This is a genomic window from Microbacterium sp. NRRL B-14842, from assembly GCF_050470785.1.
This window is the reverse complement of sequence record NZ_JBFLUM010000001.1, coordinates 1,965,344-2,020,899: the sequence shown is the minus strand read 5'-3', so window position 1 is coordinate 2,020,899 and position 55,556 is coordinate 1,965,344. Positions and strand designations below refer to the sequence as shown.

Below are 55,556 nucleotides of genomic sequence, written 5' to 3'. Positions count from 1 at the left end.
GCGTCCCTCGAAATGATGCGGGATGCACCGGCACTCGATGTGCGGGTGCGCGCGGCCGTTGCGCCCGAGCCAGACGTGCGGCGCATCGCTCTCCGACAGCACCCAGACTCCGTGGGCACGTAGCGCGGTGCCGCAGCTGATGGCCCCTCCGTGGGCAGCCGCCGTGAGCACCGTCGCGTCGAGGTCGTGGGTGGCGAACACCCCCGCGCGGACCCGATGGATCCGGCCGGCGCGCACCGCGCGGGACAAGGCGGAGCGGGAGATTCCGAAAGCCCCGAGGTCGCGACCGCGGGCGATGCCTCCGAGACGGTGAAGGGTCGAGACGGGATCGAGCACTCGCCGATTCTGCGTCCTCCGGCGTCACGGCGGGGGCCGAAGGACGTCGTGGGGACGAGTCGGGATGTCCGGGGATACGTGGAGGAAGAGTCACCTGCACGATCCGGAGCCGCAGGTAGTCCTGTTCCGGGGATTCGGTCGTGCAGACGGAACGTGGTCGTGCATCCGAGGTGGGAACCGAGACGGACGGAGAACGGGATCGGAGAACGGGACGGTGCCGGAAACGACGGATGCCGCGGGGACCGAGGTCCTCGCGGCATCCGTCTTCGAGCGTGGATCAGCCCGGGTGGGTCATCGACAGCAGGTCGAGCTTCTCGTCCAGCTGCTCGAGGGTGAGCTCGCCGCGCTCGACGTAGCCGAGGTCGATCACGGCGTCGCGCACCGTGATGCCCTTGGCGACCGAGTGCTTGGCGATCTTCGCCGCGGCTTCGTAGCCGATGAGCTTGTTCAGGGGCGTCACGATCGACGGGCTCATACCCGCGAAGGCCGCCGCCCGCTCGACGTTCGCCTGCAGGCCGTCGATCGTCTTGTCCGCGAGCACCCGCGAGGCGTTCGACAGCAGACGGATCGACTCGAGCACCGCGGTGCCCATGACCGGGATGGCGACGTTCAGCTCGAACGAGCCGGAGGCGCCGGCCCAGGCGACCGTGGCGTCGTTGCCGATGACCCGCGCGCACACCATGAGCACGGCCTCGGGCACGACGGGGTTGACCTTGCCCGGCATGATCGACGACCCCGGCTGCAGGTCGGGGATGTGCAGCTCGCCGAGACCGGTGTTGGGGCCGGAGCCCATCCAGCGCAGGTCGTTGTTGATCTTCGTGAGCGACACGGCGATCGTGCGGAGCGCGCCGGAGGCCTCGACGAGACCGTCGCGGTTCGCCTGCGCCTCGAAGTGGTCCTTCGCCTCGGTGATCGGCAGCTCGGTCTCGGCCGCCAGCAGCTCGATGACCTTCTGCGGGAATCCGAGGGGAGTGTTGATCCCGGTGCCGACGGCGGTGCCGCCCAGGGGCACCTCGGCCACGCGGGGGAGCGCCGACTGCACGCGCTCGATGCCCAGACGGATCTGGCGGGCGTAGCCGCCGAACTCCTGGCCGAGCGTGACGGGCGTCGCGTCCATGAGGTGCGTGCGGCCGGACTTGACCGCGTCCTTCCAGAGCTCCGCCTTGGCCTCGAGCGCGACCGCGAGGTGGTCGAGCGCGGGGATCAGGGTGTCGATGAGCGCCTGGGTGACCGCGATGTGCACCGAGGTCGGGAACACGTCGTTCGACGACTGCGAGGCGTTCACGTGGTCGTTGGGGTGCACGGTCGATCCGAGGATGCGGCTCGCGAGCGTCGCCAGGACCTCGTTCATGTTCATGTTCGACGAGGTGCCGGAGCCGGTCTGGTAGGTGTCGACCGGGAACTCGCCGTCGTGTGCGCCGGATGCGACCTGGTCGGCGGCCTGCGCGATGGCATCGGCGATGGCGCCGTCGAGGGTGCCGAGCTCCTTGTTGACCAGGGCGGCGGCCTTCTTGATACGCGCGAGTGCGGCGATCTGCGTCGACTCCAGGCCCTTGCCGGAGATCGGGAAGTTCTCCACGGCGCGCTGTGTCTGCGCCCCGTAGAGCGCGTTCACGGGCACTCGCACCTCACCCATGGTGTCGTGTTCGATGCGGTACTCGGTGTCGGTCATTCCGAACCCTCCTTGGTTGCGGGGTCGATCCCCTCGGCTTCGATGCCGACCGTGACGACGGGCGCTGCCTCGCCCTCGGCCAGACGATAGTTGGCGCCGACGATGCCGAGACGGCCTTCGGCGACGGCGTTGCTGATGATCTCGGACGACTGCAGCAGGTCGTTGACGGTGTTGCGCAGGTGCTCGCGGCCGACGAGCTCCGCATCGATGTCGGCCACCGTGCCGCCGCCGCTCTCCGCGAGGACCTTGCGGGCGGCAGGGACGATCGGCGCGATGAGCTTCCAGATGTGCGGGGGGAGCGGGTCGGCGTCGATGGCCGTGCCGTCGATGGCGGCACGCACCGCACCGCAGGAGTCGTGCGCGAGGACCACGATGAGCGGCACCTCGAGAACGGCGACCGCGTACTCCAGGCTCGCCACGATCGACTCGCCGATCACCTGTCCGGCGTTGCGCACGACGAACAGGTCGCCGAGGCCGAGGTCGAAGATGATCTCGGCGGCGAGACGGGAGTCCGAGCAGCCGAACAGCGTCGCGACGGGGTGCTGGGCCGCGGTGAGGTCCTTGCGACGGTCGACGTTCTGGTTCGGGTGCTGGGGCTCGTCGCGGACGAAGCGACGGTTGCCGTCCTGCATCTGCTTCCAGGCGGCGGCGGGGGTCAGCGGGTGGGTCATCGGGCCTCCGAGACGGTGCGGATCTGGGGGATGAGCGACTCCGCGAGCTCGGCGGTGGAGTCCGCGGAGCGGGAGCCGTAGAGGAGCACATAGTCGTCGCCGGCCTGGGTGCCGAGGGCATAGGTGACGTTCGCCTCGGCGCTGGCGGAGCCGGGCTGGTAGACGTCCCACTCCCGGCCGCCGATGCGCACGGTGTCGGTCGGGGCGACGCCGTTCAGCCGCTGCGGGGCCCAGGAGGCATCGGCGTCGAACGCCTGGGCGAGCTTGATGAATCCGCGCTCATCCTGCGCCGCGGGCGCGAGGGTGACCTCCCAGACCACGGGGGCTCCGCTCTGGAGTTCCGCCGCGTTCACCCGCCAGAACTCGTCCGTCTCGGGAACGATCGCCGGGCTGCCCATGGACGACTCGACGTCGGCGGCGATGGCGGCCACGTCGATCGGCTTCGCCGCGACCGGCTCACCGCGGGGGACGAGCGCGATGATGACGACGACGACCGCGAGGGTCACCACGAGGGCGGCGACGAGATTGCGGACCGTCTGGCTCGACCGATAGGCCTTGCTCGACGCGGCCTTGCGCGCGGCGGTCTCGTCAGGTGTCTCCGGCCGACCGAGGTCGGCGTTGATCGCGGGGCCCTTGCTCATGACGCGTCGCTCTCGTCGGCGGTGGCGGTGCGAGCGGCCTCGAGCCGGCGCTTCGCGCCGAGCAGCCACTCCTCGCAACGGGCGGCCAGGGCCTCGCCGCGCTCCCAGAGTGCGAGCGAGTGCTCGAGGGTCGGTGCCCCCTGTTCGAGCTCGGCGACGACCCGCACGAGCTCGTCACGGGCCGCCTCGAACGACAGCGTGTCCACGGGGGTGTCGTTCACGGCGCTCACTCCTCCATCCTACGTCGTGCCTCGGACGCCTCCCGCTCAGGCGTCCTCCGCGATCTCGCCCTCCGAGCGCACCGCCAACGACCCTCGGTCCACCGTGAGCGTCAGCGCACTGCCCGCGGGCGCATCGGCTGCATCGCGGAGGATGACACCGCCCTCGAGGTGTGCGATCGCGTAGCCGCGGGCCAGGGTGGCGGCGGGGGACAGGGCGCGCAGCGAGGCGCGCAACTCGCCCGTCCGGCGGCCGGCGTCGTCGAGCTGCCGGGTGACCGCGTCGCGGCCACGGGCGAGGAGCAGGAAGGTCTCCTGCGCGCGCGTGTCGATGATCGGAGCGGGGGAGCGCAGCACGGGACGGGACCGCAGCTGCTCCAGCTGGGCGATGTCGTGCGAGAGGCGCTGGGTGAGGCGCGTCGTGGCGCGGGACCGGAGCTGCGCGATGAGCGCGCGCTGCTCCCCGACGTCCGGAACGACGCGCTTGGCGGCGTCGGTCGGCGTCGACGCGCGCAGATCGGCGACGTCGTCGAGGAGGGGATGGTCGTTCTCATGGCCGATGGCGCTGACCACCGGCGTGGAGGCCGCCGCGACGGCGCGGACCAGGCGCTCGTCGCTGAAGCCGAGGAGGGTCTGCGGGTCGCCGCCGCCGCGCGCGATGATGATGACGTCGACCTCGGGGTCGGCGTCGAGACGGGCCAACGCGGCCAGGGTGTCCGGCACGCAGCGGTCGCCCTGCACGGCGGCGTACGCGGTCTTGAACCGTACCTGCGGCCAGCGCAGCTCGGCGTTGCGGTGCACGTCCTTCTCGGCGTCGGAGCGCTCGCCGGTGATGAGGCCGATGACGTGGGGGAGGAACGGCAGGCGCTTCTTGCGGGCGGGGTCGAAGAGGCCCTCCTGGCGGAGCTGCACGCGCAGCCGCTCCAGGCGTTCGAGCTGGTCGCCGAGCCCGACGTGCTTCATGGCGGAGACCGCGAAGCTGAAGTCGCCGGAGCGGACGAAGTAGTCGGCCTTGACGGCGGCGACGACGTGATCGCCCACACCCAGGTCGGCGGGGATGCGGCCGCGCACGCTCGACCAGACGCGGATGGAGATCTGCGCGTCGGAGCGGGTGTCCTTGAGGCGGGCGAAGACGTTCCCGGCGCGGACGTTCCACGAGGTGATCTCGCCCTCGACCCAGACCGTGTTCCAGCGGGCCACGAAGTCGCGGATGGTGGCGTTCAGTCGGGCCACGGACGTCGGCGCCTGGGCGGTGGAGTCGCGCGGGGCCACGGCATCCGCCGGCGGCGTCTCGCCCGGTCCTGTCGCCGCTTCGAAGACTGTCATCTGCTCCCGTTCCTGCCCGCGCGCTCACCGGCCCCGTCCAGCCGGGCGACGGTAGAATCGAGGGGTGACTTCGACTGCCGTTCATCTTCCCGCTCCTCGCATCCCACGAGTGCGCGCCGCGGCCGGGCGGCTTCAGGATAACCCGGTGCCCGGACACAAGCGCGTCCTGCTCGCCGCCCCCCGCGGATACTGTGCAGGGGTGGACCGCGCGGTGGTCGCTGTGGAGAAGGCGCTCGAGCGCTACGGCGCCCCCGTGTACGTCCGCAAGCAGATCGTGCACAACATCCACGTCGTGACGGAGCTGGAGGCCAAGGGCGCGATCTTCGTCGAAGAGGTCGACGAGGTGCCCGAGGGGGCGCACGTCGTCTTCAGCGCGCACGGCGTCTCCCCGGCCGTCGTCAATGCCGCATCGGATCGCGGCCTGCACGCGATCGACGCGACCTGCCCGCTCGTCACCAAGGTCCACCGCGAGGCCGTGCGCTTCGCCCGGGACGACTTCGAGATCCTGCTCATCGGCCACGACGGCCACGAGGAGGTCGAGGGAACCGCGGGGGAGGCCCCGGACCACGTCACCGTCGTGAACTCGCCGGAAGAGGCCGACACCGTGCAGGTGAAGGACCCGTCGAAGGTCGTGTGGCTGTCGCAGACGACGCTCTCGGTCGACGAGACGATGGAGACGGTGAACAGGCTTCGCACCCGCTTCCCCGAGCTGCACAACCCGCCGTCCGACGACATCTGCTACGCCACGCAGAACCGGCAGGTCGCCATCAAGAAGGTCGCCCAGGGCGCCGATCTCGTGATCGTGGTCGGATCGGCCAACTCGTCCAACAGCGTCCGGCTCGTCGAGGTCGCCCTCGAGTACGGCGCCAAGGCCGCCTACCGCGTGGACTACGCCGAGGAGATCCGCCAGGAGTGGCTCGACGGGGTGGAGACCGTGGGCGTCACCAGCGGTGCGTCGGTGCCCGAGGTTCTCGTGCGCGAGGTGCTCGACGCGATCGGCGATGCCGGGTACCGCGACGTGGAAGAGGTCAAGACGGCGGAGGAGGATCTCATGTTCTCGCTGCCGAAGGAGCTCCGTCAGGATGCCGCGGGTCAGCGCGACGCGCGCGCCCTCGGCGGCCGCGCCTCCGCTGGAGGGGGTGCGTAGCGGTGAACGCCGCGGAGGCGGAGCCGACCCTCATCGGGTCCGTGCAACGCGCGCTCCGCCTCGTCGACATCGTCGCGAACTCCCCACGGCCTCTTCCGGCCAAGATGCTCTCGTCGATCACGGGACTCACGCCGGGAACGACCTACAACCTCGTGCGCACGCTGGTGCATGAGGGGTATCTGAGCGCAGAGCCGGACGGACTCGTGCTGGGAGGCCGATTTCCGTCGTTCCAGCAGCAGATCGACTCGCGCGGGGTGTTCCTGGCGCGGGTGCGCGCCGCGCTGCGCGCAGTGACGGAGGACGTCGGCGCCACGGCCTACCTCTCCCGATACGCGGACGGGGAGATGCACCTCGTCGACATCGTGGACTCCGTGCGGAATCCGCGCATCGAGCTCTGGGTGGGACTGCACGCCAGTGCCCACGCCACCGCGCTCGGCAAACAGATCCTCGCGGCGCTCTCCGAGGAGGATCGCCTGGACTACCTCTCCCGGCACCGGCTCGAAGAGCTCACGCCGCGGACGATCAGCGACCGGCGGACCCTCCTCACCCAGCTCGAGCAGACGCCGGGGTGGGCGGTCGACCGGGAGGAGTACGCGATCGGCGCGACGTGCGTCGCGGTGCCCGTCATCGCGCCCGGTGTCACGGCGTCGCTGGCGGTCTCCCTGCCCGCCGACCGGGCCGTCGTCAACCGCCGACTGGTGTCGAACCTGCAACGCACGGCGCGGCGGCTCTCGCTGCAGCTGGGGGCGGATGCCCTCGACACCGACGGGCCGGACGCGGAGTTCACCATCTGAATTCCGGGGCCTGGTGCGGGCATCGCGGGTTCCCTATGATCGAAGACGTAGTGGCTGACAACGCCCTACTGATCGCCTACGGCGTCCCCAGCGCCGGCGACCAACGGGATGAGGAGCGTCCCCAGCGCTCCACGTCCGCGGCCCCGAGAAGTCCCCACTTCTCCGGGGCCGCTATCGGTTGGGGCCCGATTTCCTGAACGGCCCGCTGAGCCCCTGCCGATACCATGGCGGGATGACCGACCAGCGCCCCCGTTACGGGGAACTCGCCACGCCAGAGGAGCAGCGGAGGGCCGCGGGTCTTCCACCCCTGGCGGAGGTGGTCGCACCGACGGCGCCGTCCCCGGCGCCGGCACCGTCGGCCGCACCGCAGACGTCCGCTCCGGCGCGCCCCCACCCTGTGGACAGGTTCGCGACGATCGCACTCCTCGCCTACGGCCTCGTCAACGTCGTGGTGACCGGTCTGTCCTACCTCGACATCGTTCCCGTCATGAACCAGACCATGGGCATGCTGGGCATCGAGGGCGAGTTCACGAATTACGCCGCGGGCCGCATGTGGGGGACCATCGCGGCCGTGGTGCTCGCTGTCGGCTGGTGCGTCACCGCGGCGCTGTCCATCCGTCGCCTGCGCCGTGGCCGCGTCACATGGTGGCTCCCGGTCGTCGGGGCGGTGGTCACGGTGGGCATCGCCGCCTTCTGTCTCGTCGTACCGATGATGGGCGATCCGGCCTTCATCGCCTACCTCGACCAGGCGACCGGGACCCGCTGACCCCGCGCGCAGACACGAAAGGGGCCCGGCATGATGCCGGGCCCCTTCGTGTGCGTGCGGACGGTCAGCTCTTCGACTGGCCGTACGAGCCGAGCTGACGGGTCGACTCGACCACGCGGGCGGCCATGGCCGTCTCGGCGATCTTGCCCCAGGCGCGCGGGTCGTACTGCTTCTTGTTGCCGACCTCGCCGTCGACCTTCAGCACGCCGTCGTAGTTCTTGAACATGTAGTCGGCGATGGCACGGGTGTAGGCGTACTGCGTGTCGGTGTCGATGTTCATCTTGATGACACCGTTGGCGACCGCGAGCGCGATCTCCTCGTCGGTCGAACCGGAGCCGCCGTGGAAGACGAGGTCGAGGGGCTTGGCGCCGGTGTTGTACTTCGCGGCGACCTCGGCCTGGATCTCGCCGAGAAGCTCGGGACGCAGCTTCACGCCGCCCGGCTTGTACACGCCGTGCACGTTTCCGAAGGTGAGGGCGGCGATGTACCGGCCCTGCTCGCCGAGGCCCAGTGCCTGCACGGCCTGGTCCACGTCGGCGAAGGTCGTGTAGAGGGCCTCGTTCGAGCCCTCGTGCTGCACGCCGTCCTCCTCGCCGCCGACGACGCCGATCTCGACCTCGAGGATGGCGTTGATGGCCTTCATGCGGGGGAGCAGCTCCTTGGCGATCTCGATGTTCTCGGCGAGCGGGACCGCCGAGCCGTCCCACATGTGGGACTGGAAGATCGGGTTGCGGCCGGCCTTGACCTCTTCCTCCGAGGCGGCGATGAGCGGCTCGACGAAGCCCGCGAGGGCGTCCTTCGGGCAGTGGTCGGTGTGCAGGGCGACGGTGACCGGGTAGTTCTTGGCGACCTCGGTGGCGTAGCGGGCGAAGGCGAGGGCGCCGGTCGCGCGCGCCTTGACCGTGTGGCCGGCGAAATAGTCGGCGCCACCGGTGGTGACCTGGATGATGCCGTCGGAGCCGGCCTCGGTCAGGCCCTGGAGGACGGCGTTGATCGTCTGCGAGCTCGAGACGTTGAACGCGGGGTACGCGAAGCCGCCCGCCTTCGCGCGGTCGAGCATGTCGGCGTACTGATCCGGGGTGGCGACGGGCATGAGAACTCCTGCGGTAGGTGAAGCCGGGACAGCTGCCACTCTATCGGGGCGGGTGTGCGGCGTCGGCAGGGCGAGGCACGCCGTGGCGGTGGGTCTCCTTCGTCGGTGTTAAGAACCGCGATTTCTTCATAGCCTGCGAGCGGAAAACGAGCCGATCGGTGCCCTCCTCGTGGCTAGGCTGGGAATCATGGTGAGTCTGACTGCCGACCTGAGTCCGCTGCGTCCTGACCGCAACCTCGCGATGGAGTTGGTGCGCGCGACCGAGGCGGCGGCGATCCGAGCCGTGCCGTTCATCGGCCGCGGGGCGAAGGAGGCCGCTGACGGTGCGGCCGTCGACGCCATGCGGGCCTTCCTCGGGACAGTCGACTTCCAGGGCCGCGTGGTGATCGGCGAGGGCGAGAAGGACAACGCCCCGATGCTCTTCAACGGCGAGGTCGTCGGGACCGGTCGCGGGCCCCTCTGCGACATCGCGGTGGACCCCATCGACGGGACATCGCTGACCGCCGCCGGGCGGCAGAACGCCCTCTCGGTGATCGCCGTGTCCGACCGCGACACGATGCTCGACGCCTCCAGCGTCTTCTACATGGACAAGCTCGTCACGGGGCCCGCCGGTGTGGGCGTGGTGGACATCCGTCTGCCCATCGGCGAGAACATCCGCAAGCTCGCCGGTGCGCTGGACAAGCCGGTGGACGAGATCGTGGTGTCGGTGCTCAACCGCCCCCGGCACGAGCAGCTCATCCAGGAGATCCGCGACGCCGGAGCCGGAACCCGCCTCATGAGCGACGGCGATGTCGCCGGCGGCATCAACGCCGCCCGGCACGACGCCCGCACGGACATGTGCGTGGGGGTCGGCGGCAGCCCCGAGGGCATCGTCACCGCGTGTGCGATCAAGGCCCTCGGCGGTCATATCCAGGGTCGGCTCTGGCCGCGGGACGGCGACGAGCGCCAGCGCGGCATCGACGCGGGGCTCGACATGGACAAGGTCTACGAAGCCGACGACCTGGTGCAGGGGAACAACACGATCTTCGTCGCGACGGGTGTCACGGACGGCCAGCTCGTGGCCGGTGTGCGGCGCGAGCGCGGCTACGTCTACACCGAGAGCGTGGTCCTGCGAGGAGCCTCCGGAACTCTGCGCCGCATCGCGTCGGAGCACCTCGTCTCGAAGTGGCTGTGAGGCCTCTCCCGCGGTGATGATCGTGGGCCGGATTCCCGCCATCGTTACCGACCCGGTATCGCCTCCTCCACGGGTCGGCCCCGGTTCGGCGAGCCGTCGTGTCACAATTGTCACTGGGTTTGTCGCCGTCGACGGAGCCGCCAGGCACCGCAGGCACAGGAGGGCGAACGCATGACAACGCAGCACACGAGCGGCTCGAAGAGCGCCGCGCCGACCAAGATCATCACGACGAACACCGGACGCATCCTCCGGGTGAGCGCCGATGCCGAAGCGGCGGCCGTGGCCCCGCCGGCACCCGTCGCGCAGCCGGCCGTCGACCCGGCTCGGCGCGCCGACGTGCTGTTCCGCGTCCGCCGCGCCGAGGGGCACGAGGTCAGTGCCTGGTGGATGATCGGCGCCTTCCTCGCCACGAGCGGCCTCGTCATCCTGCTGCTCAGCGGCGTTCCCGGCGTCGCCTGACGCCCTCGCGGCCGGTCGATCCGTCGCCGCTGTCAGTCCTCCCGGTCGGGAAGCGCGGCGGCGTGATCCAGACGCGCGCGAACCTCGCCGACATCAGCCTGCATCGCGTCGGCGGCGTCTTCGGCCTCGGCCGGGACCAGGAGCTCCGGCGCGGTGAAGCGCCGTCCGTCCGCGGTGATCGCCGGCATCGGTGCCAAGGCCTCCGCATCGACGCCGGGGAACTGGCGGGCGGTGACGAGAACCCGGGACTCCAGGGATCCGGCGAAGCGGTTGTAGCTGTCGACCGTGCGCTCGATCGCCCGACGGAGGTCGTCGGCATGACCCGCGAGCGTGCCGAGGCGCTCGTACAGCTGCGTGCCGAGCGCCAGCAGACTCCGGGCCTCGGTGGACACCTCCTGCTGCGTCCACGTGTACGCGACCGTCTTGAGGACCGCCCAGAGGTTCACGGGGGAGGCGAGCGCCACGCGGCGGCTGAAGGCGTAGTCGAGCAGCGTCGGGTCCTCGTCGATGGCGGCGGCCAGCAGCGACTCGCTCGGCAGGAAGCAGATGACGAACTCCGGGCTCGCGTCGAGGCCTGACCAGTAGGCCTTCTTGGCGAGGGCGTCGACGTGCGCGCGGACCGCACGGACGTGTTTCTGCATGTGGGCACGACGCTGCGGTTCGTGGGCGTCGCCTGCGGGCAGCGCCGACGCCTCGAGATAGGCGTCGAGCGGCACCTTCGCGTCCACGGCGATCGACGTGCCGCCCGGCAGGCGGACGACCATGTCGGGGCGCCCCTGGCCGCGGTCGGAGGTGATCGTCGCCTGCAGGTCGAAGTCGACGTGTCTGGTCAGCCCCGCGGCCTCGACGACGCGCCGCAGCTGGGTCTCGCCCCAGACGCCGCGCGTGGACGTGGAGCGCAGCGCGCCCGCGAGCGACTCGGTCGTCGCGCGGAGCGCTTCATCGGACTCCTGGGCACGTCGGAGCTGCTCGGCGAGCGTGCCGAACTGCGCCTGCCGTTCGCTCTCGATCGCAGCGACCTTGGACTGCATCTGCTGGAGGCTCTCGCGCACCGGCGCCAGGGCCTGCAGCACGGCGTTCTGCTGCTGGACACGCTGCGCTTCCGCCCGCTGCTCGGAGCGGGCGTGTTCGACCGCGTCCCGGTAGAGGTCGTACTGGCGGTCGCGGTCGTCTCGCGCCGCCGCGAGCTCAGCCTGCGTGCGCGCGATGTCGGCGGCGCTCCGTCCGGCTCGGAGGAACCAGCCGAGAGCGACGCCCGCGGCGAGGGCCACGAGCAGGAGAACGATCGACAGGGCATCCATGGCTCCATGATGCCGAGGGCCTCCGACATCGCCGGGAGGCGGCGAGGCGCGTCAGGCGACGGCGCGCTCCAGCGCCGGCACGGCGGGCTCGGTGACGCGGAGCCCGAGGGCGTCGGCGAGCCCGAACACGTCGAAGGCGCCGGCGCGGGCGGCCGCGTCGACGATGATCTGTGCGCAGGCGAGCGCATCCGCGAGCGCGTCGTGATGCGAGAACTCCGCATACCCTGCCGCCGCGGCGGCGAGCGGAAGGCGGTACGAGTCGAGCTGATAGGTCTTCCGCGCCACCTGGAGGCTGCACAGCGAACGGTACGGCGGGCAGATCTGGCCCGTGACCTCCGTCGCCCGACGCAGCACGTTGAGATCGAAGCCGGCGTTGTGAGCCACGAGCACGTCCGCTCCGGCGAAGGCGCAGAGCCGTTCGAACTGGTCGACCCACGTGGCCGCCGAGAGCACGTGCTCGGGGCGGATGCCGTGGATGCGGACGTTCCACTCCTGGAACTCGTCATGGCCGGGCGGAGGCTGGATCAGCCAGTTCGCGGTGGCGACGACCTTCCCGTCCCGCACCCGCACGAGTCCCACGGAACACGCGGAGGCCGGGCTGGAGTTCGCGGTCTCGAAGTCGATCGCAGTGAAGTCCAGTGGCACGTCCTCACTCTCTCCCGGGCCTCCGACGTCGCTGTGCAGGCTCGCCGTATGCTGGCCACATGGCGGACGAACTGGCGAGGTCCTTCGGTGCGGCGGCCGGAAGCTACGAGGCCGGACGGCCCGAGTACCCGTTCGAGGCGGTCGCCTGGATGTTGGAGCCGATGGCGGACGGTGCGCGTCGGGTCGCCGACGTCGGCGCCGGGACCGGCAAGCTCACGCGGGCGCTCGTCGCGGCTGCGGACGCCGAGGTCGTGGCGATCGACCCGGACCCCGCGATGCTCGCCGCGCTTCGCGAGGCCGTACCAGGGGTCCCCACTTTCGTCGGGACCGCCGAGGAGCTCCCACTGCCGGACGCGAGCGTGGACGCCGTGGTGCTCGGTCAGGCATGGCACTGGGTCGAGCCCGTCGCCGCCTCCGCGGAGATCGGTCGGGCGGTGCGGCCGGGCGGTGTGCTGGGACTCGTCTGGAACCTCCGCGACGAGCGCGTGGACTGGGTGCGGCGGCTCACCGACATCATGCACGGCAGCAACGCCGAGATCATGCTCGCGGCCGGCGACCCCGTGGTGGCCGAGCCGTTCGGCGCCTTGGCGCAGGAACGGTGGGAGTGGTCGCGCCCCATGACGCGGGAGTTCCTGCACCGCATGGCCGCGTCGCGCAGCGCCGTGATCACCGCCGACGAGGCCGAGAAGGACCGGATCCGTGGCGAGATGGACGCGCTGTTCGACGAGCTCGGCCTGCACGGGGACGACACGGTCGAGGTGCCGTACGTGACGAGGGCGTTCCGCGCGACCCGCGGCTGAACAGGCGCCCGCGCCGTATCAGGCACCTTTCGCGCACTCCCGCCTGATCCCGCGTGAGCGCTTGCCCTCCGCGGGGGTGAGGCGGGGGAGGGCGGCGTAGGTAGACTCGTTCCCCGTGGCTCTCACTATCGGAATCGTCCGTGGCGGCAACGTCTAAGTGGGGCAAACGGCCATCTGATTCAGGCGCTCGCGGTTACGCCGCCAGAATGCTCACTCCTCGATGGAGCAGCGAGTGCCGGCGCCAAACCACCCATCTGTGTTCCAGTGCCACTCGTCAGGTGTATAGCTGTCGAAGTGGATCTTTACCGATGCGAAGACGGACGCACCGATGACGAGCGAGTCCCAATCTTGAGCAGGCGGGGCGAAGTGCACCACGGCGCCCTCGGAGGAGGCGGCGAGGGCCTCGGTCGGCTGCAACTCGATGGCCTCGTCTTCGTCTTCGGAGGTATAGAAGTAGGCGTCCCAGTCATCCGCGTCCGGCCTGCAGGTGACGTAGTCTAGTGAGCCATCCGAGTTGACTCGCACAGCGGAGGCATCCGTGACAGTGCAGCCCGCGAGGGCGAGCGCACCAGTGACCGCGCCGGATGCAACGGCGAGTCCTCTGCGCTTTTGCATGAAGATCACGGTACCCGGGCCGACGTCACCTCCCGTCTGCCGATGCTCGATCGTTACGACGTAAGGCCAGTCGGCGCTCAGTGCTTGTCCCGCGAACCCGTCAGAGACCCGCGGCATGACCTCGTAAACTGAGGATCACCATGCCAAACTTATCGATCGGAATCGTCGGCCTGCCCAACGTCGGCAAGTCCACCCTCTTCAACGCTCTCACCAAGAACGACGTGCTCGCGGCGAACTACCCGTTCGCGACGATCGAGCCGAACGTCGGCGTGGTGAACCTGCCCGACCCGCGGCTCGAGAAGCTCGCCGAGATCTTCGGGAGCGAGCGCATCCTGCCCGCCGCCGTGTCGTTCGTCGACATCGCGGGCATCGTCCGAGGGGCGAGCGAGGGGGAGGGGCTGGGTAACCAGTTCCTCGCGAACATCCGCGAGGCCGACGCGATCGCCCAGGTGGTGCGCGGGTTCTCCGACGACGATGTGGTGCACGTGGACGGTGCCGTGAACCCGGCGTCGGACATGGAGACCATCAACGCGGAGCTCATGCTCGCCGACCTGCAGACCGTCGAGAAGGCGATCACGCGGTACGAGAAGGAAGTGCGGGGCAAGAAGATCGACCCGTCGGTCCTCGAAGCCGCGAAGGCCGCCAAGGATGCGCTGGAGCGCGGAATTCTGCTCTCCACCAGCGGCCTCGACCTCGAGCCGATCCGCGAACTCGGGCTCCTCACGGTCAAGCCCGTCATCTTCGTCTTCAACGTCGACGAGTCCGTGCTGACCGACGACGCCCGCAAGGCCGAGCTCGCCGCCCTCGTCGCCCCGGCGCAGGCCATCTTCCTCGACGCGAAGATCGAGTCCGAGCTCAAGGACCTCGACCCCGAGGACGCTGCCGAGCTCCTCGCCTCGACGGGGCAGGACGAGTCGGGCCTCGACCAACTCGCCCGCATCGGCTTCGACACGCTCGGCCTGCAGACCTACCTCACCGCAGGTCCGAAGGAAGCCCGCGCCTGGACCATCCCCAAGGGATCGAAGGCCCCGCAGGCCGCCGGCGTCATCCACACGGACTTCGAGAAGGGCTTCATCAAGGCCGAGATCGTGTCGTTCGACGACCTCGTGGAGACCGGTTCCGTGCAGGAGGCCCGTGCCAAGGGCAAGGCGCGCCTGGAGGGCAAGGACTACGTCATGCAGGACGGCGACGTCGTGGAGTTCCGCTTCAACAACTGAGGCAGCCGGGCCGGGCGAACACCGCTCAGCCACCGAACTGCCCCGGCGCAGGGCTCGAGCTGTCAGCAGCGGACCGGGACGCGGCGAGGCGCCCAGGGTCAGAGGGCTGATCCGGAGAGAGCACGGACCGACGCGCGCGGTCGAAGGCCCACCGTGATGAGGTGGATCGCGAACCAGATCTCGAAGGCGAAGATCGGCAGGGCGCAGACCCCGGCGATCGTCCCACCCTGCGGGATCATGTCGAACAGCTGAGCGGAGTTGCTCGCGAGTACCAGTGTGCCGCCGATGAGACCGAGCGCCGCCAGCGCGCGCGGGACGAGGCCGGTGGTGAACAGCAGCCACCCCAGGATGATCGTGTTCGCGCTGATCACCAGCCCCTGACCGACGAGGAAGGCGGCAGTGTGGAGTGCGACGAGTGTCTCCGCCATCGGTCCGGTCGCGGTCGTCCCCTGCAGCGCGAGCATCGGGAGCGTACCTGCCGCGATGAGGGCGGCTTCGAGGGCTCGCAGCGCAGCGAAGGTGGCCGCCCGGGCGGGACCGACCTGGCCCAGCAGGAGCCAGAGGAGGATGCCGGTTCCGAGACATCCGCCGGCGAGGAGGAGCTCCACAGTGACGCCTCCGGTCAGTGCGCCGCCCGCGTATGCCGCGACCGCTGCGATCGAGGTGGCGTGGGTAACGAGGTAAAGGATGCCCGCGATGCGAGCGTATGTGCGGGAGCGGTCGGGCATGGCGTTCCTTGAGCTAGAGGTATACGCCGTACACCGACGCGCTCCTCACTCTAGGTATACGCTGTAGACGTGTCAAGTTCTCCCGTCCGCCGTCCGCTCGACCGCGAGCAGGTCCTGGCTGCGGCCGCCGGCCTGGCGGACGAGATCGGTCTCGAGCGCACGAGCATGAGGCGGGTCGCGGACGAGCTCGGGGTCACCGCGATGGCGCTCTACAAGCACGTCGCGAATCGCGAGGAGCTGATCGACGGCATGCTCGACAGGCTCGTGGCGAGCATCGGCGTCCCGGCGGGTGGTCTTCCATGGCAGGACGCGCTCCGGGAGCGCATCGGCTCGGCCCGCATGGTGATGGGCGCGCACCCATGGGCGCAGGCGGCGATCGAGACCAGGGCGGCGGCGACACCGACGGTGCTGGGGTACATGGACTCGCTCATGAACATCATGTTCGACGGGGGGCTGTCCGCGGACCTCGTGCATCACGCCATGCATGCGTTGAGCACGCGGATGTGGGGGATCACACGGGATGTGCTGCCCACCCCCGAGGTCCCGGCGGATCCTGCGGTGCGTGCCCGGGCTCTTTCGGAGTTCGCCGTCTCGTACCCCGCGATCGTGAGGATGGCGACGACCGCCCCGCACGCCGGCGCCGCGTGTGACGACGACGCGGAGTTCGCCTTCGCGCTGGACCTCCTGATCGACGGATTCGCGCGACTGCATGAGCAGGGGTGGAGTTCCGCTCGCTGAACGCCCCGCTAGTGCCGGACCCCGGCTCCGGGCCCGTGGCGATCCACGAACTCACGGAGCGCGCGCCTCGCGCGGTGGGTCTCGACGATACCGACGACGATCCCGGCAGCGAACACGATGATGCTGAGAACGCGCCACAACCCGGCGGGCGCATCGAGGAGGAACGCGACCGTCCAGCCGACCGTCATCACCGACGAGAACACGATCGCGTAGATGCCCCAGTTCCGCCGCCGTTCCAGTGCCATGCGCTGCTGGATGAGCGACGGCTCCGGTCCGCCCGCGGGCCTGCTCATACCCGGAGGGAGGTGCCCTCGCCGCTGCCGGCAGGGATCGGGACCGCAGCGCCGGAGCGGGTGCGGAACCACAGGGTGAGTTCGAACAAAGCGCGCTCCATGGTGGAGGAGTCCGCGCCGTCGACGAGGTCGTCGAAGGAGTCGCGGAAGCCTGTGGGGGCGGCCGCGCTCCCACCGCGGAACGACCGGTAGCCCATCGACCAGTCGGAGAAGAGCCGGGTGGTGATCGGCGTCTCCAGGAGGATGCGCATCGCGCGGTGACGCGGATCGTCCGCGATCGTGTCGACGAGTCGGCGTACGGCCTCGACCGGTCCTTCGAGGACCTGGAGGAAGCGCCCCTGGCGGAACAGGAGGAGACCGGTGATGTCGCGGGCCGCGTTCGACCGACGGCACTGCTCCAGAAGCTGCTCCAGGGCGGTCTCACGGAACGGCTGCGCCGCCGTGCTGGTGTAGACGAGGCGGAGCAACCCGTCGGTCATGGCCGCCGTCACCCCTGCACCAGCTCCGGGGTTCCGAGGGCGGCATCGCCCTCCGAGGGGCCGGCGTGGGCGACGACCTCCGTGGTCGCGTCGCTCAGCGTGGCGTGCAAGCCGAGGGGCTGCGCGGACGCGGAGAATGCGGCGAAGCGGCCGTCGGGCTGACGGTCGACGTAGCCGAGGAAGTCTCCGCCGCGGCTTCCGACGTGGAAGCCGTCCTCGACGCACGCCCAGAGGACATCCGATGCGGGGTGGGGGGAATCAGGCACGGCTCCACCCTACGGTGGACGGCCGACATCGCCGCGGGCCTTGCGCGCACCCGCCTCGATATGGCACACGGACCCGGCGCGGCCTCAGTCGCCGGCGCGCGGGCGTCCCGGTTCCCGCCAGCGCGGCGGCACAGGTGCCGGGGTGAGCGGCTCGACGCGGTCCGGCGTCGGCAGGCTCGCGGGAACCCCGGCGTGCAGGACGAGCTCCTCGTCGGCGTGCCGGATCGTCACCGGCTCCCCGGCGCTCAGTCGGTAGGTCGTCTCCGTCGGTGTGATGTCGACGTGCAGGATGCAGCCGTGCAGCCGGACTCCGAACGCGAGACGGGTGACGCCGTCCGGAAGCTGCGGCCGGAAGGACAGGCCGTGGTCTCCCTCCCGCATACCCCCGTAGCCGGCCGTCACGCCCGTCCAGATGCCGGCGAGTGCCGCGATGTGCAGTCCCTCGTCGGTGTTGCCGTGGAGGTCGTCCAGGTCGAGGGCAGCGAGCTCGGCCAGATAGGCCGATGCCAGTTCGAGATGCCCGACCTCGGCGGCGATCACGGCCTGAGCGGCCGCGGAGAGCGAGGAGTCTCGCACGGTCAGGGCGTCGTAATAGGCGAACGCCCTGGCCTTCTCCTCCCAGGTGAACTCCTCGTGGGAGGTGTAGAGCGCCAGCACGAGGTCGGCCTGCTTCAGCACCTGCTTGCGGTAGATGTCGAAATACGGGAAGTGGCTGTGCAACGGATACTCGTCGGGCGCCGTGGCGTCGAAGTCCCACCGGGCGTGCGCGGTGAAGCCCGCCGACTGCGGGTGCACCTGTCGCTCTTCGTCGTAGAGCACGGTCATGGCGTCGGCCGCGGCCTCCCAGGCGGCGACCTCCTCCTCGTCCGCTCCCAGCGCTGCGGCGACCTCCGGGTGCCGTCGGGCGGCAGCCGCCGCCCCCCGGAGGTTCCGGCGCGCGGAGAGGTTCGTGTAGACGTTGTCGTCGACGACGGCGGTGTACTCGTCCGGGCCGGTGACGCCGTCGATGTGGAAGCCGCCGTCGTCATCCCCGCGCCCGAGGGACAGCCAGAGGCGCGCCGTCTCGACGAGGATCTCCGTGCCCCCCTCCCGCTCGAAGTCCTGGTCACCCGTCGTGCGGACGTAGTGCATCACGGCACCTGCGACGGCGGCGTTGATGTGGAAGGCCGCCGTGCTCGCGGGCCAGTAGCCGGAGCTCTCCCGGCCGTCGATCGTGCGCCAGGCGAAGGAGGCGCCGCGCAGGCCGAGCGTGCGCGCCCGCTCCCTGGCGTGATCGAGCGTCGCATGACGCCAGCGCAGTGCCTGGAGCGCGGCATCGGGAGCGGTCGAGGTGAGCACGGGGAGCACGAACGCCTCGAAGTCCCAGAACGTGTGGCCCTCGTAACCGGAGCCGGTGAGGCCCTTGCCCGGCACGGATCGGGCTTCGGCTCTCGCCGACGCCTGGAACACCTGGAACAGCGCGAAGCGCACGGCCTGCTGCAGCCGCGCATCGCCGTCGATACGGACATCACCGCACTCCCAGTACCGATCGAGGACCGCGCGCTGACCCGCCATCAGCGCCTCCCAGCCCAGACGAGCGGCTTCCTCCACGGCCTCCTCCGCGCGGTCCCGCAGCGTCTGCGGCGCGAGGGTGGCCGACCACTCGTGTCCGATGAGCTTGACGACCTCGAGCTCCTCGCCGGGCGCGAGGTCCACGCGGATGCGCGTGCGTGCCAGGTCGTCGTCGACCTCGGTCGTCACCTCCGGAGCGCCCTCTGCGGAGACGCGCACGATGTGGTCAGCGCTCACCGCGACGCGCAGGCCGCTGCGCCGGGTGCGATGCAGCAGCGTGCTCCGCGCGCCGCGCTCCGATCCCGCGACGGCTTCCAGCGGACGGGCGAGGAGCTCCTGCACGCGCGGGTCGTCGTGGGTCGTGGGAAGCGGTTCGTTCGCGAGCAGCTCGGACAGCACGGTGATCGCGAGGGCGCCGTCGACCGCTGTCACGCGGTAGCGCACGGCGGCCAGCGACCGGTGCTCGAGGGAGACCAGACGGGTCGACGTGATGTGCACGCGACGGCCCTCCGCCGATTCCCAGTCGACCTCCCGGTGCAGGGTGCCGTCGCGGAGGTCGAGGCGGCGGGTGTGCGTGTGCACCGTCCCGTGCTCGACGTCGAACGGCTCGTCGCCGACCAGCAGGCGGATGAGCTGCCCGTTCGGGACATTGATCACCGTCTGTCCGGTCTCGGGGTACCCGTACCCGTCCTCGGCATACGGCATCGGGTGCTCTTCGAACACGCCGTTGAGGTAGCTTCCCGCGACGCCTCGCGGGTCACCCTCGTCGAGGTTCCCGCGCCAGCCGACGTGGCCGTTGGAGAGACCGAAGACGGACTCCTCCTGCGCGAGATGGGCGGTGTCGACGCTCTCGATGCCGACGGCCCACGGTTCGACGGTGAAGCGCGCCGTCATCGGCGCGCCCGACCCTCGGGGCGCTCGTCCGAGGAGGAGGTGAGGATGCCGAGGAGCATGGAGTTCCCTTCTGCCGGAGACCGTGTGCCTCGACGGTATCCGTGCCTACGCGTCGGCACGAGGGAGTTGCGCGGCGCCGAGCCGGTCGGGTAGGTGCTCAGCGGCGCGAGCGGCGCCAGGGCACCAGTACCGCGCCGAGGACGCCCGCGACCGCCACGGTCCGCCACCCGGGGTGCACACGCAGCCAGGTCGTGATGCTGCCCCGTCCGCGGTGCGGCAGCCCGCCCCGCTGATCGGTGTCGCGGAGCGGACCGACGAGGTTCCCGAACTGCGCAGGGGCGCTCTCGTTCGTGCGCATCATCCGGAACCCGAACCGGCCGAGCGCCGCATCGAGAAGACCGGGCGCGATCCGCTGGACCCCGGTGAGCAGCAGGGCGCCACCGCCGACGTGGATCGTGCGGGCCGGATGGACGGCGGCGTAGACGATCGCCCGCGCGACGGACCGGGCGCGGTAGTGCGGATGCGGTCCGCTCGGGCGATACGTCATGCGGCTGCGGGCGTGGCGGTAGATCGGGGTGTCGATGACGGCGGGACGGACGACGGTGATCGTGACGGGCGCGCGCTCGGCGCGCAGTTCGCGGCGGAGGGCGTCGACCGCTCCTTCCACCGCATGCTTCGAGGCGGCGTAGGCCCCGTGCAGCGGCATCGCCGCCACCGCCTCGGCCGAGCTCACCACGATGATGGTCCCGCGCGAGTGCCGGAGCGCCGGCAGCGCCGCCTGGAGGCCGTTGAGCTGTCCGACGACGTTGACGTCGAGGACCCGCCGGAGCTCCTCGGGGGTGGTGTCGGCGACGGGGGCGTAGAGGAGCACCCCTGCGTTGCCCACCCAGGTGTCGATCCGGCCGAACGCATGCGTGATCTGGTCGACTGCGTCCTGCACCGCCCGGCGGTCGGAGACGTCGCACACGACGCCGCGGACGTCCCCGCCCTCCGCGGCGATCTCCTCGACCGTCTCGGTCAGCGCCTGTTCACCGCGGGCGAGCAGGACGACGGATGCCCCCGCTCGGGCGAAGCCGAAGGCCGCCTCCCGGCCGATCCCGCGGGAGCCGCCGGTGACCACCACCACCTGGGCGTCGAGGGGCGGCCGCCGTACGCGTGTGCGCGGCGACCGTCCCTTCCGCGAGACCGATGACGGCATGTCACTCCTTGTGGAGCGCGTCCTGCGCGGCGCCGGCCACCTTCTCCACGACGTTCGGCAGCTCGGTGGTGCCGTAGAAGCGTGCGTCCGGGTGAGTGGGCGGAGGCATCTCGGCCGTGGTCGTCGGACCCTCGTGGTAGCTGAACTCGCCGTGTCCGTCCGGCGTGGGGCCGGATGCCCAGGTGCCTTCCGCGGCGGCAGGACCGTCGCTGAAGTTGAGGTACTGGTACGACACGTCGCGGTGCTCCTTGGAGAGCGGGAAGTTGCTCGGCACGGGGAGCTTCTCGGCGCCCTCGGCCTTCAGCTCCTCGGCCGCGGCGAGCCACTGGTTCTGGTGCATCGTGTCGCGCGCCAGCAGGAAGCTCAGCAGATCCCGCACGCCGTGGTCGTCGGTCATGTGGTAGAGCCGGGCGACCTGCACCCTGCCCTGCATCTCGGCGTTCGCGTTGGCCATGAAGTCGGCGAGGAGGTTGCCGCTGGCGGTGATGTAAGAGCCCTGCCAGGGGTTGCCGTTGCTGTCGACCGGACGCGCGCCGGCACCGGCGACGATGCCCTGCTGCACATCCGTGCCGCCCACGATGGCGGCGACCGTCGGGTCATCCTGCACGGCGTCCTCCGTGATGCCGAGCGGGGACTTCTCGAGCAGCTGCGCGATCATGACCGCGAGCATCTCGACGTGCCCCATCTCCTCGGCGCCGATGCCGAAGACGAGGTCGCGGTACTTGCCGGGGATGTGCATGTTCCACGCCTGGAACTGGTACTGCAGCGCGACGGTGATCTCGCCGTACTGCCCGCCGAGGACCTCTTGCAGCTTGCGGGCGTAGACGGCGTCCGGGGCCTCGGGCGTCGCGGAGAACTGGAGCTCCTGTCGATGGAAGAACATATCGAGCCTTTCTCTTCTGGGGATGGGCTGGCCATGCAACGCCCGGTCGGCCGATCCACGCAGGGCCTTTCCAAAGCCCGACGCGCCTGGGACAATCACTCTCGGCCCGCGCGACATCGGACTTCGCCGCGGTGATAGCCGGTCGGCGCCGACGCCGTCAACCCCCGCCCGCATCCGCGGTCCTCCGGGCAGTCTGTTCCCATGACGGAGGAGACGGCGGCAGCGCAGGACGCGATCGACGCCTTCCTCGAGTCCCACCTCGATGAGATGGTCGAGCGGCTGTCGGCCTGGGTCGAGATCCCCTCCGTCTCGGCGGCCCCCGAGCGTCGGATGGACGGGGTGCGATCCGCGCATTGGATCGCCGCAGAGCTGCGCGACGCGGGCTTCACGACGTCGCTGCTCCCGGCGGGCGATGCGGTGACCGTGTTCGCCGAGCGCGAGGGCGCGCCGGGGTCACCCACGGTCCTCGTCTACACGCACCACGACGTCCGCCACGCCAAGCCGGAGGAGTGGAACGAGACGGCGCCGTTCGCGCCGGTGCTCCGAGAAGGGCGGCTCTACGGGCGCGGCGCGTCGGACGCGAAGGGCCAGGCCCTCGCGCACGTCTGGGCGCACCGGGCGGTCGAGGCCGTGGACGGCGTCGGAGCCGGGGTGCACCTCAAGCTGCTCATCGACGGCGAGGAGGAGATCGGCTCCCCGCACCTCAAGGACCTCCTGGAGGCCGACCCCGACCGGTTCGCGTGCGACGTCGTCGTCTTCTCCGACACCCTGCAGTGGGAGGTCGACTCCCCGGCTCCGGTCACCTCGATGCGGGGGACGCTCACCGCGACGCTCACGGTGCAGGGGCCCGACCGGGACGTGCACAGCGGTGCCGCCTCCGGCGTGACGGTGAATCCTGCCCTCGTGCTCTCCCGCGTGCTCGCGCAGCTGCACGACGAGGACGGCGGGATCGCCATCCCCGGATTCCATGACGGCGTGGCCCCGCTCAGCGACGAGCGCGCTGCGGAACTGGACGCGTTGCCGTTCGACCCCGAGGACTGGACGCGGCGTACCGAGACCAGGGTCATCGTGGGGGAGGAGGGCTTCACCCCGAAGGAGCGCCTCTGGGTGCGCCCGGCCATCGAGGTGATCTCGCTGCTCGCCGGAGACCCGGAGGGCATCGAGCGCTCCGTGATCCCGCGGGAGGCCATGGCCTCGCTGAGCATCCGAACCGTCGCCGATCAGCGTAACCACGACGTCGCCGACGCGCTCCGCGCCTTCATCGCCGACGTCATGCCCTCCGAGGCGACGTATCGCCTCGAGGTCGACGAGGACATCGCGCAGGAACCGTATGTCTCTCCTCCCGGACCCTATCGGGACGCCCTGGAGCGGGCCCTCGCCCGCGGTTACGGTCGCGCGGTGCGGGGGAGGATGGGCAACGCCGGGGGAGGGCCGGCCGAGCTGCTGTCCCGGGAACTCGGCGCCCCGGTCGTCTTCCTCGGAACGGGTCTGCCCGAGGACCACTGGCATGCGAGCGACGAGAGCATCGATCTGCGCATGCTGGTCCGCGGCGCTGCGACCCTCGCGCATCTGTGGCGCGAGCTCGCCGCCGCCTCATGACTCCGCCGGGGGATGCGAGGAGGAGGCTCGTCCCCCGGCGGGCTACGCTGGACGCAGGCGCCACCGCCCGGTGCCCGGTCGCAGGAGCCCGGCGCGGACGGCGCCTGCGAACCTGACACCGACGGCTTGAGGAGAACGACGCCGATGACCGACACCCAGATCTTCGAGCCCGAGGGCCGCGCCATCCCCTTCGTCGATGAGGGCGATGGGCCGGTCAAGCTGGTGCTCATCCAGGAGCGCGGCCTGGCCGCCGACGTGCTCGGAGTGGTCGGTCACTACCTGGCGGAGGAGGCCGGATTCCACGTGGTGCGGATCGGCCATCGCGCGGATGACGCAGAGATCTCGGTCGAGGACCGCGTCGCGGACGCGCTCGCCGTCATCGACCACATCGGCCTCGGCGACACGTGGATCGGCGGGCACGGCTTCGGCGGCACGATCGCGCGGTCGTTCGCGCTCGTTCACCCGGAGCGCGTGAACGGTCTGGCCCTCCTCGGCGTGGAGGACGTGGACACCCCCCTCGCCCCGGTCATCCCGGTGCTGCTGATCCAGGGGACGGCCGACGAGGTCACCCCGCCCGCGAACGCCGAGAGCCTGCGCGCCATGGCTCCGGAACGCGCCAGCATCAAGGTCGTCGAGGGCGGGGATCACCTCTTCCCGATGACGCACCCCATCGAGACGGCTGTCGTGCTCGAGGAGTATCTCGACTGGGACTGAGCCCGACCCTGTGCACACGCGAACGCCGCGGCCGGATCGGCCGCGGCGTTCGAAGTCTGAGCTCTCAGGCGACCTGAGGGAGCACGGCGAAGGAGACGGAGCCCTCGTCGTCCACGCCCGCGTCGAGCACCTTGTCGTCCAGGGCGGAGGCGGCGGCCTCGTCGAGGAACAGGCGGGTGCCCGACAGCTCGACGACCTGATCGGCGGGCTCCGGGTCGGCGGTCACGGCGACGGCGAGCCGGGCCGCGCCCGTGTCGTCCTGCGCCTCGGCGGTATGGATGCGCAGCCCAGCGGCCGGCGCGTCGTTCTGACGACTCACGAGGGTCGACACGATGGCGGTGGCGTTGTCGGTGAGGGTGAGCATGAGCTCTCCTTTCCGGTTGGGGCATGACGCGGTCGCGACATGTCCGGACTACGATTCCGCATCGTCCGGATCCGCTCGACCCCCTTGCGCCTGCGGGGGTGGTGCCTTTAGCCTCGCAGCCGCTTGCGGAGGAACACCTGAGCGGTGCCGTCGCCCTGCGGCACCCGCTCGCGCTCCTCGTAGCCGCAGGACTCGTACAGCCGGATGTTCGCCTCGCTGAGGCTTCCGGTGAAGAGCTCGGACTCGCGGGCGTCCGAGGCCTTCTCCGCCGCGTCGAGGAGCTTCCTCCCGATGCCCTCGCCCTGCATGTCGGGGGCGATCGCGATCCGCCCGATCAGGAGCAGGTCGTCGTCCTCGACGAACCGGATCGCCCCCACCAGGCGGCCGTCGATCCGTGCGCCGAGCCCGCTCTCCGAGGTGAGCTCTGCCTCCATCTCGGCGAGCGTCTGCGTCAGCGGCGGCATGTCGACGCTGCCGTAGATCGCCGCCTCGGACACGAAGGCCGCCCGCTGGATCGTGAGCACCTCTCCGGCATCCGCCGCGGTGAGAGGCGCGATGACCACCTCGGGACGATCCTCCTGTGCTGCTGTTCCCACTGTTCCGCCTCTCTCGATGGCCCTGTCGCCTCCCTCACGTTCGGGGGTCCGCCCGGTGGGTGTCAACCCCCTCGAATCGGCTGTGCCGCGGGGCTACCGTGACAGCAGGAGGTCACACCATGGCAGACACGAAGACCAAGAAGACCGGCAGCTCCAGCAGCAAGAGCGGAGCGACGAAGGCGGGCGTCAAGACCACGCGCCAGCAGAATGCGGAGAAGGGGTTCACCGCATCCCCGACCCTCGCGGCGAACCTGCAGGCGGTGCTCGTCGACCTTCTCGAACTCTCGCTGCAGGGCAAGCAGGCCCACTGGAACGTCGTCGGACGGAACTTCCGCGACACCCACCGTCAGCTCGACGAAATCATCGAGGACGCCCGGACGTTCAGCGACACCATCGCGGAGCGCATGCGCGCCCTGCACGCCGTGCCTGACGGGCGCAGCGCCACGATCGCGAAGACGACGACGCTCCCCGAGTTCCCGACCGGTGAGGTGTCGACGACGGAGACCATCGACCTCGTCACCGCGCGCCTCGAAGCCGCAGTCGGGACGATGCGCGATGTGCATGACGCCGTCGACGAGGAAGACCCCACGTCCGCGGATCTGCTGCACGCCGTCATCGAGCGCCTGGAGCAGTTCGCGTGGATGGTGAGCGCGGAGAACCGCAGCCCCGCCGGCCGCTGATCAGCCCGCTGTCCGACCGCCGCCCCCGTCGCGCTCATGCCGACGAGGGCGGCGGTCCTTCGTCTGCTCCGACCCGCGCGCGGGCTCGCCGCAGCAGGCCGGGCAGCGCCATCCACAGCCCGACCACGAGCAGGAGCGAGGCGATCAGCGCGACGATCCCGGCGGTGCGGCTGACCGTGAAGTCCACGATGAGCGTCGTGACCCCGATCGTGAGGGCGCCGATCACGAAGAGGTCGATCTTCACCAGGCGCGCCGCCGTCCGGACGAGCTCAGGCTTCAGCCGGCTGCCGAACAGGGCACGATGGATGCCGACGGGGGCGAGGGCGAGGATGGTGGCGACCGCCGCGAGTGCCACGAGCACGACATACAGGTCGCGCTGGAATTCGTCCATATCGGTGAAGCGCGGCTGGAACGCCACCGCGAGGAGGAAGCCGGTGAGGATCTGCGTGCCGGTCTGCATCACCCGCAGTTCCTGCAGCAGCTCCTCCCAGTTGCGGTCCGCGCGCTCGTTCGGGGTCTCGTCGCGGCCGTCATCGCGGTCGTCGCGCTCGTCGGCGCCGCCACGGGATTCTGCTGTCATGGCGATAGTCTCGTGGGCACGATCCGGCGCTGTCCAGAACCTTGCGCTGCCGGATGGACAGGCCTCAGGAAAGGACCCGAGATGACCCTTCCCCCGATCGACGAATGGTGGCCCGAGCTGTCCGACGATGCGCGTCGCGCGGTCATCGACAGCGGGTCGCGGCATCTCGACGAGGACGTCCGGGAGGAGATCCGGGAGATCACCGGAGCGGTGGTGGGGATGATCGAGTCGCTGTCCGACGACGACCTCGCGTACGCCCGGGACCACGCACCCGACGAGGACTGAGACGTCAGCCCTCCGGCTGCTCGGCGGTCTCCTCGCGCAGCCGCGGCTCCGTGCGACGTTCGGGGCGCACGCCGTGCTTGTCGGCGTAGAACGCGCGGATCCGGTCCATGTCGGCGGCCACGTCGCCCGTGAGGTCGATCGTCGGCCCGAGGCCCGTCGTCATCGTGTGGCGGTCGACGAAGCCGAGAGTGACCGGCATGCCGGTGGCTCGCGCGATCCGGTAGAAGCCGCTCTTCCAGTACTCGTTGCCGCCCCGTGTGCCGTCGGGGGTGACGACGAGGCCGAACACCGTCCCGGCATGCACCTGGTCCACGACCTCGCCGACGACGCGCGCCGGATCCGCCCGGTCGACGGCGATGCCCCCGAGCCCGCGCATGATCGGCCCCCGCCAGCCGCGGAACAGGCTCTTCTTGCCCAGCCAGTGCACGTCGATGCCGAGGCGCCACGCGATCGCGAGCATGAGCACGAAATCCCAGTTCGAGGTGTGCGGGGCGCCGATCAGGACGGTCGGTCGCGTCGGCGCGGCGTCGGCGACGAGGGTCCACCGGCTGACGGCCCAGTACACGCGGGCGAGGAATCGTCGGAGCATCCGTCCAGATTAGGCGGAACGGCCTATCGATCGCCTGGCGGCGGGGCCCCGGTGGTCCGCGTGAGAGCCGCGGTGAGCGCCGGGTCCAGCCCCGGGACGTCCTCGACGGGCACGGCCAGCGCGAGAAGAGCCCTGCTGAAGTAGTTGCGCGCCGCCGCCGCCAGGGTGATGTCCACGATCTGCCGGTCGCTGAACCCCTGGTCTCGCAGCTCCTGCGCATCGGCGTCGGTCATCGCCCCCGGATCGGTCGACAGCCGCGTGGCGAAGCGGATCACGGCCTGCTCCTGCTCCGTGAAACCGCGGTCGTCTCCCGCGGCGAAGGCGGCGAGTCCTTCCTCGTCGACGACGCCGGCGCGCAGGGAGCGGCGGCCGTGGGCGAGCAGACAGTGCGCGGATCCGATGGCCCGCGCCGCCCCCAGGGTCGCGGCCTCGTAGATCGGCACGCCGATCGACGGGACGACCGCGCGGACGAGGGCTTCGAAGGCGGCGTGGGCGTCGGGGTTCACGGCCATGGCCTTGGTGTGAGCGAACACGATGCCGTCGTCGGCGAGGTCGCTCTCGTACATCGCGGCGACGTGGCCGGTCGCGGTGGCCCGTTCGGGAGGGTGGATGATCATGGCGCCTCCTCGGCTCCGGGGCGCGCGGCGAGGGTGCGCACCCCTCGCCGGGAACGATACGCCGCTCTAGGCCGCAGAGAAGAGCGTGCGGCGCCCGGTGCTCCTGGCAGGCGTACGATCGAGGGATGACCGAATCGAAGCAGGAGAACACCGGGCAGGACGCGCCGCTCGGGCTGCAGCCGCTGCCGGGTGCGATCGAGCTGCTCGAGGGCGATGCCGCCGGCTACTGCAGCAACGGCGTCTGCCACATCCCCGCCCCCAAGGAGCGGTGAGCGGCAGACGCCGTCGGTGTGGCTGCGCGGTCAGTGACCGCCGTGCGCCGCGTCGCCGATGTCGTCGGCGGGCTTGCGCACCAGCGGGCTGAGCGCGACCGCCGCGAGCGAGATGATCGCCGCGATGAGGAAGGCCGTCCGCGCTCCGGGGGCACCGGCCACGGCCCGCGACAGGCCCTCGTCCTCGCCGGCGTGCAGGATCGCCGAGTACGTGACCGTGAGCAGGGCGACGCCGGCCGCCCCGCCGACCTGCTGCAGCGTGTTGAGCACCGCCGAGCCGTGCGAGTACAGCGAGCGGTGCAACGACCCGAGCGACGAGGAGAACAGCGGCGTGAACGACATCGCGAGGCCGACCGACATGGCCGCCTGCACGATGATCAGCAGCCACCACACGGTGTGCTCTCCGACCGTCGAATAGAAGAACAGCGCCGCCGAGACGAGGATCGTCCCGGGGATGAGCAGCGGACGGGTGCCCTTCGCGTCGTAGACACGGCCCATGATCGGACCGAGCAGGCCCATCAGCACCGAACCGGGGAGCAAGATGAGGCCCGACTCCAGCGCGGTCAGTCCGGCCACGTTCTGCAGGTACTGCGGCAGCAGCGTCAGGGTGCCGAACATCGACAACGCCAGGATCGTCATGATGATGACGGCCAGCGAGAAGTTCGCCGAGCGGAACACGCGCAGGTCGAGCAGGGCGTCGTCGACGCGCTGCAGCACGATCTGACGCCAGACGAACAGGGCGAGCGAGACGGCGCCGACGACCAGAGCGATGACGCCGGTCGTGCCGCCCGATCCGCCCTCGCCGCCGAACTGGCTGAGGCCGAAGACGATGCCGCCGAAGCCGAGCGCCGCGAGCGGGATGGACAGCACGTCGAGCGGAGCCTTGCGGGTCTCGCCGAGGTTGGTCATCCACTTCGCGCCCATGGCGAGCGAGATCAGGGCGATGGGCAGCACGATGGCGAACAGCGCGCGCCAGTTGAACGCGTCGAGCACGGCCCCCGCGAGCGTCGGGCCGATCGCGGGCGCGAGCGAGATGACGAGACCGACGCGGCCCATCATGCGACCGCGGGACTGCGCGGGCACGACGTTCATGATCGTCGTCATCAGCAGCGGCATCATGATCCCCGTGCCGGCGGCCTGGATCACGCGGCCCACGAGCAGCACCGAGAAGCCGGGTGCGACGAAAGCCACGAGCGTCCCGATCGAGAACGCGGTCATCGCAGCGATGAAGACCTGCCGCGTCGTGAAGCGCTGCAGGATGAAGCCGGTGGTCGGGATGACCACCGCCATCGTGAGCATGAACGCGCTCGTCAGCCACTGGCCGAGCTCGGGCGGGATGCCGAGATCGGTGTTCAGGTGCGGGATCGCGATGCCCATCGTCGTCTCGTTGAGGATGGCGACGAAGGCGGCGACGAGCAGCAGCCAGATGACCCGCATGTCCTTGCGCGGGATCTCCCCGTGCGATGCGGGGGGCGTCGTGATGGAGCCGGTATCGACGGCAGACATGGGCGGCCTCCAGGGCATCGGAAGAAAAAGAGATGTGCGAGAGTTCGCGAGAGTCATTCAGCGTAACGGGTCGGTGGGACATTTCATTCCGATCCCTGCGATATCCGCCCTGAGCGGAGACGACGGCCCGCGGTGTCCGCCGTCCTGAGTACGCTGGCGCCATGAGCATGGGCGGGATGGGCGGTGGTCCGCGGGGCGGTTTCCGCGGCGTGGACGAGGACGCCCAGCGTCGGCTCAACGCGGAGGCCCCGAAGATCGACGGGCTCGGCACCCGGGTCGTCGCTCTGTTCAGCGCCTACCGGTGGCGCATCCTCTTCACCGGTGTCCTCGTGGTCCTCGGCGCGGGTATCGCGGTCATCCCGCCGCTCCTCGTGCAGCGCATCTTCGACGACGCCCTGTTCCCCGTCGACGGCGGCGGCCCCCACCTCTCCCTGCTCGGCGTGCTCGTCGGGGCGATGGTCGGCCTCTTCCTCTTCTCGGCGGTCCTCGGCGTCGCGCAGACCTGGCTCACGGCGACGGTCGGCAACAGCGTCACGGGCGATCTCCGGGTGCGGCTGTTCGAGCACCTGCAGGCGATGGAGCTCGGCTTCTTCACCCGGACGAAGACCGGGGTGATCCAGTCCCGGCTGCAGAACGACGTCGGCGGTGTCTCCGGCGTGCTGACGAACACCGTCACCAGCATCCTCGGCAACGCCGTCACGGTGATCGCCTCCCTCGTCGCGATGATCCTCATCGACTGGCGCCTCACCCTCATCGCGGTCGTGCTGATGCCCTTCCTCGTGCTCGTGCAGCGACGCGTGGGGCAGGTGCGGGCGCGCATCGCGGGGGAGACCCAGGAGTCGCTGTCCGAGTTGACCTCCATCACCCAGGAGACCCTGAGCGTCTCGGGCATGCTGCTGTCCAAGGCGTTCAACCGCCAGCGCACCGAGTCCGAGCGCTACCAGCAGGAGAACCGCAACCAGGTGCGCCTGCAGGTGCGCCGGGCCATGAGCGGCCAGGGCTTCTTCGCGGTCGTGCAGGTCATCATGGCGAGCGTGCCGGCCGTCATCTATCTGGTGTCCGGCTACCTCATCGCGGGCGGGACGGGAGCGATCACCGCGGGTACGATCGTGGCCTTCACGACGGTCCAGGCGCGGCTGCTCATGCCGCTCATGGGGCTCATGCGGGTCTCGCTCGATCTGCAGACCTCGTCCGCGCTGTTCGCCCGCATCTTCGAGTACCTCGACCTCGTACCGGAGATCACCGACGCCCCCGACGCGGTCACCGTCGCGCAGGCCCCTGGGCCGCGCGGACGCGTCGAGTTCCAGGACGTCGTGTTCCGCTATCCGGATGCCGCGGCCGACTCGCGCCCCACGCTGCACGGGGTCTCGTTCGTGGCCGAGCCCGGGCAGCACGTCGCCTTCGTCGGCCCGTCCGGCGCCGGCAAGACCACGATCCTCTATCTCGCCCCACGGCTGTACGAGGCCAAGGGCGGCGCGGTGCTGTTCGCAGGGGCGGACGTGCGCACGCTCACGCAGGAGTCGATCATCGACGACGTGGGCATCGTCTCCCAGGAGACCTACCTGTTCCACGCGACGATCCGGGAGAACCTCCGCTATGCAAAGCCCGATGCGACCGACGAGGAACTGGTCGCCGCCTGCACCGCGGCCAACATCCACCACATCATCGCGGGCTTCGAGAAGGGCTACGACACCGTCGTGGGGGAGCGCGGATACCGGCTCTCCGGCGGAGAGAAACAGCGGATCGCGATCGCCCGCGTGCTCCTGAAGGACCCGCCGGTGCTCCTGCTCGACGAGGCGACCTCCGCCCTGGACACCGTGTCCGAGCGCGTGGTGCAGGAAGCCCTCGACGAGGCGGCCAAGGGGCGCACGACCCTGTCGATCGCGCACCGCCTCTCGACGGTCATGGGGGCGGACGTCATCCATGTGCTGGAGGCCGGTCGCATCGTGGAGTCCGGCACCCACGCGGAGCTCCTCGCGCAGGGCGGCCTCTACGCCGAGCTGGCGGCACAGCAGGTGGCCGCGTCGCGTGTGCTGAACGCCGAGATCGAAGCAGAAGCCGAGGAGGAGGCCGCGATCCGTGGCGGTGTCGAGGAGGGCGTCGATGCTCCGCTCGCCGGGCGCCGTGCGGACCGCGAGCCGGAGGACTCCGCGGCGGCCGACGCCGTCGTGGCGCTCACGACCGGCGTACCGCTGCCGACGGCATCCAGCGCCGACGCCCGACCGCGCCCGACCGACGGCTGACGGCTTCGCGGGTCAGTGGACGGAGAGCCCGCCGTCGACGAACAGCGACTGGCCGGTGACATACGCCGAGCCGGGACCCGCGAGGAAGACCGCGGCCGCGGCGAAGTCCTCCGGGAGGCCGTTGCGTCCGACCATCGTCCGGGCCGCGAGGGCCGCGATCGTGGCGGGATCCTCCTGCAGGCGGGCGTTCAGGGGAGTGAGGACGAATCCCGGGACGAGGGTGTTGCTCGTCACACCGGTACCACCCCAGGCCTCGGCCTCCGAGCGCATGAGCGACTCGACCGCGCCCTTGGAGGCGCCGTACACCCCGCTGCCCACGAATGCCCGGTGCGCCTGCTGCGAGCTGATGTGGATGAGCCGCCCGTACCCGCGCGCAGCCATGCCCTGCGCCCAGCGCTGACCGAGAAGGAACGGGGCGAGCGCGTTGACGGTCATCGTCGCGTCCCAGTCCGCCTCGGTGATCTCGGCGTAGGGCGGACGGATGTTGATGCCGGCGGAGTTGACGAGGATGTCCGGCTCGCCGAAGGGGACGGCAGCGGCCTCCGCGACCGCGTGGATGCCGTCGCGGGAGCCCAGATCGCCGACGACGCCCGCGGCCCGGCACCCCTGCGCGTTCAGCTCCTCGACGGTCTCCGCGATGCGCTCCGCGCCGCGGGCGACGATCACCGTGGCCGCGCCGGCCCGGGCGAGCGCCGTCGCGATGCCGCGGCCGATGCCCGAGCTGCCGCCGGTCACGACCGCGGTGCGGCCGTCGAGCGCGAAGAGCGAGGAGAGGTAGTCGGTCATGCGGGGGTCCTTCCGGCGGGGCTCACCACGCGAGGGCGTCGGCGAGGGTGGGGTCGGGGCGGGCGTCGGCGAATTCGGGAAGGGCGCGCAGTTCGGCCAGGAACGCGGACACCTCCGCCGCGTAGGCGGGATCCGGGTGCGTGTCCGCGATCTCCCGGAGCGGAGCGACGTCCATCGCGAGGATGAGGTCGAGTCGAGCGGTCACGGCGGCGTGCGCGCCCGCCGCCTGCAGCACACGGATGCCGCCGCGGAGCGCAGCGAGGTAGTCGCGGAGCACGGGGAGCTGCGCCTTGCCCTGGGTGATCGAGGTGCCGTCCGCTCGGACGCGCCAGCGCACCACGACGTCAGGCAGCACGTCGAAGGCGCGCGCCCGGGTGTACATCGTCTGCGCGACGACCTGGTCCTCGTAGGCGACACCCTCGGGGAACCGCAGGTCGGACCACATCTCGGTGCGGCTCACCTTGGACCATGCGACGATGTTCGACACAGCCTGCGGATGCTCCGCGAGGGTGGTGCCGAGACGGCGAGGAGAGGTCGCCGCGGCCACCCACGGCTGTACGCGGCCGGGCACGTACCCTCGCCCCTGGGGACGCAGCCGCACGTAGGCACCGGCGGCGAAGTCGCTCTCCGTGCGTTCGAGCGTGCCCACGAGCGTCGAGAGGGCGTCCGGCATCAGCTCGTCATCCGCATCGAGGAAGCCCGTGAAGGGCGTGTCGACCCGCGCGAGGCCGACATTGCGCGCGGCGCCGAGCCCGACGGAAGCCTCATGCCGGATCAGGGTGAAGCGGGGATCCGTCGCGGCGGCGTCGGCGAAGATCGCTCCCGTGTCGTCGGTGGAGCCGTCGTCGATGAGGATCGCACGCCACCGCTCGTCCGTCTGCGCACGGAGGGAGTCGAGGGCGGAGGGGGCGAACGCGGCGATGTCGCGTCCGGGCACGATCAGCGTCACGATCGGGGCGGGGGCGGTCACTCCGCCGAGTCTAGGGCCGTCCGTCAGCCGCGGACCGCGTCGACCGCTTCCGCGACGAGTGCGGCGAGGCGCTCCGGAGCGTCCGCAGGGAGGGCCGAGCGCCCGAAGGTAAAGCGCACGGCCGTCTGGGCGACCTCCGGGGCGATGCCGCACGCGAGCAGCACGGGGGAGGGCTCGTCGCTGCCGGCGGCGCAGGCGGAGCCGCTGGACGAGATCACCCCGCGGCGCTCCAGCTCCAGCAGCACCGCCTCGCCGCTCACGCCGGCGATCGTGAAGCTCGCCGTCGCGGGGAGCCGCTGCGTGGGATGCCCCGTGAGTGCGGCCACGGGCACGCGGCGCTGCACCTCGGCGATGAAACGCGCCGTCGCGGCCTCCACCCGGGTCGCGGTGTCTTCGCGCTCCCGCTCGGCGAGATCCAGTGCCGTCGCCAGGCCCACCGCTCCCGCGACGTCGACGGTGCCGGACCGCCGCCCACGCTCCTGGCCGCCGCCGTGCAGGAGCGGTTCCAGAGGGAGGCGTCCGCGGACGACGAGCGCCCCGGTGCCCTTGGGAGCGCCGAGCTTGTGCCCGGCGATCGACACCGCGTCGGCATGCAGCTCGTGCAGCGGCAGCCAGCCGGCCGACTGCACGGCGTCGACGTGGAGGGGCACGCGGCGGGCGTGGACGACCTCGCGGAGCGCCGCGATGTCCTGGACGGTGCCGATCTCGTTGTTCGCGTGTCCGAGGGACACGACGGCCGTGTCGTCGGTGAGCGCCGTGTCGAGGGCGTCCGGCGTGATCCGTCCGGTGCCGTCGACGGCGGGCATCGCGACCGTCACCCCGTGGAACCGCGCGAGGTACGCCGCCGACTCCCGGATCGACTCGTGCTCGATGGGGGACACGACGACGCGCCGCCGGCCGGAGGCGAGCGCTCCCAGGGCGAGTCCCTTCACGGCGAGGTTGTTCGCCTCCGTGCCGCCGCCGGTGAAGACGACATCCCCTGCCCGCGTCCCGAACACGCGGGCCACCCGGGCGCGGGCGTCCTCCAGCGCGCGCGCCGCGGTCTCGCCCGCGGTGTGGTGGCTGGCGGGGTTGCCGAACACCTCGGTGAGGAAGGGCTCCATGGCCGCCCGCACCTCGGGGCGTACCGGAGACGTCGCGGCGTGGTCGAGGTACAGCACGGACTCAGTCGATCCGGAGGTCGAGTCCGAGGTCCAGCGCCCGCGCGGAGTGCGTGAGGGCTCCGACCGAGATCACATCCACCCCGGTCTCGGCGATGGCGCGGACGGTGGTCAGCTCGACGCCGCCCGAGGCCTCCACGGTGGCGCGCTCGCCGATGAGCGCCACGCCGGCGCGCAGATCGTCGAGGGAGAAATTGTCCAGGAGCACGGTATGGGCGCCGCCGTCGAGCACCGCAGGGATCTGGTCGAGACGGTCGACCTCGACGACGACGTGGGCGGTGTGCGGCAGCCGCGAGAGTGCCTCGCGGAGAGCCGTCGCGAGATCGAGCCCGGACCTCTGGAGCACTGCGAGGTGGTTGTCCTTCGCCATGACCGCGTCGGAGAGCGAGTACCGATGGTTCCGCCCGCCGCCGGACACGACCGCGTGCCGCTCGAACGCCCGCAGACCGGGCGTGGTCTTGCGGGTGTCGGCGATGCGCGCCCGCGTTCCCTCGACTTCGCGGACGTAGGCGGCGGTGAGCGTCGCGATGCCCGACATCCGCTGCGCGAAGTTCAACGCGGCGCGTTCGGCGGTGAGCACAGCGCGGGCCGGCCCTGTCACGGTGGCCAGCACGTCGGAAGCCGTGAAGGCATCGCCGTCGCCCACGTGCAGGTCGACCGTGACGTCCGGGTCGGTGAGGATGAACGCGGCGGCGAACACCTCGCCGCCGCTGAAGACCCCGTCCTCGCGGGCGACGAGGTCGGCCGTGGCCGTCGTCTCCGCGGGGAGCAGGGTGGTGCTGGTGAGGTCGCCCCAGGGGGCGTCCTCCTCGAGCGCGGCTCCGACGACGCGGTGCAGGGTGGCGTGGGTGAGCATCAGGCGGTCTCCAGGATCGACGGGTGTGCCATGGTCGGTGCGTCGGGGGCGGGATCATCGCGGTGATGGGCGCCGACCGAGGCCGGGCGTGCCAGGGCGGCACGAAGGGTGGCGTCGGCGACCAGCAGCAGATTCCGGTCCTCGTACGTGCGCACGTCGACCGCAGGAGGCAACCCGACGGCCCACCCGCGCACGATGCGGAGAGCGCGGTGCAGGCCGGATCCGTTCCGCCGCAGGCCGACCTCGTCCCACAGCAGCCGCTGCAGAGCCGCGCGGTCGAACGGGGGGAGGGGCTCCGGTGCGACATCCGCGTCCGCCGCGTCTGTCCCGTCCGTCGGTGACGGACACGGGGTGATGTCGACGGCAGCGGTGGGCCATGGCTCGTCCAGCGCGGCGGCGGCCCTGGCTCCGAACACGGCTCCTTCGAGGAGCGAGTTGGAGGCGAGCCGGTTGGCTCCGTGCACTCCTGTCCGGGCGATCTCGCCGGCGGCGTACAGCCCCGGGATGGTGGTCCGTCCGTGCCGGTCGGTGACGACGCCGCCCATGAGGTAGTGCGCGGCGGGGGTCACCGGCAGCGGCTCCCGGGACCAGTCGAAACCGCGGTCGCGCGTCATGCGGTCGATGGTCGGGAAGCGGCGGGCGAGCGCATCGGCCCCCAGCCCGGTGGCATCGAGGTGCACAGGCGTCCCCTGCCGGGCTGCCTGCCCGGCGATGGCCCGGGCGACGACGTCGCGCGGGGCGAGCTCCCCGTCGGGGTGGCTGTCGAACACGAACCGTCGTCCGTCGCTGTCGCGGAGCACGGCTCCCTCACCGCGGACGGCTTCGGACAGGAGGAAGACCCGGACGCCGGGGAGGGTGGTCGGGTGGAACTGCACGAACTCCAGGTCGGCGATGGCGGCGCCGGCGCGCAGAGCCGCCGCGATGCCGTCGCCGGTCGTCTCGATCGGATTGGTCGTGTGCGCGTAGAGCTGCCCTGCCCCGCCCGTGGCGAGGATCACGGCGTCGGCCCGGATCTCGACCGCGGCGCCCTCGCGGAGGACCGTGATCCCGCGGATCCGTCCCGCCTCGACGATCAGATCGAGGAGCATCGTCCGCTCGCGGACGGACATCGGCGTGCGCTGAACGGCCGCGCACAGCGCCGCGGAGATCGCGGCCCCGGTCGCGTCGCCCCCGGCGTGGAGGATGCGGGCATGGGTGTGCGCCGCCTCCCGCCCGCGGGCGAGGGCACCGCCCGGCGCCCGGTCGAAGGCGACGCCGCGGGCCAGGAGCTCGGCGATCCGGGCGGCGCCGTCCGCCACGAGCGCGTCGACGGCGGCCGGATCGCACAGACCCGCTCCGGCGCTGATCGTGTCGGCGGCATGCGCCGCCGGTCCGTCGCCCGGCCCGTAGCCGCCGGCCACGCCGCCCTGCGCGAGCGGCGTGCATCCGCCCCCGAGCGCGCTCTTCGTCACGAGCGTCACGGCATGCCCGATCTCGTGCGCGTGCAGCGCGGCGGTGAGTCCGGCGATCCCGGAGCCGACGACGACGACGTTCATCGTGCCCCGGCGGCCACCGGCGGCTTGGCGGCGAGCATCCGCTCGAGCGCGAGGCGAGCCGGGGCGGCGACGTCAGGGGAGACCGTGATGCGGTTCGGGGTGCGGCCGGCGACCAGCTCCTCCAGCACCCACGCGAGGTAGCCGGGGTGGATGCGGTACATGGTCGAGCACGGGCAGACGACCGGGTCGAGGCAGAAGATCCGGTGCTGCGGGTACTGCGCGGCCAGGCGGCGCACGAGGTTGATCTCGGTCCCGACCGCGAACGTCGTCGGCTCCGTGGCCTCGGCGATGGCGCGGCGGATGTACTCCGTGGAGCCGGCCGCATCGGCCGCGTCGACGACCTTCATCGGGCACTCCGGATGCACGATCACGCGGACCCCCGGGTGCTCCGCGCGGGCCTGGTCGATCTGCGCCACGGTGAACCGCCGGTGCACGGAGCAGAAGCCGTGCCAGAGGATCACCTCCGCGTCGACGAGCTCCTCCGGGGTGGAGCCGCCGAGCGCTCGCCGCGGGTTCCACATCGGCATCCGGTCGAGCGGCACCCCCATGGCCTTCGCGGTGTTCCGACCCAGATGCTGGTCGGGGAAGAAGAGCACGCGACGGCCGCGGGCGAAGGCCCACTCCAGCACCGTGGCGGCGTTCGACGAGGTGCACACGATGCCGCCGTGCCGCCCGACGAAGCCCTTGATCGCCGCGGAGGAATTCATGTAGGTGACGGGGATCACCGGCACGCGGCCGTCGGAGTCGGGGGTGTCGAGGTCGCCCAGCACGTCGGCGAGCTGCTCCCAGCACTCCTCCACCTGGTCGATGTCGGCCATGTCCGCCATGGAGCACCCGGCGGCGAGATTCGGCAGGATCACGGCCTGGTCGGGCTGCGACAGGAGGTCGGCGGTCTCGGCCATGAAGTGCACGCCGCAGAAGACGATCGCCTCCGCATCCGGCCGCATCGTGGCGGCGGTGGCGAGCTGGAACGAGTCACCCACCTCGTCCGCATGGGTCACGACCTCCTCGCGCTGGTAGAAGTGGCCGAGGATCACCACCCGGTCTCCGAGGGTCGCCTTGGCCGCCTCGATGCGCCGGTGGAGCTCGGCTTCGTCCGCCTCGCGGTAGGCGGCGGGGAGCTCCCCCTGCCGGGGAGCCCCGGTCGGGATGACGTCGCCCATGGAGGATCCGGGCCCGTACCCGGGGCGCGTGTCGAAGTCCCACGGGCCGACGGCGAGGTCGGTGGTGCACGTAGCGTCGGTGGAGGCTCCACCGACGATGGCCTGGATCGCGTGATCGACGGACGGGTCGGCCGCAGGGACCACGGGGGTCGGGATGAAGGTGATGCTCATCGGGTTCTCGTTTCCTCGGGGCGGAGCGGGCCGCGGTCGGCGAGCTCGACGTCGGTGTCGTCGCGGTACAGGCGGGCCGGGCGGTGGCTGCCCGTGCGGAAGCGGTCGGTGCGGGTGAGGTTGCCCGCGGCCTCGACCTGCCGCCGGAAGTTCGCAGGGTCCAGTGGGCGCCCGAGGATCGACTCGTACGCCTCCCGCAGCTCGGCGAGCGTGAACTCGGCGGGCAGGAAGCCCTGGGCCACGCGGCTGTAGCCGACCTTGTTGCGGAGGCGCCAGAGCGCGTACTCGATGATCTCGTGATGATCGAAGGCGAGTGCGGGCAGGCCGTCGACATCGAACCACTCCACGTTCTCCGGCGCGCGACCGGATGCCCGATGCGCGGTGATCTGGGCTTCGACGTCGTCCTGACGCAGCAGTGCCCAGTACACGATCGAGACGACCCGCGTGGGGGAGCGGTCGACGGCGCCGAAGGCGTAGAGCTGCTCCAGGTAGGTGGGCGCAAGGCCCGTCGTCTCGGCGAGTGTCCGGGCCGCGGCGTCGACCGGCGACTCCTCGGGGGTGAGCCACCCGCCGGGAAGCGCCCATCGCTCTGCGAACGGCTCGCGGGTACGGCGGACGAGGGGGAGTGCGAGAACGGGAGGACCGTCGTCACCGCGGCGCAGCGTGAGGATCACCGTCGAGACGGCGACGCGGATGTCCGCACTTCGAGTCATATGCACCTTAACCTCCGCAGCCGATCTTAGTGTCATGACGACCTTTAGTGCGGGCATATGACGCGCAGGAGTGTCGAGTCCGAAACGTTATCTCCTGCCCGCAGGAAGGCTTGTTCCCCCGGAGCGGGTTTGTTAGGTTACTGTCCTAACAAACCCCTTCGAGGGCGGCCCGCAGGCCACCTCCCGGGGTTCCCGTGAACCCCGCCCGGGGTTCGGCTCCAACCGGAGAATCCCTCCTGCAGTGCAGCACCGAGAGGAAATGAAGAATGATCCGTAACGGAAAGCGCAAGATCGCGCTCACGGCGGTCGCGGGGGCCTCGGTCCTCGCCCTGGGCCTGACGGCCTGTGGTGGCGGCGGCGGTGACGGCGACGAGGGCGGCAACGCGTCCAGCGACCGTGCCCTCCGCGTCTGGGCCGGCAGCACGACGCCGATCACGACGAACTACAACCCGTTCGCCCCGAACGTGCTCCACGGCGCACTCGGCCCGATCTACGAGCCGCTGTTCTTCTACAACAAGACCAAGGACGAGGAGCCCATCGGCCTCATCGGCGAGTCCTTCGAGTACAACGAAGACGGCACGCAGATCACGGTGAAGATCAAGCCCGACCTGAAGTGGAGCGACGGCGAGCCGCTCACGGCCGCGGACGTGGCCTTCACCTTCCTGTACGAGGCGAACAACCCCGAGGGCAACCAGCTGGTCTCCGCCGAGGCCACCGACGACACCACGGTCGTGCTCACCTACGGCATCGCGCAGTACACCACGGAGTTCCAGCGGATGGGGTCGAGCTACATCCTCCCCGAGCACATCTGGAAGGACGTCGACGACTTCGCGAACTTCACGAACGAGGAGCCGGTCGGGTCGGGCCCGTACGTCGTGGACAAGACCACGAGCGAGTCCTACACGCTGGTCGCCAACGAGAACTACCGCGGCGCCGACGAGCTGGCCATCAAGAAGGTCCAGTACATCGCGGTCGACAACAACCAGACCGCGCAGGATCTGGTGACGGCGGGTGAGCTGGACTGGACCGGCATGTTCATCCCGAACCCGGACGACGCGACCGCCAACGGCAAGATCGAGTGGATCAACACGCCGCAGGACCCGACCGTCCTCTACACCTGCTCGAACGCCGAGCTCGGCTGCACGGGCCCGCAGACGGACGTGGCGGTCCGGCAGGCGCTGAACGTCGCCGTCGACCGCGCCACCATCAAGGACAAGGCGTTCGTCGGTCTCACCGCCGACGTCTCGCCCGCCTACACGCTGCTCCCGCGCGATGAGAAGTGGCTCACCGACGACGCGTACGAGGTCAGCCCGCAGGAGGCCAACGTCGAGGAGGCCGCGTCCATCCTCGAGGCTGCCGGCTACACCAAGGGCTCCTCCGGGATCTACGAGAAGGACGGCGCGCCCGTCGAGCTCAGCCTGATCTCGGTCGACGGCTGGACGGACTACAACGACGCCGCGAAGCTCATCGCCGAGCAGGCCGAGGCTGCGGGCATCAAGATCACCGCGTCGACCGTGCAGTGGCAGGAGTTCGTCGACGCCCGCCAGTCCGGCGAGTTCCAGCTGATCGTCGGCGGCGTGGTCGGCACGACCATCGCCGACCCGTTCCAGATCTACCGCGACTGGTTCGGTGGCACCGAGGTGCAGTCCACCAGCCCCGTCGGCACCGAGATCCCCCCGGGGCGCTGGAACTTCAGCCGCTACAACAACCCGACCGTCGATGCGGCCATCCAGCAGGCCATCAGCACCGAGGACGAGGCGGAGCGCAAGGAGCTCTACGCCACGATCCAGGACGCGATCGTCACTGACGTGCCCTACATCCCGCTCGTGATCAACGCCACGCAGACCTTCTACAACACGAAGGACTACACCGGTTGGCCGACCGAGGAGAACCTCTACGCGTTCCCGCCCTCCTGGGGTGCGATCGCGGCCGGGTACGTGCTGACGCAGATCAAGCCCGCCGGCTGAGTCTCGAGAGGAGCAGGGGAAGCAGGAAGTCAGGACAGGTGACATGAAGTTCTATGCACGAAGGATCGGGTTCTACGCGTTCACGCTGTGGGCCGCGATCTCCATCAACTTCCTGCTTCCCCGGCTCATGCCGGGGGATCCCGCCGACATCATGATCGCGAAGATGCAGCGGGCCGGCGGAGAGGTCTCCGAGACCACCATCCGCAACATCAAGCTCCTGCTCGGCGGTGATGATGCGTCCCTCTGGGAGCAGTACCTCGCGTACTGGGGACGCATGCTCCGCGGCGATCTCGGGGTGTCGGTGACCAAGTTCCCCACCCCGGTGTCGGAGCTGATCGCCGGCGCCCTGCCGTGGACGCTGGTGCTCGTCGGCACCGCCACGGTCATCTCCTTCCTGCTCGGCGTCGTTCTCGGCGCGTGGGCCGGGTGGAAGCGCGGCACCTGGGTCGACCACCTCATCCCGGCGACCACCGTCCTGCAATCCATCCCGTACTTCTGGCTCGCGCTCGTCCTCATCGCCGTCTTCGCCGTCGGTCTGGGATGGTTCCCGATGTTCGGCGGGTATGACGTCTTCGACTTCCCGGACGGCCCGGAGCCGACCTGGGCGTTCTTCTCCGACGCCGTCACCCACTCGCTCCTTCCCGCGATCACGATCGTGATCAGCTCGGTGGGCGGTTGGATGTTCGGCATGCGCAACATGATGGTCTCCACGCTCGCCGAGGACTACGTCCTCACCGCTGAGGCGAAGGGACTGCGGCCGCGGCGCATCATGACGACGTACGCCGCGCGGAACGCCGCCATCCCGTCGATCGCGGGCTTCTCGATCACCCTCGGCTTCGTCGTCGCCGGCTCCATCGTCATGGAGCAGGTGTTCACCTACCCGGGTGTCGGCAAGCTCATGTTCCAGGCCGTCACCAACAACGACTACGCGCTGATGCAGGGGCTGTTCCTCGTGATCACCCTCACGGTGCTCGTCGCCAACTTCTTCATGGACCTCGTCTATGGCTTCATCGACCCGAGGGCTCGCCAGAATGTCTGACACGAAGAACCCGCTCCTCGTGGAGGAGTCGCCCACCGTCGCCCCCGAGGGCACCGTCGCTCTGGCCACCCAGCGTCAGGAACGCAGACGTCGCCGCATCCTGCCCAGCACCTCGCCGAAGTTCATCGTCGGTGCCGTGCTCGTGCTCGCCATCGTGCTCTTCGCGATCATCGCGCCGTTCTTCACGCAGAACCCGCGCAGCACCGACAACCCCGCCCTCGCCGCGCCGTCGGCGGAGCACTGGCTGGGCACGACCAAGCTCGGCAACGACGTGCTCGCGCAGCTCGCGATCGGAGCGCAGGGGTCGCTGCTCATCGGCGTCACGGCCGGCGGCATCGCCATCGTGCTCTCGCTCCTCTTCGGTGTCCTGGCCGGGTACCTCGGCGGCTGGCGGGAGGACGTCCTCGCGCTCCTGACCAACGTCATGATCGTCATCCCCGGACTGCCGCTGGTCATGGTGATCGCATCCTTCGTGCCGCAGCGCAGCTGGCAGCTCGTCGCCTTCGTCCTCGGCATCACCTCCTGGGCCGGAGCGGCGTACGTGCTGCGGCTGCAGACCCGCTCGCTCCGCACCCGCGACTACGTGTACGCGTCGAAGGTGGCGGGGGAGAAGTCCCTCCGGGTGATCCTCGTCGAGATCATGCCGAACCTGCTCCCGCTGCTGACCGCGCAGTTCCTGTTCGCGATCATCTTCGCCATCCTCGGCGAGGCGGGGCTCTCCTACCTCGGCCTCGGCCCGAACTCCTCGATCACCTGGGGCTCGATCCTCAACGACGCACAGTCGGGTCAGGCCCTCGGCCGCGGTGCCTGGTGGTGGTTCGTGCCGCCGGGCATCATGATCGCGATCCTCGGCGCGGGACTCGCGCTGATCAACTTCGCCATCGACGAGGTCATCAACCCGAAGCTGCGCAACGCGCCCGATGCGGCCCGTCGTCTGCGCAAGGCCGCGAAGGAGAAGGGGGTCACCGCATGAGCGACGCCGTGCTCACCGCCAGGAACGTCTCGATCGAGTACGAGGTCGATCCGCCCGTCAAAGCCGTCCGCGATGTCTCGCTCACCCTCCACCGCGGCGAGATCCTCGGACTCGCGGGGGAGTCGGGCTGCGGCAAGACCACTCTCGCCTACGGGATGAACCGACTGCTCAAGGCACCGGCTCTGATGACCGGCGGCGAGATCGTGTTCCACGACCGCGACGGCCACGACATCGACGTCGTCGGGCTCGACGGCGACGGGCTGCGCGCATTCCGCTGGGACAAGATCTCGATGGTCTTCCAGGGGGCCATGAACTCCCTCAACCCGGTCATCTCGGTCCGCGCGCAGATCTTCGACATCTTCGACACCCATCGTCCCGGAATGTCCAAGAAGGCCAAGCAGGAGCGCGCCGAGGAGCTGCTCACGCTCGTCGGCGTCGATCCGGGACGGTTGACGAGCTTCCCGCACGAGCTCTCCGGCGGCATGCGCCAGCGCATGATGATCGCGATGGCGCTGGCACTCGACCCGCAGGTCATGATCATGGACGAGCCCACCACGGCGCTCGACGTGGTCGTGCAGCGCGGCATCATCCGGGAGATCATGCGTCTGCGGGAGAAGCTCGGGTTCGCCGTCATCATCATCACCCACGACCTGCCCATGCTCATCGAGATCAGCGACCGCATCGCCGTCATGCTGCAGGGACGGATCGTCGAGCAGGGCACGGCCGAGGAGATCTACCGCAACCCGCAGCACGAGTACACCCAGCGGCTGCTGTCGAGCTTCCCGTCCCTCACGGGCGAGCGGGGCGACTTCGTCCGCAGCGGCGGCGTGAACCAGGAGGTCATCCGATGAGCGTGGACGGGACGAGGCGTGCGGGCACCCTCGAGGCGAGGAACCTCGTCAAGGACTTCCACCTGCGGTCGGGGTTCCGCACGAGTGTGCTGCACGCGGTGAAGGACGTGTCGTTCACCCTGGAGGCGGGGCGGACCACGGCCCTCGTCGGCGAGTCCGGGTCGGGGAAATCCACCATCGCCCGGATGCTGATGAAGCTGGAGACGCCGACCTCGGGGAGCATCCTCCTGGACGGCGAGGAATCCGGCACGCGGGGCTCGGCCCTGGAGCGCTACCGGTCGGACGTGCAGATGGTCTTCCAGGACCCGTTCGCCTCGCTGAATCCCTTCCACACGATCGTGCACCACCTGGAGCGTCCGATCCGGCTCCACCACCCGAAGCTCGACAGCCGCGAGGTGCGGGCGCGGGCGATCGAGCTGCTGGAGCGCGTGCGGCTCGCTCCGGGGGAGAGCTTCGCCGAACGGCGCCCGCACGAGCTCTCCGGTGGGCAGCGGCAGCGCGTGGCGATCGCGCGGGCCCTCGCCCCCGGTGCCCGGTTCATCGTGGCGGACGAGCCGGTGTCGATGCTCGACGTGTCGATCCGGCTCGGCGTGCTCAACCTGCTCGCCGAGCTGCAGCGCGAGGAGAACCTCGGCGTCCTCTACATCACACACGATCTGGCGACCGCGCGGCACTTTTCCGACGACATCATGGTGCTCTTCCAGGGCGATGTCGTGGAGCGGGGAACGGCCGACGAGGTGATCCTGAACCCGCAGCACGAGTACACCAAGACGCTCCTGGCGGCGGCACCCGAACCGGAGAACCTCGGCAGGCTCCGTGACGAGGTCAGGGCGGAGCTCGCCCTGGGCTCCTGAGGGGGCGGGGGAGACCGCTAGACTGAACCCACAATCGAAGACAGGCCGAACGACCGACGCGGGAGAGCCCCGGCGCATGCAGCCGGGCACCGAAGGAGCAAGCCTCCCCGCCAATCTCTCAGGTACGCGTACCGCGGAGGTCCGGCCGCTCTGAAAAGCGATCTCGAGCACCGGGGGATCCGCCGACGGTGAAAGCCCTGTGCACGCGCGCGGGCGAAGCTCTCAGGCCCATGACAGAGGGGGAGTTCCCAGGGACGACGTCGTCGTCCCGCCCGACCCAGCCCGGGAGAACTCCATGTCCGACCCCCGCTACACCCCGTTGCGCGAGCGCCATGAGGCGCTCGGCGCCTCCTTCACCGATTTCGGCGGCTGGCAGATGCCGGTGCGCTACACGTCCGACCTCGCCGAACACCACGCGGTGCGGCAGGCGGCGGGCGTCTTCGACATCTCGCACATGGCGGAGTTCACGGTCCGCGGCACCGGTGCCGCGGCGTTCCTCGACTACGCCCTCGCCGGACGGCTGTCCGCGCTCGCGGTCGGCAAGGCGAAGTACTCGCTGCTGCTGACGCCTCAGGGCGGCATCGTCGACGATGTGATCGTCTACCGCCTGGCGGACGACGACTTCCTCATCATCTCCAACGCGGGCAACCGCGAGGCCGTGCGTCAGGCACTCACCGAGCGGGTGGCGGACGCCGACGCGGGCCCCGTGGAGGTCGCGGACGTCTCGGACGACTACGCGCTGATCGCCGTGCAGGGCCCTCGGGCCGAGGAGATCCTCGCGGCGACGGAGGGCATCGCCGACGTCAGCGTCCCGTGGGCGGAGCAGAAGTACTACGCGTGGGCGACCGCGTCTTTCGAGGGGGAGCCGCTGCTCCTCGCCCGCACCGGCTACACCGGAGAGGACGGCTTCGAACTCCTCGTCCCGGCCGCCCACGCGACCGCGCTGTGGGACGCGGTGCTCGACGCCGGCACTCCGCACGGTCTGGTTCCCGCCGGCCTCGCCGCCCGCGACACGCTCCGGCTGGAGGCCGGCATGCCGCTGTACGGCCATGAGCTCAGCCTCGCCACCGCACCCGCCCAGGCCGGCCTCGGCCGCGTCGTGGTCGCCGCGAAGGACAGTTTCGTCGGCAAGGACGCGCCGGCGCCCGCCGACGACGCCCGGATCCTCGTCGGCCTGACGGCGGAGGGGCGACGCGCCGGCCGTGCCGGCTACGCGGTCGTCGACGCCGACGGCACCCCGATCGGAGAGATCACCAGCGGCGCCCTGAGCCCGACGCTCGGCCACCCCATCGCGATGGCCTTCGTCGACCCTTCTTCCGCAGAGGAGGGAACCGCAGTATTCCTTGATGTGCGGGGGACCCGCATCCCCGCGACCGTGACCGCCCTGCCTTTCTACCGGAGGACAAAATGACCGACCTCAGCGCACTCCGCTACACCGACGAGCACGAGTGGATCGCCGGTGATGGCGACACCGTCACCATCGGCATCACCGACTACGCCGCCGAGAAGTTGGGGGACGTCGTCTTCGTCGAACTCCCCGCCGTCGGCACCGAGCTGACCGCCGGCTCCGTCGTCGGCGAGATCGAGTCCACCAAGTCGGTCGGGGAGCTCTACGCCCCGGTCGCAGGCACGGTCGTCGAGATCAACGACGCCGTCGTCGACGACCCCTCGCTCGTCAACGCCGAGCCGTTCGAGGGCGGCTGGCTGCTCAAGGTGTCCGTCGCCGCCGGCGCGCTGGACGGACTGCTGGACCGCGACGCCTACGTCGCACTCACGGAGGGCTGATCCGGAAGTGGTTGCATTCGCCGATCGTCACATCGGACCGACCGAGGCCGCCCAGCGCACGATGCTCGACGCGCTCGGTCTCGGCTCCGTCGACAGCGGGACGCTGAGCCCGGTCGAGGAGCTCATGCGTCAGGCCGTCCCCGCCTCGATCTACACGGGACCGGAGGACGCGGTCGCCGACTCCCGCATCCCGGTCGCCGCGTCGGAGACCGAGGCGCTGGCCGAGCTGCGTGCCCTCGCCGGGCGCAACACCGTGAACCGCTCGATGATCGGCCTCGGCTACTACGGCACCGTCACCCCGCAGGTCATCCAGCGCAACGTCCTCGAGAACCCGTCCTGGTACACGGCCTACACGCCGTACCAGCCCGAGATCTCGCAGGGGCGCCTGGAAGCGCTGATCAACTTCCAGACGATGGTGGCCGAGCTCACCGGCCTCACCACCGCGAACGCGTCGATGCTCGACGAGTCCACCGCGGTCGTGGAGGCGATGCTGCTCGCGCGCCGGGCATCGAAAACCGCGTCGAACGTGTTCGCAGTGGACGCGGATGCGCTGCCCCAGACGAAGGCCATGCTCGCGTCCCGCGCCGAGGCGCTCGGCATCGAGCTCGTCGCGGTCGACTTCGCGGCGGGGGAGGAGCTCCCCGCCGAGCTCTTCGGCGTCTTCGTGCAGTATCCGGGGGCTTCGGGCCGCGTGTGGGATCCGTCCGCGGTGTTCGACGCCGCGCACGTCGCCGGCGCGCTCGCCGTCGCGGCCGCCGACCTGCTCGCGCTGACGCTCCTCACCGCGCCCGGCACCCTCGGGGCCGACGTGGCCGTGGGCACGACGCAGCGCTTCGGTGTGCCGATGGGCTTCGGCGGCCCGCACGCCGGCTACATGGCCGTGCGCGCAGGCCTGGAGCGGCAGCTGCCCGGACGCCTCGTCGGCGTCTCCGTCGACGCCGAAGGCAAGCCGGCCTACCGCCTCTCGCTGCAGACCCGCGAGCAGCACATCCGCCGCGAGAAGGCGACGTCGAACATCTGCACCGCTCAGGTGCTCCTCGCCGTGATGGCGTCGATGTACGCGGTCTACCACGGCCCGGACGGGCTTCGACAGATCGCCCGCGATGTGACCGCCAAGGCGACCCTGCTGCGCGAGTGGCTCGTCGAGGCCGGCGCCGAGGTCGTCCACGAGCACTTCTTCGACACACTGACCGTGCGCGTCCCCGGCCGGGCGGCGGAGTACGCGGACCAGGCACGGGGCGGCTACGGCATCCTCCTGCGGGTCGCCGACGTCGACACGATCGGCATCGCGGTCGACGAGACGACCACGGTGGCCGAGCTGCACCAGGTCGCGCAGGTCTTCGGAGGGAAGCAGGAGCGCGCCTTCGGCTTCGGCCTCGGCGACGCGGACGCGCTGCCGGACGCCCTCCGCCGCGAGGACGAGTACCTCACGCACCCGGTGTTCCACAGCCACCGCAGCGAGACCGCCATGATGCGGTACCTGAAGAGCCTGTCCGACCGGGACTACGCGCTCGACCGCGGCATGATCCCGCTCGGGTCGTGCACCATGAAGCTCAACGCCGCCACGGAGATGGCCGCCATCACGTGGCCGGAGTTCGCGGGCATCCACCCGTTCGCCCCGGAGGCCGACGTGCGCGGCTACCTGGAGCTCATCGACCAGCTCGAGGGCTGGCTCGCCGAGATCACCGGGTACGACGCGGTGTCGCTGCAGCCGAACGCCGGATCCCAGGGGGAGCTCGCCGGCCTCCTCGCGATCCGCGGCTACCACCGCGCGAACGGCGACGACCACCGCATCGTGTGCCTCATCCCGTCCTCCGCCCACGGCACGAACGCGGCCTCCGCCGTGCTCGCGGGCATGAAGGTCGTCGTGGTGGCGAGCGATGCGCTCGGCAACGTCGACCTGGACGACCTGCGCGCGAAGATCGCCCAGCACGCCGACGACCTGGCGGCGCTGATGATCACGTACCCGTCCACGCACGGCGTGTACGAGGAGCAGGTCGTCGAGATCACCGGGGCGGTGCACGCGGCCGGCGGTCAGGTGTACGTCGACGGCGCGAACCTCAACGCGCTCCTCGGCTACGCCCGCTTCGGCGACCTGGGCGGCGACGTCTCGCACCTCAACCTGCACAAGACGTTCGCCATCCCGCACGGCGGCGGCGGCCCGGGTATCGGTCCGGTCGCGGCGAAGGCGCACCTCGCGCCGCACCTGCCGTCGCACCCGCTCGCGCAGCGCGCCGAGCACTTCGGCGGCCACACGTTCGAGGGCGCCGTGATCTCCGCGGCACCGTACGGCTCCGCGGGCATCCTCCCGATCTCGTGGGCGTACGTGCGCATGATGGGGGCCGAGGGGCTCCGGCGCGCGACCGCCGCGGCGGTCCTCTCGGCGAACTACATCGCCGAGCGCCTCGGCGGCCACTTCCCGGTGCTCTACACGGGGGAGAACGGTCGGGTCGCGCACGAGTGCATCCTCGACCTGCGTCCGCTCAAGGAGGCCACCGGCATCTCCGTCGACGACGTCGCCAAGCGCCTGATCGACTACGGGTTCCACGCCCCGACCATGTCGTTCCCGGTCGCCGGCACCCTCATGGTGGAGCCCACCGAGTCGGAGGACCTCGACGAGATCGAGCGGTTCATCGAGGCGATGATCATGATCAAGGCCGAGGCGGACGCCGTCGCCGCGGGGCGCTGGCCCGCAGACGACAACCCGCTCGTGCACGCCCCGCACACCGCGATCTCGCTCATCGCGGGGGAGTGGGCGCACGCCTACACCCGCGAGGAGGCCGCCTATCCGGTGCGCTCGCTGGTGGCGGCGAAGTACTGGCCGCCGGTCCGCCGGATCGACCAGGCGTACGGCGACCGCAACCTCGTCTGCGCCTGCCCGCCGATCGAGGCCTTCGCCTGACACGGACCCGCACGACGAACGGCGTCGCGCCCGCCTCCCGGCGGCGCGGCGCCGTTCGCGTTACGCCATGTTTCCGTCATGTGACAGATGGTCACCACTCAGTAACAGTTCGTTAGCCGAACGTCCTGGACGCGCGACCCCCGGGTTACGCTCAGGTATCCCTGCGCGCTCGATGATGAGCCGCGCAGAATTCCCACGTCCACAGGAGGACAAAAGTGAAGCGCAACAAGATCGCCCTCGCGGGCAGCGCACTGTTCGTGATCGGCGCCCTGACTCTCGCCGGCTGCGCGAGCGGCGGCGGCAACTCGGGAGACGACGGCAGCGGGGCGAAGGCCGACCCGGATGCCATCATCACCACGAACGGCTCCGAGCCCGAGAACCCGCTCATCCCGACCAACACCAACGAGGTCGGCGGCGGCAAGATCCTCGACGAGATCTTCGCCGGGCTCGTCTACTACGACGCCGAGGGCAAGCCGGTCAACGACATGGCCGAAGAGATCGTGACCGAAGACCCGCAGCACCTCACGGTGACGCTGAAGGAGGGGCAGACCTTCTCCGACGGCGAAGAGGTCACGGCCGACAACTTCATCAAGGCGTGGAACTACGGCGCCCAGGCGGAGAACGCGCACCTCTCGAACTACTTCTTCGAGGACATCGAGGGCTTCCAGAACACCGAAGAGGTGTACGGCGCGCAGGGCGACCTGACCGGCCTCGAGCAGGTGGACGACTACACCTTCAAGATCACCCTGAACAAGCCGGCCGCCGACTTCGCGCTGCGCCTCGGCTACTCGGCGTACTACCCGCTGCCTGACGCGGCGTTCGAGGACATGGACGCCTTCGGGGAGAACCCGATCGGCAACGGTCCGTACAAGCTCGACGGCGAGGGCGCCTGGCAGCACGACGTGCAGATCGACCTGGTCCGCAACGACGACTACGAGGGCGGGCGCCAGGCGAAGAACGGCGGTCTCACGATCAAGTTCTACGCGACCCAGGATGCGGCCTACGCGGACCTGCAGGGCAACAAGGTCGACGTCATCGACGTCATCCCCGCCGTCTCGCTGCCCACGTTCCAGGACGACCTCGGCGACCGCGCTGTGAACCAGCCGTCCGCCGTGTTCCAGTCGTTCACGATCGGGCAGTTCCTGCCGCACTTCTCGGGCGAAGAGGGTATCCTCCGTCGCCAGGCCATCTCGATGGCGTTCGACCGCGATCAGATCACCGACAAGATCTTCTTCGGCACCCGCACCACGGCCTCCGACTTCACGTCGCCGGTCATCGACGGCTGGTCGGACTCGATCTCGGGCAATGAGGTCCTGAAGTACGACCCGGAGAAGGCCAAGGAGCTGTGGGCCGAGGCCGACGCGATCTCCCCGTGGGAGGGCGAGTTCAAGATCGCCTACAACACCGACGGCGGCCACCAGGAGTGGGTCGAGGCCGTGACCAACGCGATCTCCAACACGCTGGGCATCGAGGCCTCGGGTGACCCGTACCCGACCTTCTCGGTCATCCGCGAGGAGATCAACAACAACAGCATCAAGACCGCCGCCCGCTCGGGTTGGCAGGCCGACTACCCCGGTCTGTATAACTTCCTCGGCCCGCTCTACGCGACCAACGCCGGTTCGAACGACGGCGACTACTCGAACCCCGAGTTCGACAAGCTGATCGCCGACGGCATCAGCAACACCGACACCGCGGCTCAGGTCGAGGAGTTCACCAAGGCGCAGGAGATCCTCTTCAACGACCTCCCCGCGATCCCGCTGTGGTACTCCAACGTGACCGGTGGCTACGCCGACACGGTGGACAACGTCACCTTCGGCTGGAACTCGGTGCCGCTGTACTACGAGATCACGAAGGCTGCCGAATAGGCCTGACGGAGCTCGCAACCGCGAGGCGGTGACGGTCTTCCGTCACCGCCTCGTCGGGTGCTTCCGTCCTGCCTGTTCGCGACCGCCCGAAAGCGACAGCGGATGCTCAGCTATATCCTCAGACGTCTTCTCCAGGTGATCCCCGTCTTCTTCGGGGCCACTCTGCTCATCTACTTCCTCGTCTTCGCGATGCCGGGAGACCCGATCCTCGCGCTGTTCGGCGACCGTACGCCCAGCGAGGCCCTCGTCAACGCGCTCCGCGAGGAGTACCACCTCAACGATCCGTTCCTGGTGCAGTACTGGTACTACATCACCGGTGTCTTCCACGGTGATCTCGGCGTGACGTTCTCCGGCCGGCCGGTCTCCGACGTTCTCGTCGACACCCTGCCGGTCACGGGTCGTCTCGCGATCATGGCGATCGGCATCGAGTTCGCCCTCGCGATCTCCGTCGGAACCATCTCGGCGCTGCGCAAGGGGAAGCTCTTCGACACGACGGCCCTGCTCGTCGCGCTCGTGGCCCTCGCCATCCCGATCTTCGTGATGTGCTTCCTTGCGCAGTACTTCCTGGCGATCCAGTGGGGCTGGTTCAGCCCCACGGTCGGCTCCGACAACGACTGGGGCGGCCTGTGGCTCCCCGCGCTCGTCCTCGGGTTCAGCCTGTTCGCCGTCAGCATGCGCCTGATGCGCAGCTCGGTGATCGACACCCTCAACCAGGACTGGGTGCGCACGGCATACAGCAAGGGGCTCTCGCGGCGACGCGTCCTCCCCGTGCACGTGCTGCGCAACTCCCTCATCCCGGTCATCACCAACTCCGCCACGAACTTCGGTGTCCTTCTCGTCGGGGCCACCGTGACCGAGGGGATCTTCAACATCCCCGGTGTCGGCAACACGCTCTATCAGGCGGCGATCCGGGGCGAGGGACCGACCGTGGTCTCCTTCGTGACGGTGTTCGTCATCCTGTACGTGCTGGTGAACCTTGTCATCGACCTGCTCTACGGTCTGCTCGACCCGAGGATCCGCTATGTCTGACCCCACCACGCAGAAGCACTACGTCGCCCCGGTCGAGACCGAGACGATCTCCGTCGACGCCGTCCGCGTCGGCGAGAAGCCCAGCAACCTGTGGCGTGACGCCTGGCGGGACCTGCGCCGTCGTCCGCTGTTCTGGTTCGCCGTGTTCCTCGCCGCCGTGTTCGTGCTGATGTCGTTCTGGCCGACGCTGTTCACACAGGTCAATCCGCGCGTGTGCGAACTGACGTACAGCAACGAGGGCCCCACCGCGGGTCATCCGCTCGGCTACAACTTCCAGGGATGCGACATCTACGCGCGTGTCGTGTGGGGTGCGCAGACCTCGCTCGCCGTCGGACTGATCGCGACCGTGATCTCCGCGGTCCTCGGCCTGATCATGGGAGCGATCGCCGGTTTCTACGGCGGCTGGCTCGATGCCCTCCTCTCCCGCGTGGGCGACATCTTCTTCGCGATCCCGTACATCCTCGCCGCGCTCGTCGTGATGACGGTGCTGTCGGACTACCGGTCGGTGTGGACGCTCGCGCTCGCCATCGGCGGGTTCTCCTGGGCCTCGACGGCTCGCGTCGTGCGTGCCGAGATCCTGCGGGTGCGTCAGGCGGACTTCGTCATGGCATCGCGCGCCCTGGGGTTGTCGCAGTTCAAGACGCTGGTGACCCACGTCGTTCCCAACGGGATCGCACCGCTGCTGGTCGTGTCGACGCTCGGCCTCGCCGCCGCCATCGTGGCCGAGGCGACGCTGTCGTTCCTGGGCGTCGGGCTCGACGGCACCGTCGTCTCCTGGGGTAAGGACATCAGCCAGGCGCAGGCGGCTCTGCGCGTCGCTCCGATGTCCCTCATCTATCCGTCGATCGCGCTCACCCTCGCGGTGCTCGCTTTCGTGAGCCTCGGCGAGCTCATCCGAGACGCCATCGACCCGAAGGCGAGGGCTCGCCGATGAGCGACCGCAACACCCCACAGATCCCATTGCTGAGCGTGCGCGACCTCACCGTCGCGTTCCGCACGCAGGACGGGATGCGCGAGGTCCTGCACGGGATCACGTTCGATGTGATGCCCGGTGAGACCGTGGCCATCGTCGGCGAGTCCGGCTCGGGCAAGTCGACCACGGCGACCGCCATCGTCGACCTGCTCCCGGGCACGGGGACGATCACGGGCGGGTCCATCACGCTGGAGGGACGCCCGCTGACCGGGCTGAGCCGGCGCGACATGGAGGCGGTGCGCGGTCGAGACATCGGCTTCGTCCCGCAGGACCCGATGTCGAGCCTGAACCCCGTGTGGAGCATCGGCTTCCAGGTGAAGGAGGCCGTCCGCGCGAACGGCGTCGCCCAGGGGCGCGCCGCCGCGAAGGCGCGGACGATCGAGGTGCTGCAGCAGGCCGGGCTGGCGGATGCCGAGCGTCGCCTGCACCAGTATCCGCACCAGTTCTCCGGCGGTATGCGCCAGCGGGCGCTGATCGGGATCGGTCTCGCGGCCGACCCGAAGCTCCTCATCGCCGACGAGCCGACCTCGGCTCTCGACGTGACGGTGCAGCGGGTCATCCTCGACCACATGGCGTCGCTCACGCGCGATAAGGGCACCTCGGTGCTGCTGATCACGCACGACCTGGGACTCGCGGCCGAACGCGCCGAGAAGATCATCGTCATGAACGGCGGCAACATCGTCGAGGCGGGCCCCAGCCGGCAGATCCTGGAGAACCCGCAGCACCCGTACACGAAGCGACTGGTCGCTGCGGCGCCCAGCGTCGCCTCGCAGCGGATCCAGGCGGTGGTGGAGGACCGGGGCATCGAGACGCTCGACGACCTGGCCGACATCCCGCCGACGGTCCGCGTGGCCGGCCTGACCAAGGACTACAAGATCCGGCAGGGCAACTTCCGCAGCGAGGCGTTCCGGGCGGTGGACGACGTGTCGTTCGAGATCCCGCGCGGAAAGACGCTGGCCCTCGTCGGCGAGTCGGGTTCGGGGAAGTCCACGGTCGCGAAGATGGTCCTCAAGCTGGAGGAGCCGACGAGCGGGACGATCGAGATCGACGGGCAGGAAGTATCCCACCTGTCGAACGCGCAGTCGTTCGGACTCCGCCGGCGCATGCAGCCGGTGTTCCAGGACCCCTATGGGTCCCTGGATCCGCTGCGGAACATCGGCAACACCATCGCGGAGCCGCTGCAGATCCACGGCGTCGGCGACCGGGCCTCGCATCGCGCCCGTGTGGAGGAGCTCCTGGAGCAGGTCGCCCTGCCGCAGGCGCTGGCCACGCGCTATCCGAACGAGCTCTCCGGCGGACAGCGTCAGCGCGTCGCGATCGCGCGTGCGCTGGCGCTCAAGCCCGACATCATCGTCCTCGACGAGGCGGTGTCGGCGCTCGACGTGCTCGTGCAGGATCAGATCCTGAAGCTCCTCGCCGACCTGCAGTCCGAGCTCGACCTCACCTACCTCTTCATCACGCACGACCTCGCGGTCGTCCGGGTCTCCAGTGACCTGGTCTGCGTCATGGAGAAGGGCAAGGTGGTCGAGCAGGGGACGGTCGACGAGATCTTCGCGAACCCGCAGGAGGAGTACACGGATCGTCTGCTGCAGGCGATCCCGGGTGCGTCGATCCCGCTCGGCGGCCTCTGAGGTGGCGTCTCCCGGACACCCCGAGGGCGCACGGACCTTCCGTGCGCCCTCGGGCACCGTCGTCTTCGTGCTCAGCATCCTGCTCGTGCTGTTCCTGCTGGGCGACACCGTCGTCAACGGCAGCATCGTGCAGGCGCTGCTCGTGGCGCCCTGGCTGCTGCTCGGCCTGTGGATCGTGTACGAGACGGCCTTCGTCTCCTTCGTCCGCGTGGATCAGGAGGGGGCCGTGGTGCAGAACCTGCTGCGTCGCACGACCTTCGGCTGGGCGCACGTGCAGGACATCGACATGCGGTGGCAGCTCGAGTTCACGCTGGACGACGGCCGTACCCTGAGCTGCTGGGGCGGACCGGCCAAGGCGCGTCCGCCTCGTCGCTCCCGCGAGG

Annotated in this window: 57 protein-coding genes and 2 riboswitches (2 of these 59 running past the window's edge); of the genes, 27 read left to right on the top strand and 30 right to left on the bottom strand. The window is 70.2% G+C overall.

Going from position 1 to position 55,556, the window contains the following annotated elements:
• The 6 genes from AB1285_RS10015 to xseA form a co-directional block, all read right to left on the bottom strand.
• On the bottom strand, positions 1-336 hold the 5' portion of the coding sequence (locus AB1285_RS10015) for a DUF559 domain-containing protein (RefSeq protein ID WP_280566563.1). Its footprint begins 501 nt before the window's first position; the window shows 336 of its 837 coding nt (coding positions 1-336); it begins with the start codon at positions 334-336; the stop codon falls past the left edge of the window.
• Positions 337-613: 277 nt separating this feature from the next.
• Complete coding sequence (locus tag AB1285_RS10010) at positions 614-2,008, bottom strand: class II fumarate hydratase (protein WP_370428681.1); 1,395 nt, start codon at positions 2,006-2,008, stop codon at positions 614-616.
• Positions 2,005-2,679: a carbonic anhydrase gene (locus tag AB1285_RS10005; RefSeq protein ID WP_187663598.1), complete on the bottom strand. Its 675-nt coding sequence runs from the start codon at positions 2,677-2,679 to the stop codon at positions 2,005-2,007. Before AB1285_RS10005 ends, AB1285_RS10010 begins: the two co-directional genes overlap by 4 nt.
• Positions 2,676-3,320 (bottom strand): DUF4245 family protein, encoded by a 645-nt coding sequence (locus tag AB1285_RS10000; protein ID WP_187663599.1) that lies wholly within the window; start codon positions 3,318-3,320, stop codon positions 2,676-2,678. The genes AB1285_RS10005 and AB1285_RS10000 overlap by 4 nt, the downstream gene beginning before the upstream one ends.
• Positions 3,317-3,550, bottom strand: coding sequence for an exodeoxyribonuclease VII small subunit (locus AB1285_RS09995; protein ID WP_187663600.1), 234 nt, complete (start codon positions 3,548-3,550; stop codon positions 3,317-3,319). The genes AB1285_RS10000 and AB1285_RS09995 overlap by 4 nt, the downstream gene beginning before the upstream one ends.
• A 36-nt stretch (positions 3,551-3,586) precedes the next feature.
• Positions 3,587-4,864, bottom strand: a complete 1,278-nt coding sequence (gene xseA, locus AB1285_RS09990) for an exodeoxyribonuclease VII large subunit (protein WP_268777781.1) — start codon at positions 4,862-4,864, stop codon at positions 3,587-3,589.
• Between the two features lie 100 nt (positions 4,865-4,964).
• Between xseA and AB1285_RS09985 the strand changes: the two genes are divergently transcribed.
• From AB1285_RS09985 to AB1285_RS09975, 3 genes are all read left to right on the top strand, one after another.
• A complete protein-coding gene (locus AB1285_RS09985; RefSeq protein ID WP_187664117.1) occupies positions 4,965-6,011 on the top strand; it encodes a 4-hydroxy-3-methylbut-2-enyl diphosphate reductase in 1,047 nt (348 codons plus the stop codon).
• Between the two features lie 2 nt (positions 6,012-6,013).
• Positions 6,014-6,805, top strand: a complete 792-nt coding sequence (locus AB1285_RS09980) for an IclR family transcriptional regulator (RefSeq protein WP_187663602.1) — start codon at positions 6,014-6,016, stop codon at positions 6,803-6,805.
• 232 nt (positions 6,806-7,037) lie between these two features.
• A complete protein-coding gene (locus AB1285_RS09975) occupies positions 7,038-7,571 on the top strand; it encodes a DUF6264 family protein (RefSeq protein ID WP_187663603.1) in 534 nt (177 codons plus the stop codon).
• Positions 7,572-7,635: 64 nt separating this feature from the next.
• On the opposite strand, the gene fbaA is transcribed toward AB1285_RS09975, so the two are convergent.
• Positions 7,636-8,664: a class II fructose-bisphosphate aldolase gene (gene fbaA / locus AB1285_RS09970; protein ID WP_187663604.1), complete on the bottom strand. Its 1,029-nt coding sequence runs from the start codon at positions 8,662-8,664 to the stop codon at positions 7,636-7,638.
• A 187-nt stretch (positions 8,665-8,851) separates the two neighbouring features.
• Here fbaA and glpX point away from each other — a divergent pair, with 187 nt between their 5' ends.
• Positions 8,852-9,838 (top strand): class II fructose-bisphosphatase, encoded by a 987-nt coding sequence (gene glpX / locus AB1285_RS09965; RefSeq protein WP_370428682.1) that lies wholly within the window; start codon positions 8,852-8,854, stop codon positions 9,836-9,838.
• Positions 9,839-10,009: 171 nt separating this feature from the next.
• On the top strand, positions 10,010-10,297 hold the full coding sequence (locus AB1285_RS09960) for a hypothetical protein (RefSeq protein ID WP_187663605.1): 288 nt from the start codon (positions 10,010-10,012) through the stop codon (positions 10,295-10,297).
• Positions 10,298-10,329: 32 nt separating this feature from the next.
• Here AB1285_RS09960 and rmuC read toward each other — a convergent pair whose 3' ends face one another.
• Positions 10,330-11,598, bottom strand: coding sequence for a DNA recombination protein RmuC (rmuC, locus tag AB1285_RS09955; RefSeq protein ID WP_370428683.1), 1,269 nt, complete (start codon positions 11,596-11,598; stop codon positions 10,330-10,332).
• Positions 11,599-11,649: 51 nt separating this feature from the next.
• Positions 11,650-12,243, bottom strand: coding sequence for an exonuclease domain-containing protein (locus tag AB1285_RS09950; RefSeq protein ID WP_259952171.1), 594 nt, complete (start codon positions 12,241-12,243; stop codon positions 11,650-11,652).
• 59 nt (positions 12,244-12,302) lie between these two features.
• Here AB1285_RS09950 and AB1285_RS09945 point away from each other — a divergent pair, with 59 nt between their 5' ends.
• The gene (locus AB1285_RS09945) at positions 12,303-13,043 is read left to right on the top strand and encodes a class I SAM-dependent methyltransferase (protein ID WP_370428684.1); all 741 of its coding nucleotides are present in this window, start codon (positions 12,303-12,305) and stop codon (positions 13,041-13,043) included.
• A gap of 210 nt (positions 13,044-13,253) precedes the next feature.
• On the opposite strand, the gene AB1285_RS09940 is transcribed toward AB1285_RS09945, so the two are convergent.
• Positions 13,254-13,775: a hypothetical protein gene (locus AB1285_RS09940; protein WP_292795330.1), complete on the bottom strand. Its 522-nt coding sequence runs from the start codon at positions 13,773-13,775 to the stop codon at positions 13,254-13,256.
• 23 nt (positions 13,776-13,798) lie between these two features.
• Here AB1285_RS09940 and ychF point away from each other — a divergent pair, with 23 nt between their 5' ends.
• Positions 13,799-14,875 carry a redox-regulated ATPase YchF gene (gene ychF, locus AB1285_RS09935; RefSeq protein WP_292795333.1) on the top strand — a complete coding sequence of 359 codons (1,077 nt, stop codon included), beginning with the start codon at positions 13,799-13,801 and terminating at the stop codon, positions 14,873-14,875.
• Positions 14,876-14,973: 98 nt separating this feature from the next.
• Here the strand turns inward: ychF and AB1285_RS09930 are convergent, their stop codons facing one another.
• Positions 14,974-15,603, bottom strand: coding sequence for a DUF4386 domain-containing protein (locus AB1285_RS09930; RefSeq protein WP_370428685.1), 630 nt, complete (start codon positions 15,601-15,603; stop codon positions 14,974-14,976).
• Positions 15,604-15,672: 69 nt separating this feature from the next.
• On the opposite strand from AB1285_RS09930, the gene AB1285_RS09925 reads away from it, so the two are divergent.
• Entirely contained in the window at positions 15,673-16,341 is a 669-nt protein-coding gene (locus AB1285_RS09925) for a TetR/AcrR family transcriptional regulator C-terminal domain-containing protein (RefSeq protein WP_370428686.1), read from the top strand.
• 8 nt (positions 16,342-16,349) lie between these two features.
• Here the strand turns inward: AB1285_RS09925 and AB1285_RS09920 are convergent, their stop codons facing one another.
• The 6 genes from AB1285_RS09920 to AB1285_RS09895 form a co-directional block, all read right to left on the bottom strand.
• Entirely contained in the window at positions 16,350-16,634 is a 285-nt protein-coding gene (locus AB1285_RS09920) for a hypothetical protein (protein WP_370428687.1), read from the bottom strand.
• Positions 16,631-17,113 (bottom strand): BLUF domain-containing protein, encoded by a 483-nt coding sequence (locus AB1285_RS09915; RefSeq protein WP_259952183.1) that lies wholly within the window; start codon positions 17,111-17,113, stop codon positions 16,631-16,633. Before AB1285_RS09915 ends, AB1285_RS09920 begins: the two co-directional genes overlap by 4 nt.
• A gap of 8 nt (positions 17,114-17,121) precedes the next feature.
• Positions 17,122-17,379 (bottom strand): hypothetical protein, encoded by a 258-nt coding sequence (locus AB1285_RS09910; protein WP_060923504.1) that lies wholly within the window; start codon positions 17,377-17,379, stop codon positions 17,122-17,124.
• An 84-nt stretch (positions 17,380-17,463) separates the two neighbouring features.
• Positions 17,464-19,824 (bottom strand): glycoside hydrolase family 65 protein, encoded by a 2,361-nt coding sequence (locus AB1285_RS09905; RefSeq protein ID WP_370428688.1) that lies wholly within the window; start codon positions 19,822-19,824, stop codon positions 17,464-17,466.
• A gap of 157 nt (positions 19,825-19,981) precedes the next feature.
• Positions 19,982-21,022, bottom strand: a complete 1,041-nt coding sequence (locus AB1285_RS09900) for an SDR family oxidoreductase (protein ID WP_370428689.1) — start codon at positions 21,020-21,022, stop codon at positions 19,982-19,984.
• Between the two features lies 1 nt (position 21,023).
• The gene (locus AB1285_RS09895) at positions 21,024-21,905 is read right to left on the bottom strand and encodes a manganese catalase family protein (RefSeq protein ID WP_085606628.1); all 882 of its coding nucleotides are present in this window, start codon (positions 21,903-21,905) and stop codon (positions 21,024-21,026) included.
• A 201-nt stretch (positions 21,906-22,106) separates the two neighbouring features.
• On the opposite strand from AB1285_RS09895, the gene AB1285_RS09890 reads away from it, so the two are divergent.
• Complete coding sequence (locus AB1285_RS09890; protein WP_370428690.1) at positions 22,107-23,504, top strand: M20/M25/M40 family metallo-hydrolase; 1,398 nt, start codon at positions 22,107-22,109, stop codon at positions 23,502-23,504.
• A 144-nt stretch (positions 23,505-23,648) separates the two neighbouring features.
• Entirely contained in the window at positions 23,649-24,218 is a 570-nt protein-coding gene (locus tag AB1285_RS09885) for an alpha/beta fold hydrolase (RefSeq protein WP_370428691.1), read from the top strand.
• A gap of 64 nt (positions 24,219-24,282) precedes the next feature.
• Here AB1285_RS09885 and AB1285_RS09880 read toward each other — a convergent pair whose 3' ends face one another.
• The gene (locus AB1285_RS09880; RefSeq protein WP_060921362.1) at positions 24,283-24,582 is read right to left on the bottom strand and encodes a hypothetical protein; all 300 of its coding nucleotides are present in this window, start codon (positions 24,580-24,582) and stop codon (positions 24,283-24,285) included.
• A gap of 107 nt (positions 24,583-24,689) precedes the next feature.
• Positions 24,690-25,145 carry a GNAT family N-acetyltransferase gene (locus tag AB1285_RS09875; protein ID WP_232089203.1) on the bottom strand — a complete coding sequence of 152 codons (456 nt, stop codon included), beginning with the start codon at positions 25,143-25,145 and terminating at the stop codon, positions 24,690-24,692.
• 152 nt (positions 25,146-25,297) lie between these two features.
• On the opposite strand from AB1285_RS09875, the gene AB1285_RS09870 reads away from it, so the two are divergent.
• Complete coding sequence (locus AB1285_RS09870) at positions 25,298-25,858, top strand: Dps family protein (protein WP_187663618.1); 561 nt, start codon at positions 25,298-25,300, stop codon at positions 25,856-25,858.
• A 34-nt stretch (positions 25,859-25,892) separates the two neighbouring features.
• Here the strand turns inward: AB1285_RS09870 and AB1285_RS09865 are convergent, their stop codons facing one another.
• Positions 25,893-26,438 (bottom strand): DUF6328 family protein, encoded by a 546-nt coding sequence (locus AB1285_RS09865; protein WP_292795365.1) that lies wholly within the window; start codon positions 26,436-26,438, stop codon positions 25,893-25,895.
• 81 nt (positions 26,439-26,519) lie between these two features.
• Here AB1285_RS09865 and AB1285_RS09860 point away from each other — a divergent pair, with 81 nt between their 5' ends.
• The gene (locus AB1285_RS09860) at positions 26,520-26,723 is read left to right on the top strand and encodes a hypothetical protein (protein WP_187663620.1); all 204 of its coding nucleotides are present in this window, start codon (positions 26,520-26,522) and stop codon (positions 26,721-26,723) included.
• Between the two features lie 4 nt (positions 26,724-26,727).
• Here AB1285_RS09860 and AB1285_RS09855 read toward each other — a convergent pair whose 3' ends face one another.
• Both AB1285_RS09855 and AB1285_RS09850 read right to left on the bottom strand, forming a co-directional pair.
• Positions 26,728-27,312, bottom strand: coding sequence for a 1-acyl-sn-glycerol-3-phosphate acyltransferase (locus AB1285_RS09855; protein WP_370428692.1), 585 nt, complete (start codon positions 27,310-27,312; stop codon positions 26,728-26,730).
• A gap of 23 nt (positions 27,313-27,335) precedes the next feature.
• On the bottom strand, positions 27,336-27,929 hold the full coding sequence (locus tag AB1285_RS09850; RefSeq protein ID WP_370428693.1) for a carboxymuconolactone decarboxylase family protein: 594 nt from the start codon (positions 27,927-27,929) through the stop codon (positions 27,336-27,338).
• Positions 27,930-28,054: 125 nt separating this feature from the next.
• On the opposite strand from AB1285_RS09850, the gene AB1285_RS09845 reads away from it, so the two are divergent.
• On the top strand, positions 28,055-28,201 hold the full coding sequence (locus AB1285_RS09845) for a hypothetical protein (RefSeq protein WP_187663623.1): 147 nt from the start codon (positions 28,055-28,057) through the stop codon (positions 28,199-28,201).
• Between the two features lie 30 nt (positions 28,202-28,231).
• On the opposite strand, the gene AB1285_RS09840 is transcribed toward AB1285_RS09845, so the two are convergent.
• A complete protein-coding gene (locus AB1285_RS09840) occupies positions 28,232-29,707 on the bottom strand; it encodes an MDR family MFS transporter (protein WP_268777767.1) in 1,476 nt (491 codons plus the stop codon).
• Between the two features lie 167 nt (positions 29,708-29,874).
• On the opposite strand from AB1285_RS09840, the gene AB1285_RS09835 reads away from it, so the two are divergent.
• Complete coding sequence (locus AB1285_RS09835; RefSeq protein WP_268777821.1) at positions 29,875-31,950, top strand: ABC transporter ATP-binding protein; 2,076 nt, start codon at positions 29,875-29,877, stop codon at positions 31,948-31,950.
• Positions 31,951-31,962: 12 nt separating this feature from the next.
• Here AB1285_RS09835 and AB1285_RS09830 read toward each other — a convergent pair whose 3' ends face one another.
• Genes AB1285_RS09830 through AB1285_RS09800 form a run of 7 tightly spaced genes read right to left on the bottom strand, consistent with a single transcriptional unit; the run spans position 31,963 to position 39,304 of the window.
• On the bottom strand, positions 31,963-32,736 hold the full coding sequence (locus AB1285_RS09830; RefSeq protein ID WP_136050923.1) for an SDR family NAD(P)-dependent oxidoreductase: 774 nt from the start codon (positions 32,734-32,736) through the stop codon (positions 31,963-31,965).
• A gap of 22 nt (positions 32,737-32,758) precedes the next feature.
• Complete coding sequence (locus tag AB1285_RS09825; protein ID WP_370428694.1) at positions 32,759-33,706, bottom strand: glycosyltransferase family 2 protein; 948 nt, start codon at positions 33,704-33,706, stop codon at positions 32,759-32,761.
• Positions 33,707-33,729: 23 nt separating this feature from the next.
• Positions 33,730-34,866, bottom strand: coding sequence for a cysteine desulfurase family protein (locus AB1285_RS09820; RefSeq protein ID WP_363445824.1), 1,137 nt, complete (start codon positions 34,864-34,866; stop codon positions 33,730-33,732).
• A gap of 4 nt (positions 34,867-34,870) precedes the next feature.
• Complete coding sequence (gene nadC / locus AB1285_RS09815) at positions 34,871-35,722, bottom strand: carboxylating nicotinate-nucleotide diphosphorylase (protein ID WP_370428695.1); 852 nt, start codon at positions 35,720-35,722, stop codon at positions 34,871-34,873.
• A complete protein-coding gene (gene nadB, locus AB1285_RS09810; protein ID WP_370428696.1) occupies positions 35,722-37,257 on the bottom strand; it encodes an L-aspartate oxidase in 1,536 nt (511 codons plus the stop codon). The genes nadC and nadB overlap by 1 nt, the downstream gene beginning before the upstream one ends.
• Positions 37,254-38,591: a quinolinate synthase NadA gene (gene nadA / locus AB1285_RS09805; RefSeq protein ID WP_370428697.1), complete on the bottom strand. Its 1,338-nt coding sequence runs from the start codon at positions 38,589-38,591 to the stop codon at positions 37,254-37,256. The genes nadB and nadA overlap by 4 nt, the downstream gene beginning before the upstream one ends.
• Positions 38,588-39,304: an NUDIX hydrolase gene (locus AB1285_RS09800; protein ID WP_187663631.1), complete on the bottom strand. Its 717-nt coding sequence runs from the start codon at positions 39,302-39,304 to the stop codon at positions 38,588-38,590. Before AB1285_RS09800 ends, nadA begins: the two co-directional genes overlap by 4 nt.
• A 266-nt stretch (positions 39,305-39,570) precedes the next feature.
• Here AB1285_RS09800 and AB1285_RS09795 point away from each other — a divergent pair, with 266 nt between their 5' ends.
• The 13 genes from AB1285_RS09795 to AB1285_RS09735 all read left to right on the top strand — a co-directional run.
• A complete protein-coding gene (locus AB1285_RS09795; RefSeq protein WP_187663632.1) occupies positions 39,571-41,271 on the top strand; it encodes an ABC transporter substrate-binding protein in 1,701 nt (566 codons plus the stop codon).
• 43 nt (positions 41,272-41,314) lie between these two features.
• Complete coding sequence (locus AB1285_RS09790) at positions 41,315-42,310, top strand: ABC transporter permease (RefSeq protein WP_268777761.1); 996 nt, start codon at positions 41,315-41,317, stop codon at positions 42,308-42,310.
• Positions 42,303-43,283 carry an ABC transporter permease gene (locus AB1285_RS09785; RefSeq protein ID WP_259962736.1) on the top strand — a complete coding sequence of 327 codons (981 nt, stop codon included), beginning with the start codon at positions 42,303-42,305 and terminating at the stop codon, positions 43,281-43,283. Before AB1285_RS09790 ends, AB1285_RS09785 begins: the two co-directional genes overlap by 8 nt.
• A complete protein-coding gene (locus tag AB1285_RS09780) occupies positions 43,280-44,134 on the top strand; it encodes an ABC transporter ATP-binding protein (RefSeq protein WP_370428698.1) in 855 nt (284 codons plus the stop codon). The genes AB1285_RS09785 and AB1285_RS09780 overlap by 4 nt, the downstream gene beginning before the upstream one ends.
• The gene (locus AB1285_RS09775; protein ID WP_370428699.1) at positions 44,131-44,988 is read left to right on the top strand and encodes an ABC transporter ATP-binding protein; all 858 of its coding nucleotides are present in this window, start codon (positions 44,131-44,133) and stop codon (positions 44,986-44,988) included. The genes AB1285_RS09780 and AB1285_RS09775 overlap by 4 nt, the downstream gene beginning before the upstream one ends.
• A gap of 49 nt (positions 44,989-45,037) precedes the next feature.
• A riboswitch (glycine riboswitch) is annotated at positions 45,038-45,132 on the top strand.
• 1 nt (position 45,133) lies between these two features.
• Positions 45,134-45,232, top strand: a riboswitch (glycine riboswitch).
• Between the two features lie 51 nt (positions 45,233-45,283).
• A complete protein-coding gene (gene gcvT / locus AB1285_RS09770; protein WP_370428700.1) occupies positions 45,284-46,399 on the top strand; it encodes a glycine cleavage system aminomethyltransferase GcvT in 1,116 nt (371 codons plus the stop codon).
• Positions 46,396-46,773: a glycine cleavage system protein GcvH gene (gene gcvH / locus AB1285_RS09765; RefSeq protein ID WP_060923660.1), complete on the top strand. Its 378-nt coding sequence runs from the start codon at positions 46,396-46,398 to the stop codon at positions 46,771-46,773. Before gcvT ends, gcvH begins: the two co-directional genes overlap by 4 nt.
• Before the next feature lie 61 nt (positions 46,774-46,834).
• Positions 46,835-49,675, top strand: coding sequence for an aminomethyl-transferring glycine dehydrogenase (gene gcvP, locus AB1285_RS09760; protein WP_370428722.1), 2,841 nt, complete (start codon positions 46,835-46,837; stop codon positions 49,673-49,675).
• A 215-nt stretch (positions 49,676-49,890) separates the two neighbouring features.
• The gene (locus AB1285_RS09755; protein WP_187663639.1) at positions 49,891-51,540 is read left to right on the top strand and encodes a peptide ABC transporter substrate-binding protein; all 1,650 of its coding nucleotides are present in this window, start codon (positions 49,891-49,893) and stop codon (positions 51,538-51,540) included.
• A gap of 102 nt (positions 51,541-51,642) precedes the next feature.
• A complete protein-coding gene (locus AB1285_RS09750) occupies positions 51,643-52,569 on the top strand; it encodes an ABC transporter permease (protein WP_370428701.1) in 927 nt (308 codons plus the stop codon).
• Entirely contained in the window at positions 52,562-53,503 is a 942-nt protein-coding gene (locus AB1285_RS09745) for an ABC transporter permease (RefSeq protein WP_187663641.1), read from the top strand. Before AB1285_RS09750 ends, AB1285_RS09745 begins: the two co-directional genes overlap by 8 nt.
• A complete protein-coding gene (locus AB1285_RS09740; RefSeq protein ID WP_268777757.1) occupies positions 53,500-55,173 on the top strand; it encodes a dipeptide ABC transporter ATP-binding protein in 1,674 nt (557 codons plus the stop codon). Before AB1285_RS09745 ends, AB1285_RS09740 begins: the two co-directional genes overlap by 4 nt.
• Position 55,174: 1 nt before the next feature.
• Positions 55,175-55,556, top strand: the 5' portion of a protein-coding gene (locus AB1285_RS09735; protein ID WP_187663643.1) for a PH domain-containing protein. The gene runs 185 nt beyond the window's last position; the window shows 382 of its 567 coding nt (coding positions 1-382); it begins with the start codon at positions 55,175-55,177; its stop codon lies beyond the right edge, outside the window.

Bases quoted from the DNA above. Each gene is read 5' to 3' on its own strand.
- AB1285_RS10010 (WP_370428681.1), bottom strand. From the start codon at position 2,008: ATGACCGACACCGAGTACCGCATCGAACACGACACCATGGGTGAGGTG.
- AB1285_RS10005 (WP_187663598.1), bottom strand. From the start codon at position 2,679: ATGACCCACCCGCTGACCCCCGCCGCCGCCTGGAAGCAGATGCAGGAC.
- AB1285_RS10000 (WP_187663599.1), bottom strand. From the start codon at position 3,320: ATGAGCAAGGGCCCCGCGATCAACGCCGACCTCGGTCGGCCGGAGACA.
- xseA (WP_268777781.1), bottom strand. From the start codon at position 4,864: ATGACAGTCTTCGAAGCGGCGACAGGACCGGGCGAGACGCCGCCGGCG.
- AB1285_RS09975 (WP_187663603.1), top strand. From the start codon at position 7,038: ATGACCGACCAGCGCCCCCGTTACGGGGAACTCGCCACGCCAGAGGAG.
- fbaA (WP_187663604.1), bottom strand. From the start codon at position 8,664: ATGCCCGTCGCCACCCCGGATCAGTACGCCGACATGCTCGACCGCGCG.
- glpX (WP_370428682.1), top strand. From the start codon at position 8,852: ATGGTGAGTCTGACTGCCGACCTGAGTCCGCTGCGTCCTGACCGCAAC.
- AB1285_RS09960 (WP_187663605.1), top strand. From the start codon at position 10,010: ATGACAACGCAGCACACGAGCGGCTCGAAGAGCGCCGCGCCGACCAAG.
- rmuC (WP_370428683.1), bottom strand. From the start codon at position 11,598: ATGGATGCCCTGTCGATCGTTCTCCTGCTCGTGGCCCTCGCCGCGGGC.
- AB1285_RS09945 (WP_370428684.1), top strand. From the start codon at position 12,303: ATGGCGGACGAACTGGCGAGGTCCTTCGGTGCGGCGGCCGGAAGCTAC.
- AB1285_RS09940 (WP_292795330.1), bottom strand. From the start codon at position 13,775: ATGCCGCGGGTCTCTGACGGGTTCGCGGGACAAGCACTGAGCGCCGAC.
- ychF (WP_292795333.1), top strand. From the start codon at position 13,799: ATGCCAAACTTATCGATCGGAATCGTCGGCCTGCCCAACGTCGGCAAG.
- AB1285_RS09930 (WP_370428685.1), bottom strand. From the start codon at position 15,603: ATGCCCGACCGCTCCCGCACATACGCTCGCATCGCGGGCATCCTTTAC.
- AB1285_RS09920 (WP_370428687.1), bottom strand. From the start codon at position 16,634: ATGAGCAGGCCCGCGGGCGGACCGGAGCCGTCGCTCATCCAGCAGCGC.
- AB1285_RS09915 (WP_259952183.1), bottom strand. From the start codon at position 17,113: ATGACCGACGGGTTGCTCCGCCTCGTCTACACCAGCACGGCGGCGCAG.
- AB1285_RS09905 (WP_370428688.1), bottom strand. From the start codon at position 19,824: ATGACGGCGCGCTTCACCGTCGAACCGTGGGCCGTCGGCATCGAGAGC.
- AB1285_RS09900 (WP_370428689.1), bottom strand. From the start codon at position 21,022: ATGCCGTCATCGGTCTCGCGGAAGGGACGGTCGCCGCGCACACGCGTA.
- AB1285_RS09895 (WP_085606628.1), bottom strand. From the start codon at position 21,905: ATGTTCTTCCATCGACAGGAGCTCCAGTTCTCCGCGACGCCCGAGGCC.
- AB1285_RS09890 (WP_370428690.1), top strand. From the start codon at position 22,107: ATGACGGAGGAGACGGCGGCAGCGCAGGACGCGATCGACGCCTTCCTC.
- AB1285_RS09885 (WP_370428691.1), top strand. From the start codon at position 23,649: ATGACCGACACCCAGATCTTCGAGCCCGAGGGCCGCGCCATCCCCTTC.
- AB1285_RS09880 (WP_060921362.1), bottom strand. From the start codon at position 24,582: ATGCTCACCCTCACCGACAACGCCACCGCCATCGTGTCGACCCTCGTG.
- AB1285_RS09870 (WP_187663618.1), top strand. From the start codon at position 25,298: ATGGCAGACACGAAGACCAAGAAGACCGGCAGCTCCAGCAGCAAGAGC.
- AB1285_RS09865 (WP_292795365.1), bottom strand. From the start codon at position 26,438: ATGACAGCAGAATCCCGTGGCGGCGCCGACGAGCGCGACGACCGCGAT.
- AB1285_RS09860 (WP_187663620.1), top strand. From the start codon at position 26,520: ATGACCCTTCCCCCGATCGACGAATGGTGGCCCGAGCTGTCCGACGAT.
- AB1285_RS09855 (WP_370428692.1), bottom strand. From the start codon at position 27,312: ATGCTCCGACGATTCCTCGCCCGCGTGTACTGGGCCGTCAGCCGGTGG.
- AB1285_RS09850 (WP_370428693.1), bottom strand. From the start codon at position 27,929: ATGATCATCCACCCTCCCGAACGGGCCACCGCGACCGGCCACGTCGCC.
- AB1285_RS09845 (WP_187663623.1), top strand. From the start codon at position 28,055: ATGACCGAATCGAAGCAGGAGAACACCGGGCAGGACGCGCCGCTCGGG.
- AB1285_RS09840 (WP_268777767.1), bottom strand. From the start codon at position 29,707: ATGTCTGCCGTCGATACCGGCTCCATCACGACGCCCCCCGCATCGCAC.
- AB1285_RS09835 (WP_268777821.1), top strand. From the start codon at position 29,875: ATGGGCGGGATGGGCGGTGGTCCGCGGGGCGGTTTCCGCGGCGTGGAC.
- AB1285_RS09830 (WP_136050923.1), bottom strand. From the start codon at position 32,736: ATGACCGACTACCTCTCCTCGCTCTTCGCGCTCGACGGCCGCACCGCG.
- nadC (WP_370428695.1), bottom strand. From the start codon at position 35,722: ATGCTCACCCACGCCACCCTGCACCGCGTCGTCGGAGCCGCGCTCGAG.
- nadB (WP_370428696.1), bottom strand. From the start codon at position 37,257: ATGAACGTCGTCGTCGTCGGCTCCGGGATCGCCGGACTCACCGCCGCG.
- nadA (WP_370428697.1), bottom strand. From the start codon at position 38,591: ATGAGCATCACCTTCATCCCGACCCCCGTGGTCCCTGCGGCCGACCCG.
- AB1285_RS09800 (WP_187663631.1), bottom strand. From the start codon at position 39,304: ATGACTCGAAGTGCGGACATCCGCGTCGCCGTCTCGACGGTGATCCTC.
- AB1285_RS09795 (WP_187663632.1), top strand. From the start codon at position 39,571: ATGATCCGTAACGGAAAGCGCAAGATCGCGCTCACGGCGGTCGCGGGG.
- AB1285_RS09790 (WP_268777761.1), top strand. From the start codon at position 41,315: ATGAAGTTCTATGCACGAAGGATCGGGTTCTACGCGTTCACGCTGTGG.
- AB1285_RS09785 (WP_259962736.1), top strand. From the start codon at position 42,303: ATGTCTGACACGAAGAACCCGCTCCTCGTGGAGGAGTCGCCCACCGTC.
- AB1285_RS09780 (WP_370428698.1), top strand. From the start codon at position 43,280: ATGAGCGACGCCGTGCTCACCGCCAGGAACGTCTCGATCGAGTACGAG.
- AB1285_RS09775 (WP_370428699.1), top strand. From the start codon at position 44,131: ATGAGCGTGGACGGGACGAGGCGTGCGGGCACCCTCGAGGCGAGGAAC.
- gcvT (WP_370428700.1), top strand. From the start codon at position 45,284: ATGTCCGACCCCCGCTACACCCCGTTGCGCGAGCGCCATGAGGCGCTC.
- gcvH (WP_060923660.1), top strand. From the start codon at position 46,396: ATGACCGACCTCAGCGCACTCCGCTACACCGACGAGCACGAGTGGATC.
- gcvP (WP_370428722.1), top strand. From the start codon at position 46,835: ATGCTCGACGCGCTCGGTCTCGGCTCCGTCGACAGCGGGACGCTGAGC.
- AB1285_RS09750 (WP_370428701.1), top strand. From the start codon at position 51,643: ATGCTCAGCTATATCCTCAGACGTCTTCTCCAGGTGATCCCCGTCTTC.
- AB1285_RS09745 (WP_187663641.1), top strand. From the start codon at position 52,562: ATGTCTGACCCCACCACGCAGAAGCACTACGTCGCCCCGGTCGAGACC.
- AB1285_RS09740 (WP_268777757.1), top strand. From the start codon at position 53,500: ATGAGCGACCGCAACACCCCACAGATCCCATTGCTGAGCGTGCGCGAC.